This window comes from 'Nostoc azollae' 0708 (genome assembly GCF_000196515.1).
Taxonomy (GTDB): Bacteria; Cyanobacteriota; Cyanobacteriia; order Cyanobacteriales; family Nostocaceae; genus Trichormus_B; species Trichormus_B azollae.
In genome coordinates this window covers 2,282,672-2,340,342 of sequence record NC_014248.1, presented here as the reverse complement: position 1 = coordinate 2,340,342, position 57,671 = coordinate 2,282,672, and the positions used below count along the sequence as shown (strand labels likewise).

Genomic DNA, 57,671 nt, shown 5'->3' with positions numbered 1-57,671 from the left:
ATTCAACCCGAAGACATGATTAGCGTGACTTTTTCCGTCACACAGGACATAGACGCTATTTTTCCCGCCGCGATCGCTCGCAGTCGTCCTTTATGGGACAGTGTAGCTATGTTGGATGTCCAGCAAATGCATGTTGAAGGTAGTCTACAGCGTTGCGTCCGCTTTTTAATTCACGCCAATTTACCAACTTCAGCACCCATTCACCACATTTATTTACGTCAAGCAGCTAAACTGCGTCCAGATTGGAGTTTACCCCAAACGTTACAAACTTCACAGCCAGTAATTAAAACTAAAGTTTAAAATCAGCAGGTCAATTACATAAGTAAAACTTAGCGCCAAATGACTTATTACAGTGGTGACGCAGTTACTCAACCTGCTGGTATTGGTGGAAGTCTTTTCACTCATAGAGGTACTGGTGTATGTGTAAAATTAGAGAATTTTTTAAATATTCTCTCCAAGAGTAAAGAGCCACTTGTTATTGTCACCAGTGAAGGTTATTTTACGAAAATATATAAGTACGTGACGGCCTATAAGGGTTTTGTGTTTTTCACAGAATCCTTAGATAAATTGGAATTTGGTAGCAATATTGAGGTGATTTACGGGCAGAGTTTAGGAACACATTTTTGATAAAAAATATCAGATGGCCGATAAGTCTCAACTCCTTATTCGTTATGAGTTGTCTTGCGGACATCATGTAGTTAAAAAAATAATTAAAGCTTCTGCTTCTTTATCCGGCGGTAGTTTTATCATATATGTCACTCACTTTTCTGAGGACAAAGAAATCGTAACGGGTTAAGCCATAGACAAATACAATCTTGTATTGAAGGTTAGTAAGTCTTATGCGGGGATGAAGATCGAATCCTGATTACGGACGGATGAAGTAAAAGTAAATAGTTCTCGAACACGTTTTATAGAAGATAAAAATGTTGTTTATTTAGGAGCACATGCCTATCCTGGTAATAACTCTAGTGCAAGTTCCCGAATGTCTGTACTAGCCTGCCTGTTTAGCTCATGAATTATCACATATGCAACGTTTCGACAGGGGCTATCGGCGACCCATGGATATGCCTGATATACTTACTGGATATGCCTGATATACTTATAGATGAAGCTGAAACAACCTTAAATGCTTCCTTTCAAACTGTACTTAACCCCAAAGATAGAGAAGACTTAATAGAAGATGCAAGAGATAGACTAACTGAGTGGTTGGCGAATAAATTGAAGTCAGGAGAATAACTATGATTACAAGAGTAGAACCCAGCGGTGTATACTAAAAGATATTTGTCAAATTCAAACAGAAAAATGTATTGCAAAAGATTCACCGACGGCTATCACTGCTGTTTGGTATTCCCCAGTACGTAAAGAAGTTAATGTCTGCCGCTCTTGCCTTGATGAAATGATACGCAGGCGAGAATGGGAAATTAAAGGTGCTAGATTAAGGCATCGCGCCGATTATAGCCATTTTTAATGCTGAAGGTAAAATTAAGCTAATAGCAGAGGTTAAGAAGATATTTTTACTGAGAAAATCTGCTCAACTACGTGCCACAGAAATCATAGGTAATTTGCTAGTACATTCAGCTATACCAAATACTCCCTTTTTCTTCGTTGCTTTTCCTGATAACTTTTATTTGTGGAAGGAAGAAAAACTTGGTAGTTTTGATAAATCGGCAGATTATGATCTCGATGCCAATGAAATTATTAAGAACTATGCAGAAAAAGTTCATATTTCTCCACAGGAAATGTCTCCTCAAGAGTTTGATATTTTAGTTGCTGATTGGCTAAAAGATTTAGTTAAGGCTAAGAGTTCTAAAGATAGTTTGAAATGGGCGACAAAATCGTGACTTTATCATCCTATTAAAGATGGTTCAGTTGCTATTGAGGTTACATTACCAGAACTATTACATTCTTTGGTTATTTAGCTTGGATAGGTACAAGCGATATTAATAGGCTTATTTGATGTGATTTGAGTGATTCTAGATAAGGATGCATTACATTATGTACTCGATAAATTTTGGTATAATACCATATTTCATCCATTGAGCCTCTTTTTTCTCGCCAACATTCGTGTAATTCTTCCAATACAACATCAAGACCAATTTTGTTGCAAAATTTAAAATAATCAGCAAGTGTTTTAGGCAAAGAATATATGCTAACTGGCAAGCCTTATATGATATTTTCTTCAATACCTTCTTCTCAAGAGTTACCAGACATATAAATGATTCTGAGTGGGAGAAGATTATCTTTAGGAGGACGAGATTTTCGAGGTATTGCCAGCCAAACTTCAAAAAGTGTTTGTGCTTCTATTGCTTCTGCATCTGATGTTCCTGTATAGGTTTGTAATATAGTCAATTCTTCTCTTGCTTTTTCATGACTTTTTCAGCAAGCCTTAAATAAACCAATCATTCCAAATCGCTGGAAAGCTTACGCTGTATTAGTTATGACATTTGATTTATACCTTGTGCTACTAGGCATTCAAATTTTGGCCACTAATCATGAAATTCCTTAGCGCCACACCATTAACGGGACGTAAACAAAAATCAAGCCCCAATGTAGCCCAAACTGGCTTGATCAGAAGGAAACACGTCCGGATTCAAGTTCAACCAATCAATAAAGAGAAAAGATATAGCTGTTCTCAACGGTTCTAAAGCTGCAGTAAAAGTATTCAAAGGTTTCTTAGCCCACCTTGGTCTTAATCCTCCAGTCCACTGATGGCAAAGAATAAAAGTGTAGGCACAGAAAACCAAAATAAAATGGCGCAGTAAACTACTTTTATCTCCAACTTGATATTCGTTGAGTCCTAACCATCCCTTGGGTTCCCTGTAAACAACTTCTACCCAATTTCTTTGAGAATATATATCAACTATCCATTGGGGTGTGACAATTGATGAAGAAACGTTGGTAATAAAGTAGTCAATATCAGTGGCTTGAGAGAAAGTAGAAGTGTTGATGATGATAGCAATATTGCCCTTTCCAGTTAAGGCTGATATTTCTACTTCTTTAGTTACTACCCATAATGTTTTGGGTTTATCTAACTCCAGTTGAATTTCTGTAAAAGCCTCTTGGGGTAAACTTTGTGCTAATTCATCTAATCTAAATATTTGTGGACTATCCTCTTGTTCACTGGCAAGGACTTTGGGATTTTTAGCTAATCCTCCTCAATACTTTAAATGCCGATTTTCTATCTTTAATAAGGAAGAGCTATTGTGGCCATATCCAGCATCTATAATTACTATTCCTGGTTGATAACCACGGCTCAAGGTCAGATCTATTAATTTAATTCCTAACTCAGGTTTATTCTAAAATAGAGGGTCTTGTTTCCCTTTGGGTAAAGAATCACCGTGGTGATCTAACTCTATATCTAATGGTAAGCTTTTACTGCCATCATATAGATGTGTTGTTACTACTACTATTCCAGTATCCCTTTTCCCAATTTCTCCAATACATTTTCTTCCTACTCCATCCCTAAAATTCCCACTTTTTCTTTCTATGGCCAGAATCATCAATTATTAAGCTACATCCTCTGGTGATTCTCCTCTGACTACACGTGTTCATCATCTCTAAGCGACGGTCATTAACTTGGGAACTTGACCAAGGTGCTTCATTTAAAACGTGGTGTAATCGGTGGTACGTCATCCCTAGGGCATTCTCTGCCATTTGAAATAGGTTTTTTCTCTCACTTTCACCCAATCATCCCCCTAAATCATGTCTCAACTCTCTTTTCTGCGCTTTATGAGTAAATACATCATCAAACCTTTAACACCATCTTTCAAACCATGGTGCCATTGCTGCAGCAGTGGTTTCTTTCATCAGCTTCTTTTAACGTGAAAGCTACACCTAAATCCCATTATACTCCTTTTTACTCTTAACTTTTGTTTAAGTCCCCTTAACATGAATTGGTGAATAAAATCACTACTCCTTTGGGAAGAATCTTAAAGATAGTTTAATTTATTAGACCTCTTGCAGAATTAATTTTATCTTATACAAGGGGGTTGTCTTCGTTTTGGCCAAAAGTTAGAGTTACACGGTTATATATATTTAATTAAATTAGCGAGCGCAGAGAATACCAAAAATACATAAAATCTATAACTCTCCATTATACCACAGAAAGAATTGTGTACTAGATCTATTCTTTAACTTCTATTAATTTCTAGTTAATCACCAAGTATGAACTTTATTTCAGGCTGTAATTTTCTCAGGAAAATATTCCTTAAATCTTGAGGTAGTATGAGTTTTTCGACCACCATTCTGAACCATTCTGAAGCATTCTGAACCATTCTGAACCATTCTGAACCGTGTAGTGACTACTTCAGTGCTAACAGGGGCTGTTGTGTTTACTCCAATTTTGACAGTAATTGCTCAAGGAGAAACTCTCAACCGTGCAGGAGCAACTTTTCCGGCTCCACTTTACGAACTTTATGCAAGTGAAGTTAAGCAGAAATATCCTGACTTAAAAGTTAATTACTAAGCAATTGGTAGTGGTGCTAGTATTCGTCAAACTATTGCTGGAACTGCTGGAACTGTGGATTTTGGTGCTAGTGATGCAAATTAAATTAGTATATCTTTACTTGATCCAGCTTATACAATTCCTGCTGTTTTAGCTAATGAATCTGCTGAAGGTGAACCTGCATTACATATTGGTGCATTAAGCTATTTAGGTTTAGTTTTGTTTGCATTAACTTTAGCTGTGAAGATTGGTGCTATCTTATTAGTGCAATGGGTTGGAAAGGAAAATAAATAAGCATCTTTCATCTATCATCCAAATCAATAATCTGGACACAAGTGACTGTTGATAAATTAATACTGAAAAAATACATAAGGCACAAAGATAGTTTTTTATTGTCCACTAAAAATCTCATTAAAAGTATCTAATTGATATGAATAAATTATAAATTCCTAAACTCTGAAATAGATGAATCCCTATCTCAATAATTAATCGATCCTCTACCAAATGGCAGACGATTATTTACCTACTGAATTTCATTTCCTTTGGATTGAGTTTATTAGTATTTGTTCCCTTATCATCAATTTTGTGCGCAATTATGTCGCGGAGAATGTCTGGATTTAAACCAGAAATGTTATACAGTCCCTTGATTGAAAATGGCTTTCCTAATGCCATTATTGAAACTATTCTCATGGTAGGTAGGTATTGGGGCATTTTTGAGCATTCCTGTAGGTATCATGACCGGAATTTTTCTAGCAGAATTTAGTAGAACTAATAAAATTACTAATTTCGTGCGTTTTTTCAATTCTACTCTCACAGGTATACCTGCCATAGCTGTTGGTATGTTTGCCTATGGGGTAATTCTTCTCTAAAGAATTTACTGCCTTAGCTGGTGGCTATTCTTTATCTGTAATTATGTTGCCAGTAATTGTATTAACAACACAGGAAGCATTAAAACTGATACCTATCTAACAAAGTCTGGCTTCAGCCGCTTTGGGTGAAACTCGATTTCAAACTACATTTAGGATTGTTGTCACGGCAGCAATTCTAGGCATTACTACAGGTATTTCTCTAGTGATCGCACGTGCAGCACGTGAAACAGTAGCACTACATTTTCACAGCTTTATTTAGTCAAAACTGGTCAGATGGTTTAATGAATCCCACAGCTTTATTACCTGTATTAATTTTTAATCTCTACAACAGTGCAGATCCAGAAATTAATAAGTTAGTTTGCACTACCTCTATAATATTATTGAGTTCAGTTGTATTTTTCAGTCTTATCTCTCGGTTATTAAGTCGTAAGAGCAGGAGGAATTAATATTTTTGTAAAATACCTATCCGGAAAATTAACTTGGTGTCGAAAAAATGGTAGAAGGGAATTTTGAGGGTGTACCAAAAGGAAAAATCTACTAAATTAACTATATTCAAGAATATCCACATCGTACAAAATAAATACTGGGAATAACTAACCATCAGTTTCAAGACTTGTTAGCCCAAGGTGAAATGCAGCATGAAAAACTTCAAGGTGACATAGAAAGTAAAAAGATAGGTATACATCAGCAAGGAGGAGGACAGAAACCGAAACTAGTGATAGAAGAAGAGGTATGTCTATGCTTGTTCTATTGGAGGAAAATGCCAACATTTGAGGTTTTAGGTTTGCATTTCAGTATATCCAAAACGGAAGCAAAGGATACATTTGATTACTGGCTAGAAATATTATGAAATGTTTTCCCTCCTAGTCTCCTTGAACAGGTAGAAAAACATGATAGCGATTATGCTGTGGCGACTCAGAACAAAAGGCAGGAAACAAAGAGTTTTCCACCAAGGGTATTTTTATTCAACACGTCATTAGACTTGTAAGAATATTCCGGTTACCTCAACAAAGATTTTCCCTGAATTCCTGAATTTACTAAGAACTGAATTCCTGAATTTACTCACAAGTAATTCTCACTATTTGTGGTTTAGTCACATTAGGAACTGGCTCATTAGTTTTGCCAATTTCACAAATGTTATGGATATGAGGTCAGTTATGAATTTGTCATCAACATCTTAATGGATAGTTCCTATCCGTAACTATTCCAAACCCTGATTATTTCCTTAGCTCTTTCCTAATCTTAACACTATAGAAAAACAGACACAGACTCCTTTGTAAATTTTTGGACCTCTCTATTGATAGCACCGAACTGCAACATCCCTTGGGTGGTGGAGTTTCACCAAGAGTATTGCCAATGATAGCTGTGTTACTACGTTCTGGGGAAATTTACACAGAAGGATTAGAGGTAATGCGGCAAATATTTTTAGCCAGGGCTTTTCCTGACATTTTACCTAGCGAGCACTTAAACTTGATTACAGGACTATTTGATCACCAAGAAAGGTTAGGCCGCTTATGTTTAATCAGTGGTGGCGAAGTTCGTGATTTATTACGATTACTGTTTGACTGTTTGCGAGAACAAAATCCTCCCTTTGAGCGAGAATATTTAGAACTGGTAATTGAAAGACAAAGAGACTATCGCGCTAATGCTATTGACCCCCACGAATGGGAATTAGTCTTTCCAGTAATGCGGGAACAAAGAGTAAAAGGAGATATTGAATAGTATACATTATGACGCAGTTTGTTTATTTTTGAACATCCCGATCGCCAGGGAGCTTGGTTTAGTATCAACCCGGTCTTAGCAGAAACCCAAAACTCTAAATCATGGTTGAAAGAAATACACCAATAGATATTGATATTGCTAATGAGAGTGGCTTACGCAGTTTAGCTAGGGCAATCTCTCTTTACTCATGGGGAATCTTCTGTTGTTTTGGTGTATTGTAATTATGGAAGTCTACGGGATTCAATCCTGCAAAAATTCATGGAAATGCTAGGGGAGTCTCACAAAATTCAAAAAGTATTATTGAAACCCAATTATAATAGTCTTGATACAAGTATTCGTATTCATGTGGAACAACAAATTCAGCAACCTACAGCATTAATAATTGTGGGTTTAGAATCAGTAAAAAGACTCGATAAACTGCAAATCTTTATTAATCAAATCCGTGACGAATTTCGCAAACCTCACCCATTTCTAATGGAAATCTGGGTGAATGAGGAAGTTTTGTAAAAAGTAGTATAATTAGCACCAGATTTTGCTATTTGGGCAGCAACACCGATAAAATTTGCAATGAATACTAGTCCATTGTTAAATATTGTCTGATAGGGAACAGACTATTTATTTGTACTAGCTTTACACAATGAAAATCCTCAAAATCACCAAATTAAAAGTAAGGATTCAGGTCTAAGGAAGAGGGATTAAAGAAGGTGTATGGAAAGCAGAGTGAACCATGGCTTTCATAGGTTGGTCAAAACACTCAATTAGAGGAAGTGCTTGACGATGACAAGTTTGTATAACCGTCAATAAATTGGCAGGATGTTGGAATAGCTCCAGAGAAAGAGAACCACCACAGACTTTTCATTGTGTCAGTGCTAAACCTAACCTTGGTTCACCTAAATTATGATCAAGGTCTATTGCCTAAGGAAGGTAAAAGTTTACCAGGTTCCCCTGGGGCTTGATCAATGAATGAATGGAAGATTCAACTTTTGATTGAAACTAGGATGGCCAAGTCAAGAATTCATGAAGGTTTTGGGTTTGTTGGAATAAAGGGTAGTTTTTAAAACCTTCATCTATGAGGTCCATGAATTTTGTGCCAATTTTTCGGTGATTGAAGCCAGGAATCTTGATTAGTGTCTTGAAGTGACGGGGTAGGGTAGATGTGCCTGACATTTATGTTGAGTTGTGACCGGATAATTGTTATAGGCAGTAAAGTCATCAGAACTGAGTACACCAGAGTAACTTGAACCCACAATGGATTCTAATTCGGTAGGACAAGGAGTATCAGACTCATAAAATCAAGGGAAGTCACTATTGGCAAAAATCCATAACCATTGTTTCACCCCTTTGACTACCCAGGGTGTTTCATGCCCAAGGAGATGAGGCTAGGTTTGTTTTATCCACTGTTTGAGGCTATTAATACTTTGAGCCACTGGACCATCTATTAGCTACTAATGTTCCCAGTCCAATTTCTATTTGACCCAGTTCCCACAACAAGAAGTGTTGTTTTCCTCATAGGGTCAATGGCCCTAGTTATTGATCCATCCCAAAAAAGCTTGTTGTGTGATTGCTAACTTTTAGTATTGATAGTAGGGTAGAACTTTGGAATCGTGACGGTATTTTGCGGAAACGATTACCTCGGAATGGTGATAGTTTTATCAGTCTGAGTTTTAATCCTGATGGTAATATTTTAGCTGTTAACAGCGATGATAAGATTAGGCTTTGGAATCAGGATGGAACTTTGCTGATGGTTTTAAAGGGTGAGAAGGATGAGTTGACCAGTATCAGTTTTAGTCCTGATGGTAAAACTTTGGGTGCTGGTAGTGGTAATAGAACGATAATTTTACGCAGCCTGTCTGATATTAAGCTGGATTTTTTAATCAAACAAGGTTGCGAACTACTAAAAGATTATTTAGAGAATTATCCTAAAACAGTGGAAATTGATCGCTCTTTGTGCAGTACTACATTGTAGCTAAAGGTTACTTACTACTTAAGTAATTAGCAACCTCTTCCAATGTTTGAACCAAATTTTCCAAAGTTTATATATTCGACTTGTCTTGATTGGAATCACTCTTATCAGTAGAAACTTGTGGTTGGTTCTGAGTATCATTTCGGTTAATAAGCTGCATAGATTTTGCTCCCTGAGTGATTAACATGATTGAACATTATGGGCTCATCATAAATCATACATAATTTAAAATACTTACATCAGATAAGTTTTTATGTAATTTCTCAGATATGACTAAGTGACTCCACTTTTACTTTACAAAGTAAACTAAGAACAGGAGTCAGGAGGAAGAAGTCAGGAGGAAGAAAGAAGAAGGAATATTTCTTCTTCTCCCCTACACCCCTTTCATAACTGATAACTGATAACTGATTTACTGTATTGGTAATTTCGGTTGTTCTGCTGAGTACTTAGCCACTAAAGCGGAAATTGATGGGTTATACAAACGCATATAGTTCCAGTAGTTACCCAATACTTGCCTGACGTAATTTCTGGTTTCACCAAAGGGGATTTCTTCTAAAAACTCATCTGGGTCTTGTTTGGGTATGGTTTGCAACCATTTGGCAACGTTACCCGGTCCTGCATTGTAACTAGCGAGCGCTAACATAGAATTATTACCATATTGCTGATGAGTATGATCCAAATACCATGTACCCAGCATGATGTTATCGTTGGGATTTTCCAAATCAAGGGTTTTCATATCCACATTGATTTGTGGGGCTATCCAAGCCGCTGTACTGGGCATTACCTGCATTAAACCAGTTGCACCCACTGTAGATTTAATTTTGGGCTGAAACATGGACTCCTGCCGCATCAAAGCTGTAACCAGGAGAGGATTAACTTGACGTGCTGTAGACCACTTGGCAATCTCTTCGAAATAGGGGAAAGGATAACGGGCTTGCCAATAACTAATCTGTTTGCTTAAAGCTGCATATTCTTCGTATTCAGCGGGTGTTTCCCGATCTTCTAATTTAGATATCTTCGTAATACCGGATAGATTTTCACCCTTTGCTAACCGCATCAACCCTTCCGTAAATTGTTCGGCTACAGTCGGTTGGCTTTTGTTCTTAAATTCACTTTCCCACTCTAACCAAGCATCATGATCCTGTCCTAGCAAATATAACTCCTTAAAAGCATCTGAACCCGCTGTCGGTACAGGACGTTGCGGTGGGATAATTTCCGGGTTCATCAACCGCAGGTTATTAAAATCACCTACATCCCAACCTAAAATGCTGGCAGAACGCCATGCATAATAAGATTGGGGAAATTGGCTAAGTACGTATTTGTAAGCATTGTGGGCTTCCTGTTGTTTTCCCAGCATAGTTGCCCATTTACCTACCCAAAAACTTGCTCTGGGTGCCAAAATACTTTTAGGATTTTCTATAGCAATTGGTTGCGCCCATTGCCATGCACCTACATAATCTCTAGATTTGGATCTATTGAGGGCAGTTTTCCAGCGATATTCTGCTGCTTCCTCAGAGTTGCTGTACTTACCTAACAGTAATTTCCAAGCTGTATTAGCTGACTGGTTATCTTTGAGAGTTTCCAATAATTGGGCTTTTTTTACTAGTGCGCTAGGCGCTTGTTTAGGAAACTTATTAATAATTTGGTCAAGATAAGATATGACACCTTTACCTGGAGCGATTTCTGCTAATCTTAATAGGGCTGTTCCTGTCTCTTCGGCGGTGGGAAATTGTTGTACCTGTTGTTTATAAAGAACAACTGCTTGATCTCGCTTTTTATCTAACTGCAATCCCCTGGCCGTGCGGTACAAATTTTTTGCCGTTTTTGGCGCTTTAGCATAAGCCGTAGCCGCCTTGGTAAATTGATTATTTTCCCAATATACTGAACCAATTAATTCCCAATCTGCTGGTGTGAGTTGAGGCTGTTTCACCAACTGATCTAAAATTCCCACAATTCCCGGCTCATCAGCAGCATATTTTGCTAAGGTTAATTGTAACTTAGATTGATTGGGATTATCTTGTAAGCGTTTGCGGATAATTTCCCAGGTGAGGGGATGGGAAGGAAATTTTGCGATCGCCTGATCATGTAATTTTAGTTGCCCAATCAAATATATAGCCTTAACTGCCGCAGCTTCTTGGGGATAATCTTTCAGAACCTTTTGCCGCAGATCCGAAGCCTTACCCTTCTCACCCAGAATATCTTGCGCCTGGGCTTGCTTGAGCAAAATATAAGCTGCTAAAGCAGGATAGTCTTTTTCCAGCCCTTCCAGCAAACTTAGTGCTTTTTCCCCTTGGTCAGTTTCAATGTAATCACTTGCCAAAAGATAACGGGCCCGTTCCCTATCTGGAGAACTCCCTTTCCCAGTAATTTCAATTAGTTTAGTTACTCTTTCCGGTAAAGATTGAGATACTAAAGTAAATACAATTGAGTTGGTCTTATTCGATTTAGATAACTGTTCTGGCTCATTCTGACTCAGATTCAACCATTGACTGAGGGTTTTTCCAGCTTGTGGGGCTGATATCATACCCCCCACTAAAAAGGCACATAGTCCTGCACCAGCAATCAGATAAATTTGCTTGTTTTGTAGTTTCTTCAGCATGGATACTTGCTGTTAGCCTAGTGTCTCGAAGAGAAAGATTCCGATCAATTTCCTGTCACTCTAACACTACTAGCTGAAAATGTTATCATTTTGGAGTTGTAGATTGGGGCTTTTTGGATCAAGACACCACATTTACGGTAGTTATCCGATTTTGGATTTTAAACGTTCACAAGCCTCAGTCAAAGGATATTAAGTAGGTGGGTGTTAACAATTGTTGTTATGACAAGGCAAGAGGTGAACCACAGCAGTCTTGGGGAACCACTGCGGTGGAAAGGTTTCCCGGCATAAAGGAAGTGGCGTGGTTTCCCCCATGTAGGCGCTTCGCCTTCCCCCAGGGTCTGACTGGAGAACCCGAAGGGCAAGAGGCACTCATGCAATAGGGAAGAGGTTTTAGTCGATTTTACTTTTCGTTACATACTACTCTCCGACAAGCCGCTGCGCGTCTAAGGTTCTTTTGTGCCTTCCTACTTAGATTAAATCTGGGGGATTGAGGATTTTGGATGTTCAGAAGCCTCAGTCGAAGGATTTCGGATTGATTCCTTGGCTTGGACACTCCTTTTGCAATTCATTAGTAATGCGCTTAATTTCCATTTCCTTTGGTGATGGGTTGGATAAAAAATAATATCCCAGTTCAACACTTTCAAATGACGAATTAACACCCCTATAGGGTTGACCCCTTGAGTAATTAGCCAAATTGACCAACCAATCAGTTTCAATGTATTGAAAATAGATGTACGAGTTAACCATTCATGAAATGCTACACGCGCTTCATCTAAAAGAGGATGATACTCGGAGATGATTTCTGTATCATGAAAAATTGGTGAATTAATACCATGAATTCCACTGACTTGATAATTTCCCATTTTAATTCTTGGCAAACAAGAAACTTCTAAGTGATATAAATCATGGTAACAAAGCAAATCATCACGTATATTTATCAACCTACCTCCTATTTTTACCCGGTCTTTACTGACACAGCCTAGCGATTTTTTGATTGATAGATCAATCAAAATTTGTGAAGGAGGAATAAAAATGTTCATAGATAGATGAAATTTTATTTCAAATTAAGTAATTAGCAGATATTTTCAGTTGTTAAGCTAGGCATTAGGGGTTTATATTGATACTAATGTGTGCCTTACAAAATATAATTTATTCTATAAATAAATAATGTCAAGTCTATATACAACATCTAAAAAACCGGAATTGTCTGATTATTTGATTTTCATAAAATATTCTTCTGGTAGAATTTGTATAGTAGGTAATTGGAAGCTTTTTAAGGGCAGTTACTGCGGTCAAGTGGCGTGAATTTAGGGGGATGTGAAGATATTTAATACACCACTAGTGACTTTTAAAACATGCTCCTCAATAGGACTGCCGATCCCTTTCTACTAAAAGAATAGGGTTAGATAGCAAGTCACACTCAGGTGTGATAAAGTCCGGAATATCTGCTGAGGATTCATCAAGTATTTGACATCAAGTATTTGACATCTTCAAGAGATAATCGGATTTGCTCCATAGTAACAGTAGATGGTAAATGATGTAATTTCTGTAGTCGAAGTAAATGGATTTCATACTCAGCTAAATTAAAATCAGGTGAATAAGCAGGTGAATGTAAGAAATTTACTTCTATTGTATCGCAAATTTCTCTCGATAGAAGATAGTCATAAAGCAAACCCTTCATTTTTTGTGTATGAGTAGAGTTATTATCTAAAACTATGTCAATCCTGGTGCAATTCTCTTGAAGAGAGTCGTGACAAAAGTGAGCAAAGTAGGCAGCTATATCTTCCGCTTTTGCCTTGGGGTGCAATTGGAAATAAAGTTGTTCACTAACAGCATCTACACCCAACACACCATTCAGCTCATGCTGTTGCTGTTTCTGGTTACTTGAGACTTCAGGTTTTGTATTTTTCTCCGCCCAAGCATAATACAAACTGGGTCTATCATAGACAGCAAACTCATCGTAAAAATCAGTTTGTCTTGTGGTTGTAACTTTTGACATTTTTTATATTCTTGAACCCCACTCTTTTTGGGCGTCAAGATTGGCATTTTCATAATCTCGATGAGCCCTTTGATGAGACGAACCTAGCTCATCCAATATTTGATAGATTCGACTATCTTTAAGTTCTAAGTTCCATCTGGTTGTGATGATCTCTCCAATAATTTCACCTGTCCAAATATAACGGTCAATTGACGACGGAATACTGGATACAGTGATAAGTTTGCCAGACTGTACGCATTGGGTATCAGCAATATTGCATCCGTCATTTCAAATGTTGCATCCTTTGTCCGACATAAAAATTGGTATCCTGCTTGACGGAATTCCCTTAGTTGTGGAAAAACATCCATAGCGGTTGACAGTTTGGAGTGCTTTTTTAAGCTTCGGCTACTGGGGTGCTTGTTCTTACAGGCATCCCTTGATTTTTGTAGTCCCACTACCTAGCGAGCGCTCTCCTTTAGTCTAAACTCCAGTTTTAATCTTTCCGTCTTTGCACTTTTGCGTAAGACTAAATTCATACTCTTAATCAGCAACGCTAATCATGTTAATTACCTCCAAATCTCCACTTAAATTCTTCAAACGCCTCTGAAAAAAGAAGAGTCTGATGGATATATCCCTTCTAGTAAACGGCTTCGATAGTTTTCGGAGATGTCTAAAAGATGAAATTCGTATGCTATACGATACAATTAGTGGAGAAGGGTATAGTTTCTGGGATATAACTGCCACCTGCGTATGATACGGTCATATCTTTTGAAGAAGGGCTAGTTCTGCGTTTATTTTCAATATATTCAAAAGAAAATGAGCATTGGATGCTCTACATGCCCAATGGAAATTTTTTAAGTATAAGTCCTGGTACAAATTGGTCTTACGAATCTGCGAGTTAAATGTATGTAGGGCTTGCTGATCACGTAGCGTGGCGTTAAGCCATATAAACAAAAAACCTAGATAAATCAAGAGACTTGGGGGGATAAAAAGTGAATAAGGTGCAAGAACAAGAGTTAAAATAAGTGAAACCCCTTGCATGGAGGTACATTAATATAAATCAAAATGTATCAAAAGGTGCAAGAACAAGATACTTTGTTTTTGAAGGTAATAAAGACCAAAAATATCTAATAATTTGCTGCTATAGTGCTTTACTACGCAGCATGTGGGACTGACACTAATTTGCTCTACCTCAAGAAACACATTGCATTGGGTCAGAAATAGGGATAAATTCTAAACCAAAAGCCTGAGCTTTTTTTCAAGTTGATGAGTACCTGGTCTCTATACTGCTGCTCATAAGTGTAACGAACTGCAAATATAAACCCTTCGAACCGCAAACAAGGCAATTTTGAAACCACAATAACTGCAAATAAAGAGGGTGTCAAACAATACCTTAGCTAGAAAAAGAGTATGTATTGTCTTTCCATTGAGTTCTATCTAGGGGTTTAATCAATAAATAGTGACTGCGGTTTAAATGAGCGTGCTGAAATTTCTTCAATGATCGGAAACTATAGTAGCACTATACTCAAGGCATTTGATTTTTAAAATCTTTGTAGATGAGGACGACGACTATTTTCTTGTATTGGTAACGGCAGGTTGGCTGCTAATCTTTCTATTCTTACTTCTTTCTGAGTTTGAAGTCCCCACACCAGCATTTTGAGGGTGATTAACTGTCTATTGCTCAGGTATTTTTCTAGGATTTCTTGATAACTGGACTTTAGACTAAAAGAGAGCGCTCGCTAGGTAGTGGGACTACAAAAATCAAGGGATGCCTGTAAGAACAAGCACCTCAGTAGCCGAAGCTTAAAAAAGCACTGCAAATTCTCAACTCCCCAATAATGTTACTGATGGAGTGACTTGATGCCACTAATGACGTGGGAGTTATAGCTGGCGCGTGATATTGTCAGTGACAATCCCCTCCCTTGGCAGAAACAAATGACCTTACTTACTCCTAGATGGGTTGCATAAGCTATGCCTGGGATTTTGCTCAGGGTTTCCTCTCCTGCCAAACCACCAAAACTACCAGGTAAATCTCCTAGCTGGCAGACGGGACAGAAGAGGCAACACAGAATTCTCTATCCCATCGTTAAAAAACGTACTTCACCTTCAGCTAAAGCCCGACCCAAACCTGCTTGAAAAGTAATTTTTCTCATTTTTTACTCTGCTTTTTTTCAACTCAGCCTCCCTGAGTCATTTTGTGCTTTTAGTCTACACTCCAGTAGGAAAGATAACTTGCTTATGAGAAGTCAAAGCTGATTTTGTGGCACAAGCTGATTTTGTGGAACAAGCTGATTTTGTGGAACAAGATGCTGCTGAAGAGTTCAGAAAACAGCAAATAGTCTCAACATTATTCAAGTTAATAATAGATTAGACGTCTTGCAGAATTAAGTTTATGTTATAATGGGAGTTGTCTTTGTTTTAGCCACAAGTTAGAGTTACACGGTTATATTTAAATTAGCAATCGCAAAGAACACCGAAAATACATAAAATCTAACACCCTGTATCATACCACAGACACAATTCTGCAAGAGGTCTATTAAACGAGGGGATGGCAGTTTTAATGGTGGAAAAGCAATTATTGTCATGATTAATAAACAGCCTTTAGCTGATACACTAACTGTCACCCGTACCATTGAAGCAGCAATAGAGGAAATTGACAATAAAAAAAAAGATATCACAGTTACAACTGAGTTTCGCCAAGGAAATTATATAGATTCTTCCATATAAAATGTCCGTAAAGCATTAATTAATGCTAGCATGATCGTTGCTATTGTTCTCATTCCTTTCTTAATAAGTTGGCGTAACCTTGCTGTTTGTCTAACCGCCTTACCTCTACCTTTATTATTACGAGTTATGGCGCTGAATTGGTTAGGACAAGGTTTAAATAACATGACTTTAGGTGGTTTAGCCGTCGCCATTGATTCAGCAGTTGATGATGTAACAGTTTATGCATAAAATGTCTATCGTTGCTTGCATGAAAGTAAATGTTCTCCTCATCCTCGTCTAGTATTAGAAGTCATTTCTGATTCTTGTCAAGAACTTAGAGATTCTGTCTTTGGTGCAACTATACTATAGTATAGTTATTTTTCATCCCATTTTTGCTTTAATAGGTGTGGAAGGTAGTATATTTATTGGTTATTTAGTCGCTGTTTTACCTTCTAGTGTTACAGCTTTAACGGTAACTCCTGCTTTATGTGCCATTTTACTTCCTCATCGGAGATTACCAGAAAAAGAACCTTAGGCAGCGAGATTTTTAAGTAGCTTTATCATCCATTACTAAAATCCTCTCTGCGTTGTTCTTCTATTATTATCTCACTAGCTGCAGCTAGTTTAATTGCTGCTACGATTATTTTTCCCAGTTTGCGAAGAGTATTTTTATCAGAATTCCAAGAACAAACTTTAGTGAACACCTTAACTGTATATCCAGGTGTATCTTTAGAAGCCTCAAATAGAGCAGGTTTAGCCGTTCAAGATCCACTCAGAAACGACCCAATGTTTCCTTATGTCCAATTGCGTTCTGGACGTGCGCTAGGTGGTTCTGATGCTGCTGGTGTAAATTTGGCACATTTGGATATTGAATGAAGTGAAGAGGGAATGAAACACAGACAGAAGTCTCTAGAAAAGCTGCGAGAAGAATTAAATAAATTACCAGGAGTTGCGCCAAATATTGGCGGTTTTATTTCTCATCACATGGATGAAGTACTATCTGGAGTCAGGAGTGCTATAGCCGTGAAAATTTTCGGGACAGACTTAGCACAACTCCGCATCATTGGTCAACAAGTAAACGATGTGATGAAAACATCTGAAGGAATTGTTAATTTACAACTAGAAACCCAACTACCAATTCAAGAAATCCAAATTGAATTTGATAGTTCCGCTGCAAGTAGATATAGTTTGACCATCGGTGGAACTCCCGAATATATTGAAACTACCTTAAATGGTAAAGTCGTTTATCAGATTTTAGAAAACCAGAAAAATTTTGATTTACTCCTTTGGTTAGAACTAGAAGCACGACAAAATTTACAGACAATTAGTAATATGTAAGTTGATACTCATGGCGGTGAGAAATACCCTTATCCCAAGTGGCGTTAATTAAAAATGCAACAGGATCGAATACCATCAACCGTGAAAATTTTTCCAGATTGATAGTCCTTTGTGCAAATGCTCAAGGTCGGAACTTACGTTCTGTCGTCAATGAAATTAAAGCGAAAATTAAACAAGAAGTACAAATTCCTAGTAGTGATTACTATATCCAATAAATATGCTGGTCAGTTTGAAGCCGAAGAAAAAGCTATACAGAATAAATTTTTAGCGCCATCGCTTTTGTCACGATTACAGTGATTATGTATCTCTCTGTGAAATCTATTCCTTCCATGATCATGATTATGATTATGATTAACTTACCATTGGCATTAGTAGGAGGTGTAATTGCAGTCGCTTTAACTGGGGGAATTATTTCTATTGCCTCATTAGTTGGTTTTGTAACTTTATTTGGTGTAGCTACCACGAACGGTTTGCTACTGGTAGATAGTTACAACAACAAATTAGCTAAAGGTACACCATTAAGAGAAGTTTTAAGTCAAGGATCTTTGGAAAGATTGATTGCTATTTCAATGACAGCTTTTGCTTCTGCTTTAGGTTTAGCACCATTAGTTTTTGAAGGCGGTCCTGGTAAAGAGATTTTACAACCACTTTCGGTTTTAGTTTAGTTCTGGGTGGTTTGTTTACCTCCACAGTGTTAACTTTATTAGTTATTCGGGCGTTATATGCTCAAATTGGTAGATTTTTCATATCGAACCACTACAGACATAGAGTAGACAGAGAAGAATAGGAAGGAGTTTTATGAAGTTAGTGAAGTTGAGCTTTATTGTTTTCAGCAGTATGGGAGTTCTATTTTTAGGTGCTTATAATAACAGCGAAGCAGGAGCTAGTAACAACCCAGAACCAGTAACAAAGACTGAAAATATACCTACAACAACAAAACTGGCCGCAACTCAACATAGTAAACCCAGTAAAGGTGATCAAGTTCTCGAAGTTGGTAAATATCATTTAGAATTTGTACCTGAACCAGAAAAAAACGTACACAGTTAGATTTTTATCTGCTTTCTGGTGACAAACATGAAACAGTTCCTAATGCAAAGGTGACAGCACAAGCTAAAACTCCTAAAGGACAACAAAAAACCCTCAACCTTATCTATGATAAGAAGGTAAATACTACGCTAAGCTTTTACCAGCAGCAAATACAGGTGAATATCAGGTAGTTGTACTTTCTGATATTAAAGGTGAAAAAATTAACGGTAAATTTTCATTTAAACGCTAGATTCTAATCTAAGGATAAAACAAGTATGAAACATATTTTACTAGGGATGTTCGTGGGTGCAACATTGTTAGTTTCTCCTGGTTGTTCATCAACTAAACCAGGTGAAGTAAATGTTGCTAATGGTGAAACCAGTTCTCAACTGGAAAAACAAGAGGGAAAATCCATGAGTGACAGTCAAGACGGACACTCAATGGAACAAATGAATCATGATACCCATACAATGGAAAATATGAATCATGAAGATAACTCAAGAACCACTACCGAAGCCAAATTAAAAGCACCTAAAAAGTTAGCTGCTAATCAACAGATTAACTTAGTTATTAATATTCAGGATACTGCAGGAAAACCAGTCAATAAATTTGATATCTTCCAGGGAAAACTAATGCACTTAATAGTGGTTAGTAATGATTTGGAACATTTCGACCATCTTCACCCAGACTATAAAGAAAATGGTCGCTTTGAAGTTAGTGCCAAATTTCCCACACCAGGGGAATATACACTCTTCAGTGACTATAAACCAACCGGACAAAAGGAATCTTTATCATTAACAAACATCTCCATTCCTGGTTCAGTTCCCCTTCCCAAGAACTTATCTAAATATGAGGAAACCAAAACCTTATCAGATACAAAAGTTAACCTCAATCTATCAGCACCAACAATCAAAGCTGGTAAAGATATTAAATTAACCTTTGATTTAAAAGACAACAAAAATCAAACCATCAAAGACCTACAACCATACTTAGGAGAAAAAGGACATTTACTAATTATCAAAAGCTCATCTCCTCTAACCGCCTCCGATTATATCCACGCGCACGCTATCAAAAATACGACTGGTGAAAACATTGAATTTCATACAAATTTTCCCAAATCAGGAACATATAAAATGTGGATGCAATTTAAGCACAACGGGAAAATCAAAACCGCAGATTTTTGGGTTAACGTAGAATAAAATATCTAAGTTACATTTGAATTTCATAAAGATTTATCACAATTCAAAAGCTCAAACTTTAGATTGACTTGATTAAGGTTCAATGATGAAAAAAAATAATTATTTGTAGTCTAATTACCCTCTTATTCATTTCTCCAATTCCAGCAACCCTAGGAGCAGGGGCTTTGCGGGATGCAAAAGCTCCTCATATTATTCATAGTGGTGCACATCCAAATCATGTCATCTTACAAAAAACTGCTCATTATTTTGAAATACATATCCAAGGTAGAGCAGTTTCACAACTTTCTATTGATGTACCAAATGGAATTAAAGTGACTGAAGGGGTTGATATCAGTAATCAATATGGGAAAAAAATAGATGCTAATGTTCCTAGTAATAATGGGAAATATACAATTAATTTTGCCCAACCTGTGCCAATAGAAACTATACTCTCTATTTTCTTAAATGGGATTATTACTGATAATCATGACTCTAATATTGCTCTATCCGTTCTATGCTAGAACTGTGGGTATAGCAGCATATATACCAATTGGTACAGTCCGAATTCAAACTTACAGGTAGCTGGAATCGTGAAAATCCTACTAGTCGAAGATGAAGCAGATTTAGGTGCAGCTATCAAACAAACCCTAAATCAAGAGGCTTATGTAGCCCACATTCAGCACCATAAAGTGCTACAGAGAGAAATTACGGAGACAAAAAATCCAAGGGAGCATAAAAAGAAACATATGCAGTGAAAAAAGGCATTGGAGAAACAGTAAAGCACCAAAAATAGCATCAAAAGCTATTCTCAATAAGGAGCAATAAGAAAGGACACCGCCCAGAGGAGTCAATAGATAAATGAAGATATTCAAGAGATAAATCATAACTTAGACTAATAGATTGAAGTAAAAAAAGAAATTATGGACATAGTAAAATAGAGCTATAAATCAAAGACATTAGGTTGTTTTCTGATATTAATTAAATTAATACAGAGAAAAATTAGGTAACTAATTAATAGTAGGGAAAACAATGCTCTGGTAAAAGATTCACAATGAAATCTCTCTCTTGAGTCCAGTAACAGATGTGTTTTTCTTGGTTAAGTGTAACTAAATGAATAGACTTAGAGCGTGGAAAAATCCAGCGTAAAGTGGGGCGGTCAGTTGGTTTACCCAATTGATTTTTACGGTTGATTTAGACTCTCTCACAGCGGTTGTAATTTGTCGTTGCGCTCAAGTATAAACCAGCAGAGATAAACCCATCATCATTCCCAGGGACTCTATTCTCTCTGGACTTTTTAGGAAAATACTGTCTGCAAAAAATAATGGGTCTTTGAGAAAAGCAAACCCTCTCTGGCAAGACTGTTGAGCTTTATATTCATTCAAGATGGAGTCATGGCTAAGTTCATTGGAATCCAAAAAGTTTGTAGCAATAATAAAAGGCCCTGCCCTCAGAAATTCTGTATTAATTTTACTTTTATTCTGGGAGACTGTAGCTGATATTTCAGAGGATATCTCTCCTGAACTATCTTTTTTCTTAGATTTGATTTGAGTAACTTTACTCTGGTTAATTTGGTGATATTTGAATTGTTTGAATAGGTTAGATAACCCCTTGATAGCATCACCTTCACAAGCAAATTTTTCTGGTGATAACTTTTTCAAAACTTGCACAGCTTTTGATTGTGCCTTGGTAATTTTTTGTGAGAGCTTACCCAGGTCTAATTCTCTTCTTTCTTGACTTTGCACTACTAACCATCTTTGTTCTATTCCTGGATAATTTACTGTTTTTGAAGCTAGTTTATATCCGGGTAAGTTACTATCAATAAATTCTGGTTCTGGTAATGTTGATATTAATGATAGTGCTGATTCTACGCTTAATGGCACTGGACATAACCAGCTTAAATCTGACATCATTCATCATTTTTAGATTTGATTCTGTATATAAGGACCAGTCTGCTACTATGAGACTGTTAACTTTTAATTGTTTTTGGTACTCTACTGCTATTTTAGCAAAGCATGATGAATCTGCTTGGTTTCCCGATGCTAGTTTTAAAAATATATATTGGTATGTCTCCATCTCCTGAACATATCATTTCTATGATGGACTGTTTTAACTCCGGTCTATGGTGACCAGAATAACCGTAGGTAATGGTTATTTCTTTTGGTGATTTTACTGCTAATTCTTCTAGTTCTTGATTATTTCCTAGTTTTTGACTCTCAAATATTACTTCTGGTAAGCTGGTATTATATTGCCCATGTACGTCCATTTATGATGAGTCTAGATGGCCTGCTCATAGGGATACTCCAAATTTTTGGGCTGCTTTTAAGGCGATAATAAAGAATATTCTATCCAATCCTTTTATAAATAGTTTATCCATGACTCTCCCCAGTTTATCATCCTTGAGATATTCTGGTTTTACTCCTGGTCCTATTAGATGGTCACAGGGGATTGTTTCAAAATCTTGGGGAAACATATATAAGGGTTTTTATACAAATCCTAACCCGTTGATTATCATAGCTTTTACTACATGACCCGGACTTACTTTCTCTCCAATTTCAAGGATTATTTCTACTACTCCTATGGCGTCTATTATTCCTGCTACTATGCCTCAATGGTCTAGGTTTTGAATTTCCATTTTTTGAAGCTTTGATTTCACAACAGAATTATCCACAACTCCTGTTGTGATTAAATCATTTCTTCTTCTGTTCTAATTTAATTTTTAAATCATTAAATTTTCTTTTCTTTTATCTTCTTTACAAAACTTTATTCTCTCACTCTATTGCCATTTTAATGATACTGTTCTTATTAAGCCTTTTCTTCCTTGCAGGAGCTTTAGTTCTTGTGTAGTAGTATCTGTGACAGTTAAGGTGCGGAAGGTGGGATGTAGTAGATTAGTTATTAGATGGTAACATGGTAACGAAGCATGGAACTATCTAGAAACCCAATCAACAGAATACACCTTAGCCATCTTCGACTGGTTAATTCCTATATCAGGCTTAAAACTATGTAAAAAATTAAGGTCAAAAAATGACCCATCAGCAGTTTTAATGCTCATAGCAAAAAACTGCATGGAAGATGAACTCATAGGTTTTAGATGCTGGTGCACATAATTATTTAGTTAAACCATTTGGAATCGCGGAATTATTAGCAACGCTACGTGGATTACAAAGAAGCTCACCACAAACACAAACCCAAAAAATGCAATTAGAAAACTTTACTTTAGATTATGAGACTCCTAACCTTTATGATCAAGATATAGAAATTACTCTCACTAATAAAGAATTTCAATTATTAGAATATTTTTTAAACATCCTCATCAAATTACTACCCGTGACGAAAGTATCAATCAACTTTGGGAATTAGGAGAAGAACCTCTCAGTAATGTAGTAGCAGCCTAAATGCGGTTATTAAGACGTAAACTAGAAGAAAAAGGTTGTATTACTTTGAAGTAAGGATTGAGGTGGTGGGGTATTGACAAGTGTGATAGGTGAGGCAGAATATAGCAGTTATGGAAAAGAAGCTGGGACCAAAACTAGACAGAGAGATATTGAAGCAGTTGGGAACAGAGCAACTGGTAGAAATCATTATTGACTAGGCCAAAAGTATAGAGAACCTAAGAAATAGAGTAGTAGAACTGGAAAAAGAAATAGAGAAACTCAAAGTCAGTAGAGATTTAGAGACCATAACATGATCCACACCACCCTTGGGAGACATCCTCAAAAAAACCGAGAACAAACAACAAGAGAAACCAGAAGAGAAGCAGACACGAAAACGGAAACCAGGAGGACAACCAGGGCATAGGGGAAAAAGGAGAAAGGTGTTTAGTGGAGTAGATAGAATAGATTTGAGATAGTGGGACGGCAAGTGTGTGGATGGTGAGGTCAGGGGCAATTGTTTGGCGAACCAATAAAAATCCAAACACAACAAGTAGGGGAGTTGGTGGACAGGCCAATAGAAGTGGATTTGGACTGTGTGTAGGGAAACACAAATGGCACACTGCTCACCAGAGATAGTACCGGGACAAGATATAGGAATCACAGGACAAGCTTTTTTGGGATGGATCAATAACTAGGGCCATTGAGCCTATGAAAAACAACACTTGTTGTTGTGGGAACTGGGTCAAATAGAAATTGGAGTGGGAACATTAGTAGGTACCAATGAAGGAATAGATGGTCCAGTGGCTCAAAGTATTCATAGCCTCAAACAGTGGATCAAACAAACCCAGCCTCATATCCTTGGGGATGAAACACCCTGGGTAGTCAAAGGGGTGAAACAATGGTTATGGATTTTTGCCAATAGTGACTTCCCTTTATTTCACGGGTCTGATACTCCTTGTCCTGGCAAATTAGAATCCATTGTGGGTTCAAGTTACTCTGGTGTACTCAGTTCTGATGACTTTACTGCCTATAACGATTATGCGGTCACAGCTCAATAGAAATGTCAGGCACATCTACCCTACCCCGTCACTTCAAGACACTAATCAAGATTCCTGGCTTCAACCACCAAGAAATTGGCACAAAATTCATGGACCTCATAGATGAAGGTTTTAAAAACTACCCTTTATTCCAACAAACCCAAAACCTTCATAAATTCTTGACTTGCCCATCCTAGTTTCAACCAAAAGTTGAATCTTCCATTCATTCATTGATCAAGCCCCAGGGGAACCTGGTAAACTTTTACCTTCCTTAGGCACTAGACCTTGATAATAATTTAGCTGAACCAAGGTTAGGTTTAGCACTGACACATCGAAAAGTCTGTGGTGGTTCTCTTTCTCTAGAGCTATTCCAACATACTGCCAATTTATTGACCGTTATACAAACTTGTCGCCGTCAAGCACTTTCTCGAATTGAGTTTTTTGACCAACCTATGAAAGCCATGGTTCACTCTGCTTTCCATACACCTTCTTTAATCCCTTTACCTTAGACCTGAATCCTTACTACTTTAATCCAAACTGTGTATGGTATTGGTTGTCGTTTAAATTTATAATAGATGTAGGAATGTAAGTATTCAGGTTTTTCAGGCTAACGCCAAAAATTCCTATTTGATTTGATAATTAACCAACTTGTCAAACATTCTGACTCCTGAATTCTTACGTAGGACTATCTTCTACAGGAATATTAAGCAGTGTTAGGTTGTGACCCAAGCTAAAAATTATCAATTTATGAATCATAGTCAACTTTTTAAATTAACAAGATGGCGTTTGGCTCTTTGGTATACTGCTATGATGGGAGTGATTCTTAGTTTATGTGGATTTGGGTTATATGAGGCTATAGCTCATGCCCATTGGGTTGCATAAATGAAAAATTCAAATCGGTTGCGGGTAAACTTCATGACAGAATAGAACCAACTTTAAAACAGCCAGTTTTGACAACTCAAATTAGACAGGAAAAAATCAATATATTAGGTAGGTGATGAAGAACAAGTATATCGGTTTTTATCTAATTTAGTTTTAGGTGCAGTTTAATATACCTTAGGTGGTGGGGAAGTAAAGATAATTTCAGATAGTAATCTCCATCAAGCTACTATTCAAGTTGAAGATATAGGTGTGCCAATAGCACCGGAACATCATACACAAATCTTTGCTAGATTTTGGTGGGTGAATTGCGATCGCTCTCGTAATACTGGCGGTTCTGGCATAGGATTACCTATAGGCAACCAATCGCGATCGCACACCACGGAACACTAGAAGTCAGCAGCAGTTTAAACCAAAGTAGTCTATTTACATTACGATTACCTCAGTTGTAATTGCCGTTTCCTCACCTGACGCTGCTCCATTAATTTCCCTAACTGGTTACGCTGTTGTGCTGTTAAAACTTGTCGTTCAGCTAACATCATTTCAAAACGTTTATTATCAAGTTTTTGACGTAACCCTTGGACTGTTTGGTATTGTTTGCGTAACTTTTCTGGAGAAGCACCACTTGCAAACAGTGATCGCATTTGTTTATGAGCTTCCATTAATTGTGAACTTAGGGATTTAGTATCTTTTTTACCTTTTTCATGAAGTTGCTTAATTTGTGCTTCTTGTTCACTAGAAAGATTAATTTCCTTAGCCCAAGGTAGTTCTCCATTACCTCTTTGTTCACCTCTACCACCACTAGGAGGAGGGGGAGCAAAACCATCACTTGGTTCTCCTTCACGATCTGGTCGTTGATTCTGTGTTCCTTGTGCAATAATCGGTGCTGAGTGGGTTTTGGTTACTGCTAGCACACTACTAATAGGGATTAAAATTGATACTGCACCTATCAAAAAAAAATTACGTGGATTCATCATCTTTCTGCTCAATTGGTTGATGTTCTTAATTTCAGCAGCCAAGAATTACAGATAAATATGCAGTTAAATTACAAATTTGTAATTCTTCTTAAAATCCCAGAGAATTAGAATAAATGAATAAATTAGGACTTACGCAAGTGTCATACTCATTGTTTCTTGTAGGGTGGGTCAGATGTAGAAAATCTTTTGATACTAACCAAGTTATAGGTCTGATGTACCTTAATGAATAATATGCCAGTTGCGTAAGTCATGTAAATCATGAAACTATAGAAATCATACACCCGTAAATGTAAAGCGCATTACTTAACCCCTACACGAGTTAAACAGGACTGTTATATGCACATTTTGTACATCGAAGACGAAGCGAAAATTGCCAACTTCGTCTGTGCAGGATTGAAAGAACAAGGTTTTGTTGTCGATTATATTGATAATGGCGATGAAGGTTATTACCGGGCAATGGAAAACGAATATGATGTTATTGTACTAGATATCATGTTACCAGGCAAAGACGGACTAGCAATTTTGAAAAGCTTGCGTCGCGCTGGACGTAATTTACCAGTAATATTATTAACTGCTCGTAATGAACTAGATGATCGGCTAGAAGGATTAAATTTAGGTGCAGATGATTACTTATCCAAACCGTTTTTTGTTGAAGAATTAATAGCCAGAATTCATGCAGTTATTCGTCGCATATCTGGAGAACGTCAAAACATCCTCCGCGTCGGTTCTCTTGCATTAGATCGGATTACCCGCGAAGTAACCTGTAATTATCAATTAGTAGAATTAACTACTCGTGAATTTAACTTATTAGAATATTTAATGCGTTCTCCTGGTAGGGTATTTACCCGGACACAAATTCTCGAACACGTTTGGGGTTATGATTTCAATCCTAATACTAATTTAGTCGATGTTTGCGTACAAAGATTGCGAAAAAAAATTGAAAAAGTCGCAGGTGATAGTTGGATTGATAGCGTGCGTAGTGTTGGTTATTTATTTCGTAAATCAGGAAAAATAGGTGATATCTGACAGAAAAAAGAGATGTTCATGCTTTTTTGAATACAAAATATATGGAGTTTAATTTGAAAATTCGTTCATTTCGTCTTCGCATTGCTTTACTGTCAGCCTCACTCGCTGGTAGTGCATTGATAGGATTTGGTTTTGCCTCTTGCTTGCTGATTTATAAAACAAAAGTTGACGCGCTTGATGCAGAAATCAAAAGCCAGTTATTAGCAAATAACACTCGTCCACCCAGATTTGATAATACTTTACAGAAATCAACGGCTTTATTAGTAGTAGATAGAGATGGAGAAACATTATATCAATCAAATAATTGGCCATCTGATTTAAATTCAACAATACTATGTTCACCACAGTCTGAATTAAATTGTCAGCCGTTTCCACCACCATTACCACCGAGACAGCAACGACAATTTCTGATTCCAAATCAATTACCACCTTTACCACCACCAATGAAACTTTCTCAAGTCTCCACAAAGCAAACATACCAGGAAGTTTGGCGAATTGGTGTGATCACATCCCCTCATCACCGTTTGATTATTGCTATTAGTCTAAGTGAAATTGACCGCGAAATGAGTGTGATTCGCAACGTTTTTTCGATTGCAGTCCCAATTGTACTAATTTTAGTAGCGATCGCAGCTTGGTGGTTGTCAGGAACAGCTTTACAACCCATCCGTAAAGTAACCACAACTATTCGCGGTGTAACAGTCAAAGGACTAAGTCAGCGCATTCCTATGGGTACAACTGATGTTGAGTTCATCGAACTAATTGGAGTTTTCAATCAAATGATGGAACGTTTAGAACGCAGTTTTCAACAAGCATCCCGGTTTAGTGGAGATGCAGCACATGAACTGAAAACACCATTAGCAATTTTACAAGGAGAATTAGAGTTAGCTTTACAAAAAGCTGAACCCGCCTCCCAACTTCAGCAAAGTTTAAGTAACCTAATTAATGAAGTCAGACGTTTAAGTTCGATTGTCAGAAAACTACTGTTATTATCTTTAGCTGATGCTGGGCAAATGCAATTATATCAAATTGATGTGGATGTATCAAAAATTTTAGCAGATCTTATTGAAGATATAGAAATTCTTGCTCCTGATTTGCAGGTGGAAACAAATATTGCTGCTGATTTATGGGTCAAAGCAGACAAAGATTTACTAACTCAAATTATCCAAAATTTGATTAGCAATGCCATTAAATATAATGTTCCTTCTGGATGGTTAAGAATTGATTGCCAACATAAAAATAATTTAGTTTATTTAACTGTCACCAATAGTTCTCAAGACATTTCTCCCCAGGATAAGGAAAGATTATTTGAGCGTTTTTATCGTGGTGATTTGTCACACAATCGCCAAATTGAAGGTATTGGGTTAGGATTGAGTTTATCACGGGAAATAGCCCGCGCTCATAACGGAGATTTGCAGTTAGATGATACATTTATTGGTGAGACTGCTTTTACATTAAAGTTAGGGTTTTCTACACCCAGCACCCTAACTCCTACACCTCTTTCATAGTTGCTATCTATTTTCACACTGGGACTACAAATTTTTCACTACCAGCTAAATCAAAAGCTGTATGAATGACTTGTAAAGCTTTGACACCTTCATCTTGTCCCACAACACAACTAATTTTAATTTCCGAAGTAGCAATCATTTGGATGTTAATTTTATTTTCTGCTAAAGCTGTAAACATTTTGGCTGCAATACCTGGTTGTCCTACCATCCCAGAACCAACGATACTGACTTTGGCGATCGCATTATCTAAAACTACTTCACCCCATCCTAGTTCATCTGCTACTTGGGTTAATTTTTGTTGGGCGTTTTCTACATCCATCCTAGCCACAGTAAAGGCAATATCCCGACGTGTTACACCATCCACTACCCGGCAGCGTTGGGACTGAATAATCATATCCACGCTGATGTTATATTCTGCCAATAATCCAAACAATTTTGCAGCCATCCCTGGTTGATCTGGAACTTGGCGAATTGCTAACCGCGCTTGATTCATATCTAAAGCAACACCACGCACAGCAGGAGATTCAGGAGTTGGGGAAGCAAGGACAGCGGGGGAAGCAGTAATTTCAAAAGCGTTACAGAGAGCAACAATAGCGCGATCGCAATCTGTCGCATCTACCAAGCAACTCACTTTCACTTCACTGGTAGAAATCATTTGAATATTTACTTTAGCTTGCGCTAAGGTAGCAAATATCTTGGCAGCCACACCAGGACGGCCAATCATTCCCGCCCCAGAAATACTCACTTTGGCTGTATTACTTTCTACTAAAACTTCAGCTTCATCTGAATTAGGTTGACTTCTCAAAGCCGGGGCAATAGAGGCTGCTATAGCTTCATCGCGTTTTAATATATGTGTATTTACTGTGAAAGCAATATCATTAGTATTACCTTCATGAATTGACTGAATAATCAAATCTACATCAACATTTTGCCGGGAAATTTCCCCAAATAACCGCGCTGCCACTCCCGGCTTATCTGGTACACGCAGCAAAGAGAATTTAGCCTGGTTTATATCAAATTCTATCGCATCCACAGGACGAGCTAATTCTAAATTGACGAGCGATCGCTCTTGAGTTCTGGAAGTTGTGACCCAAGTCCCTGGTTGATCGGTCCAACTTGAGCGGACCACCAAAGGCACACCATAATTCCTCGCTATTTCCACCGCACGGGGATGTAATACTTTCGCACCTAAACTAGCTAGTTCCAGCATTTCATCACAGGTGATTTCTGTCATCAACTGGGCTTCTGGGACAAGGCGGGGGTCTGTAGTTAAAATACCTGGTACATCTGTATAAATTTCACAGAAATTTGCCCCTAATGCCGCTGCCAAAGCTACTGCAGAAGTGTCAGAACCACCACGTCCCAAAGTAGTAATTTCCATTTTTCTAGCGCTAGAAATACCTTGGAATCCAGCCACAACAACCACTTTACCTAAATTAATCTGCCCCATCAAACGCCCTGTTTCAATATGCAAAATCCGAGCGCGGGTGTGTTCAGCTTCGGTAACAATTCCTACCTGAGCGCCAGTCATAGAAATTGCCGCTTGTCCAATTTCCTGCAAAGCCATACTCAATAAAGCGATCGTGACTTGCTCCCCAGTGGAAAGCAGCATATCCATTTCCCGACGGTTAGGACTTTTAGAGATTTCATTGGCTAGTTTCACCAGTCCATCGGTGGTTTTTCCCATCGCGGAAACGACTACGACAACGGAATTTCCTGCTTGCACAGTTTTGTAAACCCGCTTTGCAACCGCTTGGATACGTTCTACAGAACCAACAGATGAACCACCGTATTTCTGAACTATAAGGGCCATAACTGTAAATGTTTGAATATTCAATCAATTGTGCTGGCTGTAATTAAAACTTCCATGGGGAGGCCTTAAAACATGACCAGATATTTAAACTTCTAAAATATCAGAATCAGCGATCGCACAAACCCATAAACTTATATCTTTTTGTGTATTTTTCTTTGTGGGAAATTTTTGCTCTACCGGATCTGATCACCGGATCTGACCTCAGAGTATCCCATTAAAGCTGCTCCTACTAAGAAAGAACGACTCTACCGTACTTGTTATGGTAAATTACCAGTCTGAAAGTGGGAACTCTTAACAGGGAACGGAGGAAAGAAGTACTATTTTGAAATAATGTTAAAAATTATACCTTAAGCTTAATACATGGTTAGGTTTTGTGAGATTTTTTGCTAGATTTCGCATATTAGTACTGAAGGAGCAAGAATTTAATATTCTCGTATTTCTTCCTGCTGGATCGTAACTTCTTCATTTGCGGGTTTAATTGGAAAATCAATCACCCATTGCAACTTTGATTGATCTCCTTGCAAATATTCAGCTATAGAATTTGCCACTGAAGAAACTGCCTTAATAGTTACAAGATAATCAAAAATATTTGCGATAATTCGCAATGTTTCTGCTGTCCATTCTGTGTCTGCTATTAGTAGAGCAAGAATATATTTGTTCTTACCTTTCCAAGTAATAGCTGGAAATATTTTATCTTTAGCATATAAAGATGCATGTCTAGATGATAATTCTCTCACTTCTATAAATGCTTCAGGTTCATTTTCAGAAGGTACAATAAAATCCGAATCTAAAATCATATATCACTCCTTCTAAATACTTGTATTCCTTCTCTCGTTTATAAGGAACATCAGCTTCATCAAGTGCTGTAGCTACTATACTTTATAGTACTACTCTACCTACTAAATCACGAACTATTCCTTCTAATGTTGTTTCCAAGCGTTGCAAAATTTCCTGATCATCTATATTTTGATTAGCGGGACTTAAACAAAAGTTAAGAGTAAAAAGGAGTATGGTGCGGTTTCGGTGTAGCTTTCACGTTAAAAGAAGCTGATGAAAGAAACCACTGCCCCAGCAATGGCACCATGGTTTGAAAGATGGTGTCATTTGATAATGTATTTCCTCACCAAGGGGAAAAAAGAGACTTTAGACATTATTTAGGGGGATTATTAGGTGAAAGTGAGAGAAGAAACCTATTTCAAATGGCAGAGAATGCCCTAGGTGTGACCTACCACCGATTACACCACTTTTTAACTGAAGGACCTTGGTCCAGTTCCCAAGTGAATGAGCGTCGCTTAAAGATTATGAACAAGTGTAGTCAGAGGAGAATCACCAGAGGATTTAGCTTAATAATTCATGATTATGACCATAGAAAAAGGGGGAATTTTAAGGATGGAGTAGGAAGAAAATATATTGGAGAAATTGGGAAAAGGGATAATGGAATAGTAGTAGTAATAACACATCTATATGATGGCAGTAAAAGCTTAGCATTACATATGGAGTTATATCACCACGGTGATTCTTGACCCAAAGGGAAACAAGACCCTATATTTGAGAATAAACCTGAGTTAGGAATTAAATTAATAGATCTGACCTTAAGCCGTGGTTATCAACCAGGAATAGTAATTATAGATGCTGGATATGGCCACAATACATCTTTCTTATTAAAGATAGGAAATCGGAATTGAAAGTATTTAGGAGGATTAGGTAAAAATCCTAAAGTCCTTGCCAGTGACTAAGAGGATAGTCCACAAATAATTAGGTTAGATGAATTAGCACAAAGTTTACCCCAAGAGGCTTTTACAGAAATTAAACTGGAGTTAGATAAACCCAAAACATTATGGGTAGTAACTAAAGAAGTAGAAATATCACCCTTAACTGGAAAGGGCAATATTGCTATCCTCATCAACGGTTCTACTTTCTCTCAAGCCACTGATATGGACTACTTTATTACCAATATTTCTTCATCAATGATCACACCCCAATGGATAGTTGATACATATTCTCAAAGAAATTGGGTAGTAGTTGTTTACAGGGAAGCCAAGGGATGGTTAGGACTCAACGAATATCAAGTTCGATATAACAGCAGTTGACTGCGCTGCGCCATTTTATTTTGGTTTTCTGTGCCTACACTTTTATTCTTTGCCATCAGTGGACTGGAGAGTTAAGACCAAAGTGGGCTAAGAAACCTTTGAATCCCACATTTGGCACCCTAAAGTTCCACAGAGAGAAATTACGGAGAGAAAAAATCCAAGGGAGCATAAAAAGAAACATATGCAGTGAAAAAAGGCATTGGAGAAACAGTAAAGCACCAAAAATAGCATCAAAAGCTATTCTCAATAAGGAGCAATAAGAAAGAACACCGCCCAGAGGAGTCAACAGATAAATGAAGATATTCAAGAGATAAATCATAACTTAGACTCATAGATTGAAGTAAAAAAAGAAATTATTGACATAGTAAAGTAGAGCTATCAATCAAAGACATGAGGTTATTTTCTGATATTAATTAAATTAATAGAGAGAAGAATTAGGTAAGTAATTGATAGTAGGGAAAACAATGATATGGTAAAATATTCACAATGAAATCTCTCTCTTGAGCCCAGTAACAGATGTGTTCTTCTTGGTTAAGAGTAACTAAATGAATAGACTGAAACCATGGAAAAATCCAGCGTAAAGTGGGGCGGTCAGTTGGTTTGCCCAATTGATTTTCTACTCTTGATCTAGACTCTCTCACAGCGGTTCTAATTTGTCGTTAAGCTAAAGTATAAACCAGCAGACATAAAACCATAATCATTACCAGGGACTCTATTCTCTCTGGACTTTTTAGGAAAATACTGTCTGCAAAAAATAATGGGTCTTCTCTCGCAAGACTATTGAGCTTTATATTCACTCAAGATGGAGTCATCGGTAAGTTCATTGGAATCCAAAAGGTTTGTAGCAATAATAAAACGCCCTGCCCTCAGAAATTCTGTATTAATTTTACTTTCATTCTGGGAGAATGTAGCTGATATTTCATAGGATATCTCTCCTGACCTATCTCTTTTCTTAGATTTGATTTGGGTAACTTTACTCTCGTTAATTTGGTGATATTTGAATTGTTTGAATAGGTTAGATAACCCCTTGATAGCATCAGCCTCACAAGCAAATTTTTCTGGTGATAACTTTTTCAAATCTTGCACAGCTTTTGATTGTGCCTTGGTAATTTTTTGTGAGAGTTTACCTAGGTCTGATTCTCTTCTTTCTTGACTTTGCACTACTAACCACCTTTGTTCTATTCCTGGATAATTTACTGTTTTTGAAGCTAGTTTATATCGGGGTAAGTTACCATCAACAAATTCTGGTTCTGGTAATGTTGATATTAATCATTGTGCTGATTTTATGCTTAATGGCACTGGACATAACCAGCTTAAATCTGACATCATTTATCATTTTTAGATTTGATTCTGTATATAAGGCCCAGTCTGCTACTATGAGACTGTTAACTTTTAATTGTTGTTGGTACTCTACTGCTATTTTAGCAAAGCATGATGAATCTGCTTGGTTTCCCGATGCTAGTATTGAAAATATATATTGGTATGTCTCTATCTCCTGAATATATCATTTCTATGATGAACTGTTTTAACTCCGGTCTATGGTCACCAGAATAACCGTAGGTGATGGTTATTTCTTTTGGTGATTTTACTGTTAATTCTTCTAGTTCTTGATTATTTCCTACTTTTTGACTCTCAAATATTACTTCTAGTAAGCTGGTATTATATTGCCCATGTACGTCCATTTATGATGAGTCTAGCTCCCCTGCTCATAGGGATACTCCAAATTTTTGGGCTGCTTTTAAGGCGACAATAAAAAATATTCTATCCAATCCTTTTATAAATAGTTTATCCATGACTCTCCCCAGTTTATCGTCCTTGAGATATTCTGGTTTTACTCCTGCTCCTATTAGATGGTCACAGGCTATTTTTTCAAAATCTTAGGGAAATATCATATATAAGGGTTTTTATACAAATCCTAACCCGTTGATTATCATGGCTTTTACTACATGACCCGGACTCACTTTCTCTCCAATTTCAACGATTATTTCTACTACTCCTATGGCGTCTATTATTCCTGCTACGATGCCTAAATGGTATAGGTTTTTGAATTTCCATTTTTTGAAGCTTTTATTTCACAACAGAATTATCCACAACTCCTGTTGTCATTACATCATTTCTTCTTCTGTTCTAATTTAATTTTTAAATCATTAAATTTTCTTTTCTTTTATCTTGTTTACAGAACTTTATTCTCTCACTCTATTCCCATTTTAATCATACTATTCTCATTAAACCTTTTCTTCCTTGAAGGAGCTTGAGTTCTTGTGTACTACTATCTGTGAGAGTTAGGGTACGGAAGGTGGGTTGAATACTTTTACTGAAGCTTTAGAAGTGTTGAGAACAGCCATATCTTTTCTATTTATTGATTGGTTGAACTTGAATCCGGACGTGTTTCCTTCTTAATAAAGCCAGTTTAGGCTAAATTTGGGCTTGATTTTTGTTTAAGTCCCGTTAGTTCTGTTACTGTTCACAATACCTGATAATCTTTTAGCGGCTAGCTTTGATATAGCATTCTTAAAAATATTTCCAATTATTGTCTTTAGGTCAGATCTATTTCTGACATTGATTAACCTCTGAAAATTGGTAACATTCTCGGATTTTTATGTATATAACCAGGCTCAAATATTTGGAGATTATTTGTATCTATGCGAAGTTCGTCAATCAGATTTCGCCCTATTTCTCCCATGTTTATATAAAGACCTTTAGTTATTGACGTTTCTACATCGAAAATCATTGCTTGTCGTCTTTGCCATTCTCGAACTACATCATTGGCAGTTGCATTTTACGCCTTAATATTGATATTAATTCCAGTTAGAATAATTATTTCTTGTTCATAATGTTCAGCATCTTTCGTGTCAACTACCACCAACTCTTTTGTTTCATTTACTTATTTTAAATAAACGTCTATATAACCAAAGTTTCATGAAATCCATAGCAATAGCATAGAGTGTACTGCTACTTTCATCAGTATCTGTAGTGTTCTCAATATCTAAATCTGGGTTAAATGCGTTTTGCATGGATATGATACTCCCCTAATTTATCTGAACCTGTTCTTTTTTCCAGCAGCCAACGTTCACCCCGTTTTCTGGTATTCTCTAAGTTCATAATTGTCAATCTGTTATCTATCATTCATTGAGTAAGGATTTAGTGAGTGGCAATATAAACTCCATATAGACCAGCATCTGGAACAATAAACAATAATAAACAATAATATGAATGTTACCCCCAGAACTAAATAGATGATTAAGTCCTCGTACAATTTTTTACATTTGGGAAGAATAAATATGGATATATTAATAGGTGGTAATGTTTTTTTCCTGATCTGAATTTTTCTCTCATTTTTTTATTAAACTCTCTATTATTACACTGTAAGGATTGAGGTGGTGGGGTATTGACAAGTGTGATAGGTGAGGCAGAATATAGCAGTTATGGAAAAGAAGCTGGGACCAAAAATAGATAGAGAGATATTGAAGCAGTTGGGAACAGAGCAACTGGTAGAAATCATTATTGACCAGGGGAAAAGTATAGAGAACCTAACAAATAGAGTAGTAGAACTGGAAAAAGAAATAGAGAAACTCAAAGTCAGTAGAGATTTAGAGACCATAACATGATCCAAACCACTATCGGGAGACATCCTCAAAGAAACCGAGAACAAACAATGAAGAGAAACCAGAAGAGAAGCAGACACGAAAACGGAAACTAGGAGGACAACCAGGGCATAGGGGAAAAAGGAGAAAGGTGTTTAGTGGAGTAGATAGAATAGATTTGAGATAGTGGGACGGCAAGTGTGTGGATGGTGAGGTCAGGGGCAATTGTTTGGCGAACCAATAAAAATCCAAACACAACAAGTAGGGGAGTTGGTGGACAGGCCAATGGAAGTGGATTTGCAGTGTGTGTAGGGAAACACAAATGGCACACTGGTCACCAGAGATAGTACCGGGACAAGATATAGGAATCACACTACAATCTTGTTTGGGATAGATCAATAACTAGGGCCATTGACCCTATGAAAAACAACACTTGTTTTTGTGGGAACTGGGTCAAATAGAAATTGGAGTGGGAACATTAGTAGGTACCAATGAAGGAATAGATGGTCCAGTGGCTCAAAGTATTCATAGCCTCAAACAGTGGATAAAACAAACCCGGCCTCATATCCTTAGGGATGAAACACCCTGGGTAGTCAAAGGGGTGAAATAATGGTTATGGATTTTTGCCAATAGTGACTTCCCTTGATTTTATGGTTCTGATACTCCTTGTCCTACCGAATTAGAATCCATTGTGGGTTCAAGTTACTCTGGTGTACTCAGTTCTGATGACTTTACTGCCTATAACGATTATCCGGTCAAAGCTCAACAGAAATGTCAGGCACATCTACCCTACCCCGTCACTTCAAGACACTAATCAAGATTCCTAGCTTAAATCACCAAGAAATTGGCACAAAATTCATGGACCTCATAGATGAAGGTTTTAAAAACTACCCTTTATTCCAACAAACCCAAAACCTTCATGAATTCTTGACTTGGCCATCCTAGTTTCAACCAAAAGTTGAATCTTCCATTCATTCATTGATCAAGCCCCAGGGGAACCTGGTAAACTTTTACCTTCCTTAGGCACTAGACCTTGATAATAATTTAGCTGAACTAAGGTTAGGTTTAGCACCAGGGGAAACGCACCTTATTTCCTAATAAAAACTAATGAGGATTTTAAAATCATCTATATATATAAGTGCAAAGCTTGATGGATATATAAACAAAATCAATCACTTTTTTATTAAGCGATGGATTAGCTTATCTCCAATTGAATAACTCTTAGCTAAGGATAAATGAGCTAACTATTCATCCATAAATAAGTAAACTTATCTGTAAAAATAAGTAGAAGAAAATATTAAGTAAATTGTTGACAAGTTAGTTGAGGCTAAAGCTAAAACTCTTTCTCAAGAGTTATTATCCATTGCTGCCAAAAACTGTTTATTTTTTATCCCCCGCTTCACGGGGTTCTCTTTACGCAAAAGATCGACTGCTATCTGCCGCATTACTGCAAAGTTTTGTGGAGCATTATCTTTCCTAATCCGGCAGTCATCTTGTTTTAAAGCTACATCTAATACCCAACGCAATGAATTTTCTATTGCCCAATGGCTGCGGATAGAATTAGCCAATTGTTCTCCATTTGACTCAAGACTACTAATAAAATAACGAGTCTCTACTGTTGTTTTATCATCCACTTGTCCGATAGGTTCTACCATCCCAACACTTTTTAGATTTGACCAAACTGAATCAGGATCAAGCTGAAACCCAAAGTTGCGGATTTCATGAAGACCATGCCCTGTTTCTTCGGGTTTATATGTGCTATGTTGAAGCTCTTGAAAACCTGTACTTATCCCTGACTTAAATAGCTGTTCTACTGACTCATACAGATTACCTTGGTTCTTTTTTAAAGTAATTACATAATCTGCATTTTCTTGCGTAATTAACTTTACTATGTCTTTGTGACACCCGATGGCATCAATCCTGACAATACATCCAGCTAATTCTAAAACCTTTAATAATTCGGGAATTGCTGTAATTTCATTTGATTTCTCATGCACCTTCACCTGTCCCAACACTAATTTATTTGTAGTTGCCCATGCACTTACCATTTGGATTGCACTCTAGTCACTATTTTTACCATGAGAACTACATAAAGTTTTCCCGTCAATTGCCACAACTTCACCATCCCTTATCTTATGTACTGATTTCATCCAGTTCAAAAAACAATTTTGAAATTGTTGCGGATTCAATTGTGCAAATACCCTTCCAAATGTGTCCTGGGACCGGAGCCCATTTCCTAGTTCTAAAAAGGTTTTTAACCACTCATATTTTGTGCAGCCATACAGTTCAATTGCCACCCAACTATCTGCTCCACAAATTACTGCACAAATTCCAATGGTAAGAATGTCAATTAACTTGTGTCGTTTCCTCCCCTCTACTCTTGGATCTTCCATCTGTGCAACGTGGTCAGTAATCGTGATTGTGGGCTTGAGCTTCACACTTTTTGGGACTTTCTTCTTCTACTTTTACAATGACTTTACCATCAGAGCCTCATTGGTCAACCTCCATATCATCAGCCCTCCCTACCTTTCTCGTTCCTTAGTATATATGTACCATAATTACATGCGTTCGCCCTGCCATCCCTTGGCTTCCCTGTAAACAACTTCTACCCAATTTCTTTGAGAATATGTATAAACTATCCATTGGGGTGTGACAACTGATGAAGAAACATTGGTCATAAAGTAGTCAATATCAGTGGCTTGAGAGAAAGTAGAACCGTTGATGACGATAGCAATATTCCCCTTTCCAGTTAGTTAAGGGTGATATTTCTACTTTTTGAGTTACTACCCATAATGTTTTGGGTTTATCTAACTCTAGTTGAATTTCTGTAAAAGCCTCTTGGGGTAAACTTTGTGCTAATTCATCTAACCTAATTATTTGTGGACTATCCTCTTGGTCACTGGCAAGGACTTTAGGATTTTTAGCTAGTCCTCCTCAATACTTTAAATTCCGATTTTCTATCTTTAATAAGAAAGATGTATTGTGGCCATATCCAGCATCTCTAATTACTATCCCTAAAATTCCCGCTTCTTCTATGGCCAGAATCATCAATTATTAAGCTAAATCCTCTGGTGATTCTCCTCTGACTACACTTGTTCATAATCTCTAACTGACGCTCATTGACTTGGGAACTGGACCAAGGTGCTTCAGTTAAAACGTGGTGTAATCGCTGGTACGTCACTCCTAGGGCATTCTCTGCTATTTCAAATGGGTTTTTTCTCTCACTTTTACCCAATCATCCCCCTAAATAATGTCTAAACTCTCTTCTTTCCCCTTGATGAGTAAATACATCATCAAATGACACCATCTTTCAAACTACGGTGCCATTGCTGTGGCAGTGGTTTCTTTCATCAGCTTCTTTTAACGTGAAAGCTACACTGAAACCGCACCATACTCCTTTTTACTCTTAACTTTTGTTTAAGTCCCCTTAATCGCTATCATGTTTTCCTACCTGTTCAAGGACACTAGCAGGGAAAACATCTCGTAATATCTCTAACCAGTAATCAAATGTCTCCTTTGCTTCCGTTTTCGATATACCGAAATGGAAACCTAAAACCTCAAATGTTGGCATTTTCCTCCAATAGAACAAGCATAGACATACCTCTTATTTTATCTCTGGTTTCCCTTTCCCCCCTTCTCCTTTTTGATTTATACCTATCTTTTTACTTTCTATATCACCTTGAAGTTCCTTATGCTGCATTTCACCTTGGGCTAACAAGTCTTCAAACTTATGGTTAGTTATTCCCAGTATTTGTTTTCTACGATGTGGATATTCTTGAATATAGTTAATTTATTGGATTTTTCCTTTCCTTACACCCTCAAAATTCCCTTCTACCATTTCTTTGACATCAAGTTAATTTTCCTGACAGGTCTATTAGTTTTTGAATAACTTTTGAGAGACGTTCCAAGGAACGCCTCTGTCTTCATCAGATGTCTAATGAATTTAGTGATGAAGTCTGATACCTATGAAAATATCATAGAGAAATCCTAGAAAGTCCTTTTTATGCAACAAACCTGAAGTTTGCGGACTACCCTTTTCATCCAGTAACGGCTTCATCAAATAATAGGCAGGTTGGTAATTATACCAAGGGATTGAAGGCCACAAATGATGAATGAGGTGGTAATTCTGCCCCAAAATTAGAATATTGAGAACCTTACCAGGATAGACACGAGCATTTTTCCAGCGACTGCGCTCCACAAAGGGACGATGGGGTAAATAATCGAAAAATAACCCCAATGCTATACCCACCAAAAATGCCGGAATAAACCAAAAATTGAGAATATACCCCAAAAAGTGATATTCGACAGAAATATAAACAATAGAAATGACAGTTAAGCGACTGATAAACCATTCCAATAGCTCATACTTGCGCCATAATTTCCGTTGAAAGAAAAATACTTCATGGTACAAAAATCGTACTGCAATCAACGATAACGGGCCACCTGTAGAAACATAATGATCAGGATCATCTTGAGGATGATTGACATTACGATGATGCTGCAAATGTACCCGTGTAAATACTGGAAGCGCAAAAGCTAAAATTAAGGCGCTAACATGACCCAACATGGCATTAATGATGGGATTACGATGGGCTGACTGGTGGCACGCATCGTGAATTACCGTCCCAGAACAATGCAAGGCCAGAGTATTAATACTAAAGCATAACCAATGGGGCCAATCCCACAGCCAGTAACCAAAGTTAGATAATACCAACATCATCACCACTACAGAAAACAGCAGTAGTGTGGGATTAAAATCACCGGGAGGTGCTAAAAGTTCTTTGGGGGGGATTGTCAGTGGCCTGTGTGCCTCCGACGTGAGCATTATTAACTCCTTCTTTATCAAATATTACAAATCATAAGATAAATCTGAGTCATTAGTAAAGTTATGTAAAGCTTTGTATAGCAAGATTTATCCTTAGTCTTGCTGATTAGCAAATAAATGGCGCTATGATTCCAGACTAGAAGAGTGTTTAGACAAAGAAGCTCTCCTAGAGACAGGTTGCAAATCATATTGGTGTACGATATCAAATCTATACCGTAACTACGACGCTCAATACTGCTCGGTTAAGAGTGTTGAAATTGTAACTGTGGAAAGAGTAAAAGTTAAAGGGTCAAGATTTTTCTGTCCCCATTCCCTCTTACCCCTTCTCCCTTAACTGACAACTATGTCCCCACTCTAACTGCTTATAACTTTATAACTATTGATATAGCAGTGACTGAAAAGGAGAGGTCGCTTAATTTACGATTATTTCCCAGATAGATCCAACAAATCCTGAAACCACCCCATGACGCAATTAAGAGATTCTCTGCGCCGAACCAAAATTGTTGCTACTATTGGACCGGCTACCAGCAGTCCAGAAATGCTGAAAGCAATTATTGAAGCTGGTGCAACAACACTGCGACTTAATTTCTCCCACGGAACCCATGCTGACCATCAGCGTAGTATTCGGTTAATTCGGCAAACCGCTTTTGAACTCAATAGACCAGTTGCTGTTCTCCAAGATTTGCAAGGCCCAAAAATTCGCTTGGGGCAGTTTGAAAACGGTTTTATAGTTTTGGCAAAGGGCGATCACTTTACATTGACAAATCGTCCAGTCATAGGAACCCAAGAAATTAGCTGTGTTACCTACGATTATTTAGCAGATGAAGTCCCAGTCGGTGCAAAAATTCTCCTCGATGATGGACGAGTCGAAATGCTAGTCGAGGAAATTAACCGCGATAAAGGTGATTTACACTGTTGTGTGACAGTTGCAGGTAAACTTTCTAACAACAAAGGTGTTAACTTTCCTGGAGTTTACCTATCAATCAAAGCTATGACTGACAAAGACCGAGAGGATCTCATGTTCGGTTTAGACCAAGGTGTAGATTGGGTAGCACTTTCCTTTGTTCGCAACCCCCAAGATATTATTGAAATTAAAGAACTAATTTCCAGCATCGGCAAAAATGTCCCCGTAGTCGCCAAAATTGAAAAACACGAAGCGATTGAACAAATGGAAGCCGTTTTATCCTTATGTGATGGGGTAATGGTGGCTAGAGGTGATTTAGGAGTAGAACTACCAGCGGAAGATGTTCCCGTACTGCAAAAGCGGCTAATTGCCACAGCTAACCGTTTGGGAATTCCCATCATTACCGCCACCCAAATGTTAGATAGTATGGTCAGCAACCCCCGTCCTACCCGTGCAGAAGTATCCGATGTAGCCAACGCTATTCTCGACGGTACAGATGCAGTCATGCTTTCCAATGAAACAGCAGTTGGTGATTACCCAGTGGAAGCAGTAGCAACAATGGCGCGAATCGCCGAACGTATTGAACAAGAAGAAGCACAAAACTTAAACTCTCCTCAATCAAGAGATAATAGACGCTCTATTCCTAACGCTATTAGTCAAGCTGTAGGTCAAATTGCTGAAAATCTGAACGCATCAGCAATTATGACCTTGACACAAACAGGAGCTACAGCCCGCAACGTTTCTAAATTCCGACCTAAAACACCCATTTTAGCGATCACACCCCATGTAAATGTAGCGCGACAGCTACAAATGGTCTGGGGAGTTAAACCCCTACTGGTGCTGGAATTACCATCAACTGGACAGACATTTCAAGCAGCCATTAATGTCGCTCAAGAGAAAAACCTCTTAAACGAAGGTGATTTAGTCGTAATGACTGCTGGTACTCTCCAAGGAGTTTCTGGGTCAACAGACTTGATTAAGGTTGAAGTAGTAACAGCGGTACTAGGACAGGGAATAGGACTAGGACAGGGTTCAGTCAGTGGCCGCGCACGGGTAGCTTATACTGGTATGGATGCAAGTAACTTTAACCCAGGTGATATTTTAGTTGCACCTCGTACTGGCGTTGATTTTGTAGATGCAATTCGCAAAGCAGGCGGAATTATTACAGAAGATGAAAGTCTCACAAGTCATGCCGCAGTCATTGGGTTACGTTTAGGTGTACCAGTAATAGTTGGTGTTAAGGAAGCAACACAAGTAATTAAAGATGGAGCGATTTTAACTTTAGATATGCAACGGGGTTTAGTTTACTCTGGTGCTGTGGGAACACTATAAACAGAATCAAGCATCAAATGAGGAAGGATGAAAAACAAAATCTTTTTTCATCCTTTAGGCGTTAATCAATCCTCAGTGTACCTCTGTCCTAACCTCCGTATTCCTCTGCGTTAAAATCACTTTTCTTGCCTAAAACTCATCTACAACTATAAGAAATTCACATACTACCCGCCCTAGAAGGGAGGAGATTCTGGGGTCAAACAGCAATTGCAGGCTTTCACCTGTCTGACATCACCTAACCCAATAGACCTGTCTATAAAAGCTAATAAGCTTACTGTGAAGGGATTACAGGAGATATAATTGACATACAACAGCTATCATTGCTGAACGTAAAAATTAGGGTTTGGGGATGAAAATCTCAAAATTTCTGATAATTTTGAGAAACATAGCTTTCTAAAAAGGTAAATGTGAAATCTGATAATTCAAATATTATGGCTTAGTATAAATGAAGCATTTAGATGTAACCTAATTAATCCACATACCGTCTCTATCGCCTGACTATAACGATGCCTTTTTTCTGCTAATCCTACTAATGTGATAAAACCTTCATATTTGATTCTAATCAATCACTTTAATTCCTCTACCTATCATTCTATCCTTTTTAAGGGACTTATTATTGATACTTACATTTTCATCTAATCTGTTTATTTTCTCATACAATTTATTTTAAAGAAAGATAGGTCTATTAGCGCTCGCAAACAACACCAAAAATACATAAAATAAATCTAAGAGTCTCTGTCATACCACAAAAACAATTTTGCAAGAGGTCTAATAAAAGAAAATTTTTTTTAGCTTTATAGAGAGAGTAGATAAAATTTACTCAAGTAAAGCTATTAAACTCCATGATTGTCCTGATTGACATTATATTTGCGAGAAACCCGTAAAGCATAACTAAAGTTCAATGCTACCTACCTGATTAGAAATTGCCAATATTTGATGTTAATGGTGTTTATGCCGCTGTAAATCAGCGGTCATTAAACGCCATCCAGTGCGTTATCTGTTAATTAATATCAGAGTTTCACGCTGATCTTTATTCAGTTTTTCATTCATGAAGGGAATCAGGTTTGATATCCCTTCTCAGTCTGTAATACAACGGTCTTTGTTGCGGAAATTCAACAATACCAATGCATCTCTTGTGAATTGAACAAAGTTGATGGAATGGGACACTGCTATGAATCTAGCTAAGAATTGATAATTGATTAGTCGCCGTTCTACTATTGTCTTGAGTGCCGCTCATTTTGTTGCACTTGAGATTTTAGAGTTTAGACTAATCAATGCAGATTCAGATGTCACCAGTCACTTGCATTTGATGGACTTGATCTGCCAACTCTTGACGACTTTGATCATCAAGTCTGTCAATTGCTAACATCCCCATGAGGATAACCTCTTTCAACGTCAGACGGGTAGAATGTGCCTGTTTTTGCACAATCTCTTTAATTATTGGACTGACACCAATAGCAGTACTAGCTCTAGCCACGGAATTAAATGGAAACATTAATGACTTCGCATAAATCTTAGCACTTTAAACGACGTTATTGTATATATAAAAAAATTTAACATTTTTCTTGGTAGTCCCTTTTGATACTCAAAGATGCAAAATAACATTCTGGTGGGGGATATTGATACGGCATCAGCAAAGTAAAATTTTCCTGAATTCAGCCAGGTCAGGCTGTCATATGGAAAAGCAGCAAGTACTTGCAAGGAAATAAAAAACAATGAATGAACCTTATCTGTTGGCAGCCAGCTTGTTAACAGGATTGACAGTACCAACATCTGATCTCCCAAAGATATCGAGTATCGCTCCAGAAAATACTGGTTTGCCGGATGCTTTAAAAGCACGTTCACTGTCGCCAGTAGGTAAAAAAGTCATCTCTAATGTTGATATTTCCTCACCAGAATTCAGTAGTCAAGTTCCTTCCAAACCAGCAAGCTTACAGCCACGAGTACGTGACAAAGTTATCTCTCATCCAGAATTTAGCAGTCAATTTATATCAGTATCAGATGGTTCGCAGCTAAAAGTAGGTCAGAAAATTACTTCTGGTGTTGACATCTTGTTAGCAGAGTTAACTAACTACGTTTTGCCCAAGCCTAAAAAAACTTCACTAAGCTTCAGTTCTCAAAAAACTAAGCAAAGTTTAGTATCTGGAAGTCAAATGTACTATCTCCGATTAGCGTCCCTGAAGACTGGTCAGATATACACTCGTGTGGATGATGATGATTTACAGTCTTTGTCGAAGTCAGTTAAGCAACAGAAACTTAGTTATGAAGACTGGAAAAGCTTATTAGCTATGGAAGCTAGGGCAATTTCTCAAGGTCAGGGTAAAAATCGTTTGAGTATTTTGGTGGGTGATTCTTTGAGTATGTGGTTTCCTAAAGGAAAACTCCCTACTGGTAAATTGTGGCTGAATCAAGGGATATCTGGAGATAGGTCTGAAGGTGTATTGAGAAGATTGTCAGCATTTTCGACAACACGCCCAGAAGTAATTTATCTGATGATTGGGATTAATGATTTGCTGAGGGGTGCTAGTGACCAAAAAATTCTGATTAATCATCGCCGGATTATTCGCAGCTTGCGTCAGACTCACCCAAAAAGTCAGATTATGGTGCAATCAATTCTGCCTGTTAGCCACGCCCAAATTTCTAACCGTCGGATTCGTTATATCAATTCCAAAATTGCTTTAATTGCGAAACAGGAAGGCGTTTATTATCTGAATATCAATAATTGGTTTGCTGACTTAGATGGTAATTTGCGTTCAGATTTAACAACTGATGGGGTGCATTTATCACCTGAAGGATATGATGTATGGCGATTTGCCTTGCAACAAATGGAATAGACCTGTCAGGAAAATCAACTTGGTGCCAAAAAAATGGTAGAAGGGAATTTTGAGGGTGTACCAAAAGGAAAAATCCACTAAATTAACTATATTCAAGAATATCCACATCGTAGAAAACAAATACTGGGAATAACTAACCATCAGTTTCAAGACTTGTTAGCCCGAGCTGAAATGCAGCATAAGAAACTTCAAGGTGACATAGAAAGTAACAACATAGGTATAAATCAGAAAGGAGCATGGGGGAAAGGGAAACTAGAGATAAAAGAACAGGTATGTCTATCCTTGTTCTATTGGAGGAAAATTCTAACATTTGAGGTTTTAGGTTTCCATTTCGGTATATAGAAAACGGAAGCAAAGGACACATTTCATTACTGGTTAGAGATATTACAAAATGTTTTCCCTCCTAGTCTCCTTGAACAGGTAGAAAAACATGATAGCGATTATGCCATGGCGTCTCAGAATAAAAGGCAGGAAACAAAGAGTTTTCCACCAAGGGGATTTTTGTTGAACAGGTCATTAGACTTGTAAAAATATTCCGGGTACCTCAACAAACATTTCCCCTGGATTCCCCAATTTACTCACAAGTAATTCTTACTAACTATTTGTAGTTTAGTTACATTACATTAGGAATTGGTTCATTAGTTTTGCCCATTTCATAAATGTTATGGATATGAGGTCAGTTATGAATTAGTCATCAACATCTTCATGGATAGGAACTATCCGTAACTATTCCCAACCCTGCTTCCTTCCTTGGCTCTTTCCTCATCTTAACACTATGGAAAGCCAGATACAGACTCCTTTCTAAATTTTCAGACCTCTCTAATATAAGGTTGCTCAAGGTTTGTGAGGTATGAGGAGTTCAGAAGTATGGCTTACGCCATGCTGCGCTATGAGGAGTTAGTCGCAAAACCCTGTGGGTATAAGAAAGAAATTAATTAAGTTTGGCTCTTCATCTGGCTGCAATCTGTTGTAAGACTTGATTTAACTTGCCGCTTCGATAACCTTCTAAATCTAACGTGACGTAGATAAATCCTAAATTCTGAAATGTACTCAGGAGAGTGGGTAAATCTGTAGTTAAGATGAAATCTTGAATTTTCTCTGGTGGCAATTCTATTCTGGCTGTATTACCTTCTGAACGTACCCGTAAATTCTCCCAACCCAGATTTCGTAAATAGATTTCTGCTCTACCGACTCGGTGTAATTTGGCTATGGTAATTTCTTCGCCGTAGGGAAAGCGAGAACTTAAACATGGTTGGGGTGGTTTATCCCACCAAGGTAATCCGAGTTGTTGAGAAAGTTGACGAACTTCGGCTTTTGTGACACCTATTTCTGCTAGGGGAGATCGCGCACCTCTTTCTTTTGCTGCTTGAATTCCGGGGCGATAATCATGCAAATCATCTGCATTGACCCCATCTACTACATAAGAATATCCTAACTCTAATACTAATGGGTTGAGTGTGTCGTGCAATTCACTTTTGCAAAAATAGCAACGGTTTATAGGGTTAGAGGTGTAATTGAGATTTTCCATCTCGTGACTCTGGACGATTTTATGGGCTATGCCAATAGTTGCTGCTTGTGCTGTTGCGTCTGCTAATTCTTCTGGTAGTAGGGAAGGGGAGACCGCAGTTACAGCCAAAGCGCGATCGCCCAACAGATCATAAGCAATCTTGGCCACTAATGTACTATCAACTCCCCCTGAGTAGGCTATCAAAGCCTGCCCCATTTCCACAAATAAATGTTTTACTTGTTCTAGTTTTTCTGTTAGTGTCATTTCTCCATCCTCCCAAAACTAATAACACCTGACCACTACTATTGTAATCATTAATCAGTTCCTTCGTTCCCATACTTGGTCCAGAAATGATATCGCAATTCAAGTTTCTCTATTTTACTCCTCAAAATATTCTCAATAGTCATTATTTTCCTAAATGGAAAGTAATCAAATATCTTCATCTTGTAAATCCTGCAAATCCTGATTCTGATAATTAGCTATATTTTGCCACTATACTACCTAAAAGTTGTAAATCTATAGGTTTAGAAATATAGTCATCCACACCGGCGGCTAGACAAGTTTCTCTATCTCCTTTCATTGTCATTGCTGTTTGAGCAATTATTGGTATCTGCTGATATTCAATATTGTCTCTGAGTTGTTTTACCAAGTTCAAACCATTGGCATTTGGTAGACTCACATCCATTAAAATAACTGCTGGTTCTATTTGTGGCAGCATTGTCCACATTTCCTGAGCATTCTTAACACAAGTTACTTGATAACCCAATCTACCAAGATAAACTCTTATTAATTCGGAATTGGCTAAATCATCTTCTACCAATAAAATTACTCGTGAGGTATTTATGAATATACGAGAAGAAGATTGGGAATCAGAATATTTTTTCACCTCCTGACTAATTTCTGAATCTTCTTCTGCCTTGATATCGATAGCTTCCGAAGCTCTCCCCTGTGGCTTGAGAGGAAGGACAATGGTAAAACATGAACCTTGATCAATTGCTGATTCCAATTCTAAATAACCACCATGAATTTCTGCAAGTTGCTGTGTCACCACTAACCCCAAACCGCTACCTTCATTGCTTCCAGCACCAGGATTAATAATTTGACTGTAGGGACGAAACAAGCGTGTTTGGTTTTCCTGGGAAATGCCAATACCAGTATCCCAAACTGAAAATCGTAAGTATAAATCTTTTATAGATACCCGTAAACCAACACTTCCTAAATTTGTAAATTTTACAGCGTTAAATAATAAATTTAATAGCATTTGCTTGAGTCGCAAGGGATCGACTACTAAATTTGTGACATCATTCTCTATTTCCAACCGTAGTTTCAACCCTTTGTTAGCAGCTTTCTCTTTTACCAAAGCTAAAACATTACGGCATAATGTTGATACTTCGACTATTTCCCATTGCACTTCTAGTTGGTTAGCTTCAATTTTAGAGAGATCCAAAATATCGTTAATCAGGTCTAGCAAATGCTTACCACTAGATTGGATGATGTGTAAATATTCTTGATGGCGTTGTCTTTCTGGTTCGTAACCTTGTGCCAGCAGTAGATGGGTGAATCCAATAATAGAACTAAGCGGGGTGCGAATTTCGTGGCTGGTATTGGCCAGAAACTGGTTTTTGAGTTGATTGGTGCGTTCTAGTTCCTGATTAAAGTTAGCTAACTGTTGACAACGTTGTTGCCAAAATTGAATTTGCCTCAGTTGTGCTAAGGCTGTATTAAAGTGCTGGATTGTCTTTGTGATTAATTGTGATCGCAGTTGAATCTGTAATGGATGAATTTGCTCACGATGATCGCGTGGTTTAGCTGTGGCAATAATTAGCCATGCCATCACATCTCTAGAATCATCAACTAAAGGCCAAGCAATCCGTGGTTTTTGTCTCTCCATTTGCTGTAAATCTTCTAATCTGATAGCAGCGTCTAATTTAAACTCCAGCTTTGTCCGTTGTTTATAGCTAATTTCTGTAGTTCGTGTTTCCACGGTAGAAAACCTAGAAACATAACAAATTCTACCGTTTTTTTCTTGTGGTTGACATTGAGCTATGCCTACGGCACAATGCGTACACCCTATCCAACTGCCATTTAAAGCCTGATGCAGTTCATTTACAACGGTTTGAAAAATCTCTGCTTCTGGGGTTATCACCTGTGACATAGTGTTAGCAGCTGAAAGCAGGCATTCATACAATCGGCTTTGCAACTGATTCAAGCTACTTTCTAACCACAAGTCATCCCGCAGTTGCTGGATTGTTTGCAAAAGAGTTGGCGTTCCGTCTATCTGTGAGTTCTGTTCTGGTAAACTTGAAGGTTGCTGCATGGTGAACTAGACGGCCAAAGAAACTGAGCTTGGCAGGAAAATGCGAACTGGATTTTTTTTATGTATATAAACGGATAAATCCTTTTTAATTGTCAATTATAATTGACAGTGCCGATTGTAACACTTAATTACAGACTTTTCTAAAAAAGTCACACTGATTTTTTTCATGCTAACTAATAACAATGGATACAGAACTAATAGCTCAATTAATAGTTAACGGAATTTCTGTAGGTAGTATTATTGCCTTAGCAGCAGTTGGACTTACCCTGACCTACGGAATTTTACGGCTATCTAATTTTGCCCACGGTGATTTCCTTACATTGGGAGCTTATTTAACACTGGTGGTAAATACCCTGGGGGTAAATATTTGGCTATCAATGATTTTAGCTGTAGTTGGTACAGTAGCTGCAATGTTACTGGCAGAAAAATTACTATGGTCAAAAATGCGGTCGATTCGGGCTACTTCGACTACACTGATCATTATTTCTATTGGTCTGGCTTTATTTCTCCGCAACGGCATTATTTTTATCTGGGGTGGTAAAAATCAAAACTATAATCTCCCTGTCACCCCTGCTTTAGAATTGGGTCAAATAAGAGTACCGCAAAATCAATTATGGGTACTGGGGTTATCAATAGTAGCAATTTCGTTGCTTCACTACTTACTGCAAAAAACCAAAATTGGTAAAGCCATGCGAGCAGTAGCTGATGATTTAGACTTAGCTAGAGTCTCTGGCATTAACGTTGATAGAGTAATTCTCTGGACTTGGGTAATTGGTGGTACTTTAACTTCTTTAGGCGGTAGTATGTACGGTTTAATTACTGCTGTCAGACCAAATATGGGTTGGTTTTTGATTCTCCCCTTATTTGCTTCCGTAATTTTAGGAGGTATCGGCAACCCTTACGGTGCGATCACAGCTGCTTTTATCATTGGCATTGTTCAAGAAGTCAGCACCCCTTGGCTGGGTTCACAGTACAAACAAGGCATAGCCTTATTAATCATGATTTTAGTATTGCTAATCCGTCCCAAAGGTTTATTCAAAGGCACGATTTAACAGTTACCAGTTATCAGTGACATCAAGGGCTGAAAAGCCTCACCATGCACTGATAACTGATAACTGGTAACTGTTCACTGATTTCAGCAGCACCAGTCTACTTAGTAACTAGTCAATGATGTGGAAGTAATAAGCTGCTACCAAAAAGTTGATAGCCAACAATAACAACGCCCAACCTGTACGGAAAGCGTAGGTAGGTTTAGCAGCTTTACCTTTGGTCATAATTTGGTTCTCCTGACTTGATGACTTTTTAACAAATACCAAACAGAAGCCCCAATTCCCCAGAATCTTTAAAAATATTTGTGTGAAGATTGGGGACTGGGGACTGGGGAGACACTGATAACTGATAACTGTTAACTGTCAACTGACCCCGCATGATAGGAACTACGGACCAATGGACCGGAACAAACATGACTAAAGCCCATGTCTTCAGCTATTTTCCTAAGTTCCTCAAATTCTTCTGGTGTCCAGTATTTTTGAACTGGTAGATGTTCCAAAGATGGGCGCATATATTGACCTAATGTTAGGCAATCGCACCCCACAGCCAGCAGATCCGCCATTGTTTCAATTATTTCCTCCCTAGTTTCTCCGTGTCCCAGCATTAAACCTGACTTGGTGGCAATACGGACATCAATTTTTTTTACTGTTGCCAATACACTTAATGAGCGATCGTACTTTGCGCCTCGTCTCACAGGACCAGTTAATCTACGTACCGTCTCCACATTATGATTAAAACAAGCCGGTTGGGCAGTAACAATCATTTCTATCCGTCGTTTTTGACCAGTCTCACCGACATCGGTACCACCCCAAAAATCTGGTGTCAGCACTTCAATTTGTGTTTCTGGGTTGATTTGGCGAATCGTTTCCATAGTTTTGACAAAATGCCCTGCACCTCCATCATCTAAATCATCACGGGCTACAGAAGTCAGTACCACATAGCGCAATCCCAAAAGCTGTACTGCCTCAGCCACCTTTTGCGGTTCTTCCACATCTACAGGCATAGGGGCATGACCTTTATCTATTTGACAAAAAGCACAAGACCGTGTGCAAGTCGGTCCCATAAGTAAAAAAGTTGCAGTCTTTTGGGCATAGCACTCCCCCCGATTAGGACAGCGGCCTTCTTCACAAATGGTATGAAGTTGGCGCTGCTTAATAATACGTTGTACAGTGGAAATTTCACTGGCCTTACCAATAGAACGACGCAACCAGCTAGGTATTGCTGCAATTTCTGATTTGAGTTCGACGTTTCTGGAAGAGCTCATAAACATTTCAGCTATCTAAAAAAAATACAGCTATAAAGATATACTAGTATAGGTTAGTATAAATCCTTGAGCACCTTAATTTACCTTGAAAGCCTGTAGTAATATATAACAGGTAACAGGGAACACGAAGCTTGAGAAAAGTAACAACCACATTGGGGTTAAATCTCAATGGAGTTACTAGAGGTGCATTGACCACACCTTGAATAGTGCTTTTTTGAGCTGCTTAAAAATCCCTGTACCTTCAGGTTCGGGAGCAGTCAAAAAAGTAAATGTAGTAATAGCTTACTAACAAGTAACCACAACGCAAGCAAAAATTGTACAAAGGACTTGCGATTTCGGCAATTATACAGAAATATACTCTCCCCCAATTTACATAAATCTTGTATATAGTGGGAGGATTCTTAATGTCAAGCGGCAAATCAGCCATCTAAACTTATAGTCTTTGGTAGAGTAATCAGTCGTGGCCAACAAAATTTTAGTTATCGATGACACTACAGTTGTTAGGGTAAAAGTACGAGAAATGTTACCTCCGGGCAATTTTGAGGTATTGGAAGCAAAAGACGGTTTAGAAGGATATAATCTGATCCTAAATGAAAAAGTCAGCCTGATCATGTTGGATTTTATATTACCGAAAATGAGTGGCTGGGAAGTTTTCCAAAAAATTCAGGCCAACTCAGAATTAAAGAAAATTCCTTTAGTGATTATGTCTGGTCGCAAGGAAGAGATAACAGAAAAAATCCCTGAACCATTTGAATATTTTGAATTTCTTAACAAGCCTTTTGACCAGAGACAGCTGATTAGTGCAATCAAGTCAGCTATGGCTAAGGCTACTAAAAAAGGCCGTCCAGAAATTAACACCCCAGGAATCACTCCCCTCCCAAAAGAATCAGTTTCAGCAAAACCAGGTTCTAGAGAAGGTGTTTCTTCCGCAGAAATTCAGGCTCTAAATGAAAAAATCGCTAAAATGCAAGCAGAAATTTATAGTTTGAAGAAACAGTTAACTCAGGTTGTGACATTTATTAAACAGAAAATTAAGTAGTGTTAGCTGTTTCTATTATCTTTGCCACCGAAAATACTTCAGTCGATGAAAGCTCTATAGATTGACAACACCTGCCATTTTTTACTTATTTAAAGAGAATGGCAGGGTTTTTTTCAACGACAATTTTTAATACCCACCTACTTATTGTAATTGCAACCGACTTCAGGGCTGCTCAAAATTTTAGTAGTACCGGACAAGGTTCTTTGGTCTGTAAAACCTTTTGGGCTGATGGAGAGTTTTTCAGTGGTCCCAATTGGCTAGAATGATGTATTGGTTCATCTATTAGCAGAATCAGAACTTTTAAGTCCTGATTCTGACATGAACAAAAATGGGCAATGAGTTAATTACCCATTACCCATTAATGAATCTATAACTTCTCTGCTTGTTCAGTGATAATTACACTTGCTTGACTACTCGCTATTTTTGCAGCTTGCAAAATAGGAGTATTAGCAACTGAATTATTAGCTAAAGTAAACAGAGGATTTGATAAAATACCCGCGATAGAGGTAGCAATTAAAGTTACTATCAACCCTACTTGTAAAGGTCTCAAACCTGGTAGATCCCAACGCACTTGAGGATAATTCTTCACTACGTCGGACATTTCTTGAGGTTCTTTAACCACCATCATTTTCACGACACGAATGTAGTAGTAGATGGAAACAACGCTGGTAACTAAACCTAGCAAAACTAACCAGTAAAGGCCACCTTGCCAACCTGCCCAGAATAGGTAAATCTTCCCAAAAAACCCAGCTAGTGGGGGAATACCACCCAAGGACAAGAGAGAAATACTTAAACCTAATGTGAGTAGTGGATCTTTTTGATACAGACCTGAGTATTCTGTAATCTGATCTGTTCCTGTCCGCAGAGAGAAAAGAACGATACACGTAAAGCCGCACAGGTTCATAAAGAGGTAAACCAGCAAGTAAAATATCATACTGGAATAACCAGCATCCGTACCAGTAATTAAGCCAATCATGACAAAACCGGCTTGAGCAATAGATGAATAAGCTAACATCCGTTTCATGCTGGTTTGAGCAAGGGCAACGACGTTACCCAATACCATACTGAGGACTGCAAGCGCAGTAAAGACAAATCTCCACTCGTCTGCAACTAGGGGGAAAGCTACCGTTAATAAGCGGATAGCCAGGGCAAAACCCGCAGCTTTAGAACCGACGGATAAAAAGGCAATAACTGGGGTGGGAGCGCCTTCATAAACGTCTGGTGTCCACTGGTGGAAGGGTGCAGCGGAGATTTTGAAACCAATCCCGGCAATGACGAAAACAAGGGCAATCACTAAACCTAGAGATTGACTAACATTGGCGGCGGCGATACCATTAGCGATCGCACTCAGTTCTGTTTGTCCACCGGATAAACCATACAGCAGTGATACACCGTACAAAAATACTGCCGTGCTAGAAGCACCAATTAACAGGTATTTCAGCGCCGCTTCATTGGAACGAGGATCACGCTTGGTATAACCTGTCAACAAATAAGAGGAAATACTCAGGGTTTCCAAGGAGATGAAAATCATCACTAACTCACTAGCACCTGATAAGAACATTCCTCCCAAAGTAGCTGTCATCAAAATGGCGATAAATTCTGCTAAAGCAGTACCACTCTGCTCAACATAACGAATGGACATCAACATGGTGACAATGGCAGACAGAGCAATGATACCCCGAAAGGTAATACTGAGGTCGTCACCATTAAAGCTACCAGTAAAACCGATGGGATTGGTAGCATCCCATTGTAAGCATAGGGCGACAATTGCAGCGAATAAACCTGCGATCGCTAGATATCCAATCCAGCGTGAAGATGTACGCCCCAAAATCAAATCAACAATCAAAACCCCCAAGAGGGTGAGAATAACAATTCCCTCTGGTAAAATCGTTCCCGCATTTAACTGGGATGCAATATTAGCAAAATCCATGAGATGTATAGGTTTTGTCGATTAGAGATCAAGGCTAACTGAGTTAATTCTATCTATAGTTCTTGACCAAAATTGCATTTATCCGTATGTTTTAAACTCACGGATGCTCATTGGGGATTAAATCTGAATAATTCTACTGATAAATACCATGTCATATTATAGCGAAGCTCATGCCTAATTAGGGCTGCAAATGATGAAGAATTACTCTCAACTGGTTAATTTCTTCCTCTGTAATACAGGTCGCACATTTATCCAAGTGCTAGCAACACCTAAAAAGTTACTGGTTTTTGTAAGACCTGAATCATGATTTACCTACTTCGGTAAGTTTTATATTTAGAGATTAAACACTTTTTCCCAAGTCTTGATTTTAGTTGTATTAATACCACATTGAAGCTTAGAAATACGATTTAAGCTTTTTCATTTACCTTTACTGACAATAAAAATAACATCAGCGGCTGTTTCTATATCAACTTTGTCAAAACCATCTATGTTATTTTGGGATAAAATCTTTAATTACTTTTGCTGCATTCTCTAGAGATGCTAAATTGTTGTGTTTGGTAGGTAGCATCACAGTATTATAGGTATACAAGCTACTTTAACTGAAAAACATTAAATTTGTAGGACAATCAATAAATATGTAATCATATTCATTTCTGAAAATATTAATATCATTTCTTAATCTAGCAGAACCTTTGTCAATTTTTGCAAACAAGTCTTGCTCTGTAAATAATCCCATTTTTGGATCTGCTGGGATAACATCAAGTTTTAATTTCTTTCCAGATTTAAATTTACTGCAAAAGGCTTAATAGTATTGTAAATATCTAAAAAATTATCAGTTAGACAATCATATAAACCTATTTTTCCTAATTGTAATCTAAGGGAGTTAGTTAAATCTCCTTGTTGTAGCTCGAAGTCAATTACAAGGACTTTTTCTCCCATTTGGGTGAGAATTGCTGCTAAACCCACATTATGTACTTGACGAGTTAGTATACAAACCTACATTTACAAGCAATTCAGAACTATAGTTTCTTTAAATCCAGTAGCCATGAAAATATAAATTATGCACCTGAAACTTCCAGCTTTTTTCACACAGTAAAAAAGCTAGTTAGACAACAATGTTTACTTTTTCTTGTAAGGATTCAGGTCTAAGGAAGAGGGATTAAAGAAGGTCTATGGAAAGCAGAGTGAACCATGGCTTTCATAGGTTGGTCAAAAAACTCAATTCGAGAAAGTGCTTGACGGCGACAAGTTTGTATAACCGTCAATAAATTCGCAGTATGTTGGAATAGCTCCAGAGAAAGAGAACCACCACAGACTTTTCCTTGTGTCAGTGCTAAACCTAACCTTAGTTCAGCTAAATTATGATCAAGGTCTATTGCCTAAGGAAGGTAAAAGTTTACCAGGTTCCCCTGGGGCTTGATCAATGAATGAATGGAAGATTCAACTTTTGGTTGAAACTAGGATGGGCAAGTCAAGAATTCATGAAGGTTTTGGGTTTGTTGGAATAAAGGGTAGTTTTTAAAACCTTCATCTATGAGGTCCATGAATTTTGTGCCAATTTCTTGGTGATTGAAGCCAGGAATCTTGATTAGTGTCTTGAAGTGACGGGGTAGGGTAGATGTGCCTGGCATTTCTGTTGAGCTGTGACCGCATAACCGTTATAGGCAGTAAAGTCATCAGAACTGAGTACACCAGAGTAACTTGAACCCACAATGGATTCTAATTCGCCAGGACAAGGAGTATCAGGACCCATGAAATAAAGGGAAGTCACTATTGGCAAAAATCCATAACTATTGTTTCACCCCTTTGACTACTTAGGGTGTTTCATCCCCAAGGATATGAGGCTGGGTTTGTTTGATCCACTGTTTGAGGCTATGAATACTTTGAGCCACTGGACCATCTACTCCTTTATTGGTACTTAATAATGTTCCTACTCCAATTTCTATTGGACCCAGTGCCCACAACAAGAAGTGTTGTTTTTCATAGGGTCAATGACCCTAGTTATTGATCCATCCCAAAAAAGCTTGTCCTGTGATTCCTATATCTTGTCCCGGTACTATCTCTGGTGACCAGTGTTCCCTTTGTGTTTGCCCACACAGACTGCAAATCCACTGCCATTAGCCTGTCCACCAACTCCCCTACTTGTTGTGTTTCCACTTTTATTGGTTCGCCAAATAATCCCCCCTGAGCTCACCATCCATACACTTGCCGTCCCACTATCTCAAATCTATTCTATCTACTCCACCAAACACCTTTCTCCTTTTTCCCCTATGCCCTGGTTGTCCTCCTGGTTTCCGTTTTCGTGTCTGGTTCTCTTCTTGTTTCTCTTCTTGTTTCTCTTCTTGTTTGTTCTCCGTTTTTTTGAGGATGTCTCCCGACGGTGGTTTGGATAATGTTATGGTCTCTAAATCTCTACTGACTTTGAGTTTCTCTATTTCTTTTTCCAGTTCTACTACTCTATTTCTTAGGTTCTCTCTACTTTTCCCCTGGTAAATAATGATTCCTACCAGTTGCTCTGTTCCCAAATGATTCCTACCAGTCTGTCTAGTTTTGGTGGCAGC

Annotated in this window: 48 protein-coding genes and 14 pseudogenes (2 of these 62 running past the window's edge); 35 read left to right on the top strand and 27 right to left on the bottom strand. The window is 37.9% G+C overall.

Annotated elements, in window-relative coordinates:
• The 4 genes from aroH to AAZO_RS10655 form a co-directional block, all read left to right on the top strand.
• Positions 1-300, top strand: the 3' portion of a protein-coding gene (gene aroH / locus AAZO_RS10670; RefSeq protein ID WP_013191254.1) for a chorismate mutase. Its footprint begins 114 nt before the window's first position; the window shows 300 of its 414 coding nt (coding positions 115-414); its start codon lies off the left edge, out of view; the stop codon is at positions 298-300.
• A gap of 39 nt (positions 301-339) precedes the next feature.
• Positions 340-627, top strand: coding sequence for a hypothetical protein (locus AAZO_RS10665; RefSeq protein WP_013191253.1), 288 nt, complete (start codon positions 340-342; stop codon positions 625-627).
• A gap of 459 nt (positions 628-1,086) precedes the next feature.
• Positions 1,087-1,236: a hypothetical protein gene (locus tag AAZO_RS37885; protein WP_013191251.1), complete on the top strand. Its 150-nt coding sequence runs from the start codon at positions 1,087-1,089 to the stop codon at positions 1,234-1,236.
• Positions 1,237-1,562: 326 nt separating this feature from the next.
• Complete coding sequence (locus AAZO_RS10655) at positions 1,563-1,841, top strand: hypothetical protein (protein WP_013191250.1); 279 nt, start codon at positions 1,563-1,565, stop codon at positions 1,839-1,841.
• Positions 1,842-2,193: 352 nt separating this feature from the next.
• On the opposite strand, the gene AAZO_RS37880 is transcribed toward AAZO_RS10655, so the two are convergent.
• Entirely contained in the window at positions 2,194-2,349 is a 156-nt protein-coding gene (locus AAZO_RS37880) for a hypothetical protein (RefSeq protein WP_228371611.1), read from the bottom strand.
• 188 nt (positions 2,350-2,537) lie between these two features.
• A pseudogene (locus AAZO_RS29890) lies at positions 2,538-3,807 on the bottom strand (IS701 family transposase).
• A gap of 475 nt (positions 3,808-4,282) precedes the next feature.
• On the opposite strand from AAZO_RS29890, the pseudogene AAZO_RS32765 reads away from it, so the two are divergent.
• From AAZO_RS32765 to AAZO_RS10620, 6 genes and pseudogenes are all read left to right on the top strand, one after another.
• Positions 4,283-4,543: pseudogene (locus tag AAZO_RS32765) on the top strand (phosphate ABC transporter substrate-binding protein PstS); the annotation flags it as partial.
• A gap of 6 nt (positions 4,544-4,549) precedes the next feature.
• A pseudogene (locus AAZO_RS37875) lies at positions 4,550-4,738 on the top strand (phosphate ABC transporter permease subunit PstC); the annotation flags it as partial.
• A 194-nt stretch (positions 4,739-4,932) separates the two neighbouring features.
• Positions 4,933-5,759 (top strand): annotated as a pseudogene (gene pstA / locus AAZO_RS10635) (phosphate ABC transporter permease PstA).
• A 185-nt stretch (positions 5,760-5,944) separates the two neighbouring features.
• Positions 5,945-6,163 (top strand): helix-turn-helix domain-containing protein, encoded by a 219-nt coding sequence (locus AAZO_RS43680; RefSeq protein ID WP_013191248.1) that lies wholly within the window; start codon positions 5,945-5,947, stop codon positions 6,161-6,163.
• Between the two features lie 434 nt (positions 6,164-6,597).
• A pseudogene (locus AAZO_RS10625) lies at positions 6,598-7,161 on the top strand (ATP-binding protein); the annotation flags it as partial.
• A 174-nt stretch (positions 7,162-7,335) separates the two neighbouring features.
• Positions 7,336-7,542, top strand: a complete 207-nt coding sequence (locus tag AAZO_RS10620) for a hypothetical protein (protein WP_144031281.1) — start codon at positions 7,336-7,338, stop codon at positions 7,540-7,542.
• 617 nt (positions 7,543-8,159) lie between these two features.
• On the opposite strand, the gene AAZO_RS41290 is transcribed toward AAZO_RS10620, so the two are convergent.
• Entirely contained in the window at positions 8,160-8,282 is a 123-nt protein-coding gene (locus tag AAZO_RS41290) for a hypothetical protein (RefSeq protein ID WP_266889024.1), read from the bottom strand.
• Between the two features lie 314 nt (positions 8,283-8,596).
• Between AAZO_RS41290 and AAZO_RS10615 the strand changes: the two genes are divergently transcribed.
• Positions 8,597-9,001: a WD40 repeat domain-containing protein gene (locus tag AAZO_RS10615; protein ID WP_013191246.1), complete on the top strand. Its 405-nt coding sequence runs from the start codon at positions 8,597-8,599 to the stop codon at positions 8,999-9,001.
• A gap of 406 nt (positions 9,002-9,407) precedes the next feature.
• Here AAZO_RS10615 and AAZO_RS10610 read toward each other — a convergent pair whose 3' ends face one another.
• The 5 genes from AAZO_RS10610 to AAZO_RS37865 all read right to left on the bottom strand — a co-directional run bounded on the left by AAZO_RS10610 (position 9,408) and on the right by AAZO_RS37865 (position 13,943).
• Positions 9,408-11,597: a lytic transglycosylase domain-containing protein gene (locus AAZO_RS10610; RefSeq protein ID WP_013191245.1), complete on the bottom strand. Its 2,190-nt coding sequence runs from the start codon at positions 11,595-11,597 to the stop codon at positions 9,408-9,410.
• Between the two features lie 473 nt (positions 11,598-12,070).
• On the bottom strand, positions 12,071-12,538 hold the full coding sequence (locus AAZO_RS10600) for a hypothetical protein (RefSeq protein ID WP_228371610.1): 468 nt from the start codon (positions 12,536-12,538) through the stop codon (positions 12,071-12,073).
• 518 nt (positions 12,539-13,056) lie between these two features.
• Positions 13,057-13,596, bottom strand: coding sequence for a transposase (locus AAZO_RS10595; RefSeq protein WP_013191242.1), 540 nt, complete (start codon positions 13,594-13,596; stop codon positions 13,057-13,059).
• Between the two features lie 3 nt (positions 13,597-13,599).
• Positions 13,600-13,743, bottom strand: coding sequence for a winged helix-turn-helix domain-containing protein (locus AAZO_RS43675; RefSeq protein ID WP_420807063.1), 144 nt, complete (start codon positions 13,741-13,743; stop codon positions 13,600-13,602).
• On the bottom strand, positions 13,722-13,943 hold the full coding sequence (locus AAZO_RS37865) for a hypothetical protein (protein ID WP_013191241.1): 222 nt from the start codon (positions 13,941-13,943) through the stop codon (positions 13,722-13,724). Before AAZO_RS37865 ends, AAZO_RS43675 begins: the two co-directional genes overlap by 22 nt.
• 2,215 nt (positions 13,944-16,158) lie before the next feature.
• On the opposite strand from AAZO_RS37865, the gene AAZO_RS41285 reads away from it, so the two are divergent.
• From AAZO_RS41285 to AAZO_RS37860, 10 genes and pseudogenes are all read left to right on the top strand, one after another.
• On the top strand, positions 16,159-16,302 hold the full coding sequence (locus tag AAZO_RS41285; protein ID WP_266889018.1) for a hypothetical protein: 144 nt from the start codon (positions 16,159-16,161) through the stop codon (positions 16,300-16,302).
• Between the two features lie 30 nt (positions 16,303-16,332).
• On the top strand, positions 16,333-16,530 hold the full coding sequence (locus tag AAZO_RS41280) for an efflux RND transporter permease subunit (RefSeq protein WP_266889016.1): 198 nt from the start codon (positions 16,333-16,335) through the stop codon (positions 16,528-16,530).
• 103 nt (positions 16,531-16,633) lie between these two features.
• Positions 16,634-16,816: an efflux RND transporter permease subunit gene (locus tag AAZO_RS41275; protein WP_266889014.1), complete on the top strand. Its 183-nt coding sequence runs from the start codon at positions 16,634-16,636 to the stop codon at positions 16,814-16,816.
• 47 nt (positions 16,817-16,863) lie between these two features.
• The gene (locus AAZO_RS41270; RefSeq protein WP_338027193.1) at positions 16,864-17,157 is read left to right on the top strand and encodes an efflux RND transporter permease subunit; all 294 of its coding nucleotides are present in this window, start codon (positions 16,864-16,866) and stop codon (positions 17,155-17,157) included.
• Between the two features lie 12 nt (positions 17,158-17,169).
• On the top strand, positions 17,170-17,619 hold the full coding sequence (locus AAZO_RS41265; RefSeq protein ID WP_266889012.1) for an efflux RND transporter permease subunit: 450 nt from the start codon (positions 17,170-17,172) through the stop codon (positions 17,617-17,619).
• A gap of 38 nt (positions 17,620-17,657) precedes the next feature.
• Positions 17,658-18,284 (top strand): annotated as a pseudogene (locus AAZO_RS41260) (efflux RND transporter permease subunit).
• Between the two features lie 133 nt (positions 18,285-18,417).
• Positions 18,418-18,666: a hypothetical protein gene (locus AAZO_RS42460; protein WP_013191240.1), complete on the top strand. Its 249-nt coding sequence runs from the start codon at positions 18,418-18,420 to the stop codon at positions 18,664-18,666.
• 254 nt (positions 18,667-18,920) lie between these two features.
• Entirely contained in the window at positions 18,921-19,844 is a 924-nt protein-coding gene (locus tag AAZO_RS10565; protein ID WP_013191239.1) for a hypothetical protein, read from the top strand.
• Between the two features lie 164 nt (positions 19,845-20,008).
• Positions 20,009-20,344 (top strand): hypothetical protein, encoded by a 336-nt coding sequence (locus tag AAZO_RS10560; protein WP_013191238.1) that lies wholly within the window; start codon positions 20,009-20,011, stop codon positions 20,342-20,344.
• 69 nt (positions 20,345-20,413) lie between these two features.
• Positions 20,414-20,578 carry a response regulator gene (locus AAZO_RS37860; RefSeq protein ID WP_228371791.1) on the top strand — a complete coding sequence of 55 codons (165 nt, stop codon included), beginning with the start codon at positions 20,414-20,416 and terminating at the stop codon, positions 20,576-20,578.
• Here AAZO_RS37860 and AAZO_RS37855 read toward each other — a convergent pair.
• Together AAZO_RS37855 and AAZO_RS43670 are read right to left on the bottom strand one after the other, a co-directional pair.
• Entirely contained in the window at positions 20,516-20,707 is a 192-nt protein-coding gene (locus tag AAZO_RS37855; protein WP_081462757.1) for a C4-dicarboxylate ABC transporter, read from the bottom strand. The two genes, AAZO_RS37860 and AAZO_RS37855, sit on opposite strands and share 63 nt — an antisense overlap.
• A 127-nt stretch (positions 20,708-20,834) precedes the next feature.
• Positions 20,835-22,425: pseudogene (locus AAZO_RS43670) on the bottom strand (IS1634 family transposase).
• A gap of 593 nt (positions 22,426-23,018) precedes the next feature.
• Here AAZO_RS43670 and AAZO_RS44590 point away from each other — a divergent pair.
• From AAZO_RS44590 to AAZO_RS29845, 3 genes and pseudogenes are all read left to right on the top strand, one after another.
• Positions 23,019-23,183 (top strand): response regulator transcription factor, encoded by a 165-nt coding sequence (locus AAZO_RS44590; protein WP_144031280.1) that lies wholly within the window; start codon positions 23,019-23,021, stop codon positions 23,181-23,183.
• A 145-nt stretch (positions 23,184-23,328) separates the two neighbouring features.
• Positions 23,329-24,743 (top strand): annotated as a pseudogene (locus AAZO_RS29850) (IS66 family transposase).
• Between the two features lie 565 nt (positions 24,744-25,308).
• Positions 25,309-25,506, top strand: a pseudogene (locus AAZO_RS29845) (ATP-binding protein); the annotation flags it as partial.
• Positions 25,507-25,550: 44 nt separating this feature from the next.
• Here the strand turns inward: AAZO_RS29845 and AAZO_RS10530 are convergent.
• The gene (locus tag AAZO_RS10530; RefSeq protein WP_187289642.1) at positions 25,551-26,066 is read right to left on the bottom strand and encodes a Spy/CpxP family protein refolding chaperone; all 516 of its coding nucleotides are present in this window, start codon (positions 26,064-26,066) and stop codon (positions 25,551-25,553) included.
• Between the two features lie 360 nt (positions 26,067-26,426).
• Here AAZO_RS10530 and AAZO_RS10525 point away from each other — a divergent pair, with 360 nt between their 5' ends.
• Both AAZO_RS10525 and AAZO_RS10520 read left to right on the top strand, forming a co-directional pair.
• Complete coding sequence (locus AAZO_RS10525) at positions 26,427-27,116, top strand: response regulator transcription factor (protein WP_013191236.1); 690 nt, start codon at positions 26,427-26,429, stop codon at positions 27,114-27,116.
• 26 nt (positions 27,117-27,142) lie between these two features.
• A complete protein-coding gene (locus AAZO_RS10520) occupies positions 27,143-28,621 on the top strand; it encodes a sensor histidine kinase (RefSeq protein ID WP_228371607.1) in 1,479 nt (492 codons plus the stop codon).
• Between the two features lie 13 nt (positions 28,622-28,634).
• Here AAZO_RS10520 and AAZO_RS10515 read toward each other — a convergent pair whose 3' ends face one another.
• Both AAZO_RS10515 and AAZO_RS10510 read right to left on the bottom strand, forming a co-directional pair.
• Positions 28,635-30,434: an aspartate kinase gene (locus tag AAZO_RS10515; RefSeq protein WP_013191234.1), complete on the bottom strand. Its 1,800-nt coding sequence runs from the start codon at positions 30,432-30,434 to the stop codon at positions 28,635-28,637.
• Positions 30,435-30,856: 422 nt separating this feature from the next.
• Positions 30,857-31,231 (bottom strand): hypothetical protein, encoded by a 375-nt coding sequence (locus AAZO_RS10510; protein WP_013191233.1) that lies wholly within the window; start codon positions 31,229-31,231, stop codon positions 30,857-30,859.
• A 253-nt stretch (positions 31,232-31,484) separates the two neighbouring features.
• Here AAZO_RS10510 and AAZO_RS29840 point away from each other — a divergent pair.
• A pseudogene (locus AAZO_RS29840) lies at positions 31,485-32,628 on the top strand (IS701 family transposase); the annotation flags it as partial.
• A 330-nt stretch (positions 32,629-32,958) separates the two neighbouring features.
• Here AAZO_RS29840 and AAZO_RS43665 read toward each other — a convergent pair.
• Together AAZO_RS43665 and AAZO_RS35275 are read right to left on the bottom strand one after the other, a co-directional pair.
• Positions 32,959-34,548, bottom strand: a pseudogene (locus tag AAZO_RS43665) (IS1634 family transposase).
• Between the two features lie 852 nt (positions 34,549-35,400).
• Complete coding sequence (locus AAZO_RS35275) at positions 35,401-35,538, bottom strand: hypothetical protein (RefSeq protein WP_013191230.1); 138 nt, start codon at positions 35,536-35,538, stop codon at positions 35,401-35,403.
• 411 nt (positions 35,539-35,949) lie between these two features.
• Between AAZO_RS35275 and AAZO_RS10485 the strand changes: the two genes are divergently transcribed.
• The 3 genes from AAZO_RS10485 (at position 35,950) to AAZO_RS41235 (ending at position 36,922) form a co-directional block, all read left to right on the top strand.
• Entirely contained in the window at positions 35,950-36,132 is a 183-nt protein-coding gene (locus AAZO_RS10485) for a hypothetical protein (RefSeq protein ID WP_041639884.1), read from the top strand.
• A gap of 409 nt (positions 36,133-36,541) precedes the next feature.
• A complete protein-coding gene (locus AAZO_RS35270; protein WP_187289641.1) occupies positions 36,542-36,718 on the top strand; it encodes a hypothetical protein in 177 nt (58 codons plus the stop codon).
• Positions 36,719-36,799: 81 nt separating this feature from the next.
• Positions 36,800-36,922 carry a hypothetical protein gene (locus tag AAZO_RS41235; protein WP_266889002.1) on the top strand — a complete coding sequence of 41 codons (123 nt, stop codon included), beginning with the start codon at positions 36,800-36,802 and terminating at the stop codon, positions 36,920-36,922.
• Between the two features lie 532 nt (positions 36,923-37,454).
• Here the strand turns inward: AAZO_RS41235 and AAZO_RS10480 are convergent.
• The 4 genes and pseudogenes from AAZO_RS10480 to crtR form a co-directional block, all read right to left on the bottom strand.
• Positions 37,455-38,546, bottom strand: a pseudogene (locus AAZO_RS10480) (ISAs1 family transposase).
• A 132-nt stretch (positions 38,547-38,678) separates the two neighbouring features.
• Positions 38,679-39,459, bottom strand: a pseudogene (locus tag AAZO_RS29825) (transposase); the annotation flags it as partial.
• A 76-nt stretch (positions 39,460-39,535) separates the two neighbouring features.
• Complete coding sequence (locus AAZO_RS37805) at positions 39,536-39,697, bottom strand: helix-turn-helix domain-containing protein (protein WP_228371606.1); 162 nt, start codon at positions 39,695-39,697, stop codon at positions 39,536-39,538.
• A gap of 354 nt (positions 39,698-40,051) precedes the next feature.
• A complete protein-coding gene (gene crtR / locus AAZO_RS10475; RefSeq protein ID WP_013191227.1) occupies positions 40,052-40,933 on the bottom strand; it encodes a beta-carotene hydroxylase in 882 nt (293 codons plus the stop codon).
• A gap of 463 nt (positions 40,934-41,396) precedes the next feature.
• Here crtR and pyk point away from each other — a divergent pair, with 463 nt between their 5' ends.
• On the top strand, positions 41,397-43,169 hold the full coding sequence (pyk, locus tag AAZO_RS10470) for a pyruvate kinase (protein ID WP_013191226.1): 1,773 nt from the start codon (positions 41,397-41,399) through the stop codon (positions 43,167-43,169).
• Between the two features lie 1,282 nt (positions 43,170-44,451).
• Here pyk and AAZO_RS10465 read toward each other — a convergent pair.
• Positions 44,452-44,664 (bottom strand): hypothetical protein, encoded by a 213-nt coding sequence (locus AAZO_RS10465; RefSeq protein WP_013191225.1) that lies wholly within the window; start codon positions 44,662-44,664, stop codon positions 44,452-44,454.
• 220 nt (positions 44,665-44,884) lie between these two features.
• Here AAZO_RS10465 and AAZO_RS10460 point away from each other — a divergent pair, with 220 nt between their 5' ends.
• Positions 44,885-46,003, top strand: coding sequence for an SGNH/GDSL hydrolase family protein (locus AAZO_RS10460; RefSeq protein ID WP_013191224.1), 1,119 nt, complete (start codon positions 44,885-44,887; stop codon positions 46,001-46,003).
• A gap of 171 nt (positions 46,004-46,174) precedes the next feature.
• Entirely contained in the window at positions 46,175-46,345 is a 171-nt protein-coding gene (locus AAZO_RS37800) for a helix-turn-helix domain-containing protein (protein WP_228371605.1), read from the top strand.
• Positions 46,346-46,952: 607 nt separating this feature from the next.
• Here AAZO_RS37800 and larE read toward each other — a convergent pair.
• Positions 46,953-47,774 carry an ATP-dependent sacrificial sulfur transferase LarE gene (gene larE / locus AAZO_RS10450; protein WP_013191223.1) on the bottom strand — a complete coding sequence of 274 codons (822 nt, stop codon included), beginning with the start codon at positions 47,772-47,774 and terminating at the stop codon, positions 46,953-46,955.
• Positions 47,775-47,985: 211 nt separating this feature from the next.
• Complete coding sequence (gene hrmK, locus AAZO_RS10445; RefSeq protein ID WP_013191222.1) at positions 47,986-49,827, bottom strand: hybrid histidine kinase/response regulator HrmK; 1,842 nt, start codon at positions 49,825-49,827, stop codon at positions 47,986-47,988.
• Positions 49,828-50,009: 182 nt separating this feature from the next.
• Here hrmK and AAZO_RS10440 point away from each other — a divergent pair, with 182 nt between their 5' ends.
• Entirely contained in the window at positions 50,010-50,879 is an 870-nt protein-coding gene (locus tag AAZO_RS10440; RefSeq protein ID WP_013191221.1) for a branched-chain amino acid ABC transporter permease, read from the top strand.
• Between the two features lie 108 nt (positions 50,880-50,987).
• On the opposite strand, the gene psaX is transcribed toward AAZO_RS10440, so the two are convergent.
• Positions 50,988-51,101 carry a photosystem I protein PsaX gene (gene psaX / locus AAZO_RS10435; protein ID WP_013191220.1) on the bottom strand — a complete coding sequence of 38 codons (114 nt, stop codon included), beginning with the start codon at positions 51,099-51,101 and terminating at the stop codon, positions 50,988-50,990.
• Between the two features lie 131 nt (positions 51,102-51,232).
• Positions 51,233-52,141, bottom strand: coding sequence for a lipoyl synthase (gene lipA, locus AAZO_RS10430; RefSeq protein WP_041639876.1), 909 nt, complete (start codon positions 52,139-52,141; stop codon positions 51,233-51,235).
• Between the two features lie 460 nt (positions 52,142-52,601).
• Between lipA and AAZO_RS10425 the strand changes: the two genes are divergently transcribed.
• Positions 52,602-53,180: a response regulator gene (locus AAZO_RS10425; protein WP_013191218.1), complete on the top strand. Its 579-nt coding sequence runs from the start codon at positions 52,602-52,604 to the stop codon at positions 53,178-53,180.
• A gap of 367 nt (positions 53,181-53,547) precedes the next feature.
• On the opposite strand, the gene AAZO_RS10420 is transcribed toward AAZO_RS10425, so the two are convergent.
• From AAZO_RS10420 to AAZO_RS43655, 3 genes and pseudogenes are all read right to left on the bottom strand, one after another.
• Complete coding sequence (locus AAZO_RS10420; RefSeq protein ID WP_013191216.1) at positions 53,548-55,110, bottom strand: NAD(P)H-quinone oxidoreductase subunit N; 1,563 nt, start codon at positions 55,108-55,110, stop codon at positions 53,548-53,550.
• A gap of 765 nt (positions 55,111-55,875) precedes the next feature.
• The gene (locus AAZO_RS10415) at positions 55,876-56,076 is read right to left on the bottom strand and encodes a ParA family protein (protein WP_041639873.1); all 201 of its coding nucleotides are present in this window, start codon (positions 56,074-56,076) and stop codon (positions 55,876-55,878) included.
• A gap of 179 nt (positions 56,077-56,255) precedes the next feature.
• Positions 56,256-57,671: pseudogene (locus AAZO_RS43655) on the bottom strand (IS66 family transposase); it runs 11 nt beyond the window's last position.

Excerpts from the sequence above, each read along its gene's own strand:
- AAZO_RS10665 (WP_013191253.1), top strand. The coding sequence starts at position 340 with ATGACTTATTACAGTGGTGACGCAGTTACTCAACCTGCTGGTATTGGT.
- AAZO_RS37885 (WP_013191251.1), top strand. The coding sequence starts at position 1,087 with ATGCCTGATATACTTATAGATGAAGCTGAAACAACCTTAAATGCTTCC.
- AAZO_RS43680 (WP_013191248.1), top strand. The coding sequence starts at position 5,945 with ATGCAGCATGAAAAACTTCAAGGTGACATAGAAAGTAAAAAGATAGGT.
- AAZO_RS10610 (WP_013191245.1), bottom strand. The coding sequence starts at position 11,597 with ATGCTGAAGAAACTACAAAACAAGCAAATTTATCTGATTGCTGGTGCA.
- AAZO_RS10595 (WP_013191242.1), bottom strand. The coding sequence starts at position 13,596 with ATGTCAAAAGTTACAACCACAAGACAAACTGATTTTTACGATGAGTTT.
- AAZO_RS37865 (WP_013191241.1), bottom strand. The coding sequence starts at position 13,943 with ATGGATGTTTTTCCACAACTAAGGGAATTCCGTCAAGCAGGATACCAA.
- AAZO_RS41285 (WP_266889018.1), top strand. The coding sequence starts at position 16,159 with ATGATTAATAAACAGCCTTTAGCTGATACACTAACTGTCACCCGTACC.
- AAZO_RS41280 (WP_266889016.1), top strand. The coding sequence starts at position 16,333 with ATGATCGTTGCTATTGTTCTCATTCCTTTCTTAATAAGTTGGCGTAAC.
- AAZO_RS41265 (WP_266889012.1), top strand. The coding sequence starts at position 17,170 with ATGAAACACAGACAGAAGTCTCTAGAAAAGCTGCGAGAAGAATTAAAT.
- AAZO_RS42460 (WP_013191240.1), top strand. The coding sequence starts at position 18,418 with ATGAAGTTAGTGAAGTTGAGCTTTATTGTTTTCAGCAGTATGGGAGTT.
- AAZO_RS10565 (WP_013191239.1), top strand. The coding sequence starts at position 18,921 with ATGAAACATATTTTACTAGGGATGTTCGTGGGTGCAACATTGTTAGTT.
- AAZO_RS37855 (WP_081462757.1), bottom strand. The coding sequence starts at position 20,707 with ATGATTTATCTCTTGAATATCTTCATTTATCTATTGACTCCTCTGGGC.
- AAZO_RS44590 (WP_144031280.1), top strand. The coding sequence starts at position 23,019 with ATGCAATTAGAAAACTTTACTTTAGATTATGAGACTCCTAACCTTTAT.
- AAZO_RS10525 (WP_013191236.1), top strand. The coding sequence starts at position 26,427 with ATGCACATTTTGTACATCGAAGACGAAGCGAAAATTGCCAACTTCGTC.
- AAZO_RS10515 (WP_013191234.1), bottom strand. The coding sequence starts at position 30,434 with ATGGCCCTTATAGTTCAGAAATACGGTGGTTCATCTGTTGGTTCTGTA.
- AAZO_RS10510 (WP_013191233.1), bottom strand. The coding sequence starts at position 31,231 with ATGATTTTAGATTCGGATTTTATTGTACCTTCTGAAAATGAACCTGAA.
- AAZO_RS35275 (WP_013191230.1), bottom strand. The coding sequence starts at position 35,538 with ATGCAAAACGCATTTAACCCAGATTTAGATATTGAGAACACTACAGAT.
- AAZO_RS10485 (WP_041639884.1), top strand. The coding sequence starts at position 35,950 with ATGGAAAAGAAGCTGGGACCAAAAATAGATAGAGAGATATTGAAGCAG.
- crtR (WP_013191227.1), bottom strand. The coding sequence starts at position 40,933 with ATGCTCACGTCGGAGGCACACAGGCCACTGACAATCCCCCCCAAAGAA.
- pyk (WP_013191226.1), top strand. The coding sequence starts at position 41,397 with ATGACGCAATTAAGAGATTCTCTGCGCCGAACCAAAATTGTTGCTACT.
- AAZO_RS10465 (WP_013191225.1), bottom strand. The coding sequence starts at position 44,664 with ATGTTTCCATTTAATTCCGTGGCTAGAGCTAGTACTGCTATTGGTGTC.
- AAZO_RS10460 (WP_013191224.1), top strand. The coding sequence starts at position 44,885 with ATGAATGAACCTTATCTGTTGGCAGCCAGCTTGTTAACAGGATTGACA.
- AAZO_RS37800 (WP_228371605.1), top strand. The coding sequence starts at position 46,175 with ATGCAGCATAAGAAACTTCAAGGTGACATAGAAAGTAACAACATAGGT.
- larE (WP_013191223.1), bottom strand. The coding sequence starts at position 47,774 with ATGACACTAACAGAAAAACTAGAACAAGTAAAACATTTATTTGTGGAA.
- hrmK (WP_013191222.1), bottom strand. The coding sequence starts at position 49,827 with ATGCAGCAACCTTCAAGTTTACCAGAACAGAACTCACAGATAGACGGA.
- AAZO_RS10440 (WP_013191221.1), top strand. The coding sequence starts at position 50,010 with ATGGATACAGAACTAATAGCTCAATTAATAGTTAACGGAATTTCTGTA.
- psaX (WP_013191220.1), bottom strand. The coding sequence starts at position 51,101 with ATGACCAAAGGTAAAGCTGCTAAACCTACCTACGCTTTCCGTACAGGT.
- lipA (WP_041639876.1), bottom strand. The coding sequence starts at position 52,141 with ATGAGCTCTTCCAGAAACGTCGAACTCAAATCAGAAATTGCAGCAATA.
- AAZO_RS10420 (WP_013191216.1), bottom strand. The coding sequence starts at position 55,110 with ATGGATTTTGCTAATATTGCATCCCAGTTAAATGCGGGAACGATTTTA.